We start from the raw sequence: 57,671 nt of genomic DNA on the forward strand, positions 1-57,671 counted from the left end.
TTGGTACAAGATATTTTCGCTTGACTTTGAAATAAAAAGTTTATGCAACGCTAGTGAGGAAATTATAAAATTTTCCAGCTGTGGATAAACTTACGAAGTTATTTAGACACGTCCGGCTTAAGCGCCCAGCAACTAGGCGACTTCACAAATCGCCCTCCGATAAGTCATCATCGGTTCGTGGTTAAGAGGAAGGCCGACTAAAAACGGGCGTCCTGCGCCTTTGTTCTTATAAACGTAAATAGATACGAAACATTTTCTCTGATCACTTATACCGTATATAGGTTGGTGTAAGACACCTACTTCAGGAATAGGATAATCTATACAGCCACAAGTGTAAGTGGGAGATAACAGCTCCAAAAAGCCCTCTTTCGTAAGCGGCTTAAAGGTCATATCCTCGGGCTACTAACAATCATTGGGGTTCATCCATCCCCCGATGGAAGATTCACTTTATCTCAAATCTAATCGGTAGTAAGTCCTGCCCATCCATACTACGAGATGAAATCCAGTATAATTAGATAAGAATCCAACTACCACTTAGATGCCGATAACATCTGCCAAACAAAAAACTATTATAGTGGATGAAAACAATCTGATTAAAAGTGGATTGGCAGATTGTTCTAACATCATCATGTAAACGATGTGTAACACTTTGTTTAATAACAAAGCTGCCAACATGAGTGTTCGAATCTAGAAAATAGGTAAATACGTTATGAAAGCTTCCATCTAAATATGAGGATAGAACTAGTAGAAGGGAACAGATAAAATGAAAATTATAACGGTAACAGGGTATAAACCAATGGAAATCAATATCTTCAATGAGGAGGATGATCGAATCACATTCATTAAAACAGCGATTAGGAAGCGACTCAAGCCTATGATCGAAGAAGGGCTGGAATGGGTACTAATTTCTGGACAAATGGGAGTGGAACTGTGGACAGCAGAAGTTGTGTTTGATTTACAAAAGGAATATGATGTTCGGCTAGGTGTTTTTCCGCCATTTGAGAAGCAAGATAGTCGCTGGCCTGAGCCATTGCAGGAAAAATATCAGGCTATTATTGCGTCTGCAGATTTTTATAAACCTTTATATCAAGGCGATTACCGTGGGGCCTATCAGTTTAAAGCAAAAAACATGTGGTTAGCTGACAAAAGTGACGCCTGTTTATTATTAGTTGATCAAGAATACCCAGGAAGCACTCGCTTTTTTTATGAAGTCGTTAAACAGGCGATGCCGGACCATGCGATTTATACCATTACACCGTCAGACCTTGATGATGTAGTCGAAGAAATAAGAATGGCTGATCCTGATTACTGGATTTAAGTGGAAATTCGCCGAAGGTCACAAGTAGGTTGCTCGAAGTTCACAAATTAAGCAGGCAGAAGATGGACTAACCCAGCTTGCAGGTTTTTAGTATTATGTAGCGAATATAATGAATAACTACTTTAAATTAAAGGAAAGGAAGTACTGCCTTGATTATTAAACCTTTACAAGCATTAGCACGAAGGCTTTCGCCGATCCACACTTTAAAAGACACTATAACCAGTAGAGTAAAACGGCTACGAGCAGGTTATATAGGTGAAGCTTCTTTGGAGTATCCTCGTATCCCCTTCCATTTTTACCCCAGCAAACATTTCTCATTTTTTACAATGTCCGTCTAAAGGAGGAATGATTATTTTCAAATAGATCCACTTATTGTCTCAATAACTTTATCTTAACAGTAGAAGTGAGATATATTAAAGACCATGTCATCTTTGACGAGATGGGACAAGCTATCCGCATTTCCGATCATAAAAAAAGCATTTACGTATCCGATGTATCAGATAAACCTACAGCATACAAGATTTCTTCGTTGGCTGTGGCAATATAATTTTCACCAACCCCCCTTGGAATTGGTTGACTACACGAATCCCAACATCATCTTAAAAAATCTTACAAAGAATAAAAAATTTCAGATCTTATTATTCATAAAGAGAAATTCCTCGAAAAACTGAAGCTATTTCAAGAGAAATTTACAAAATACTGTCTGCAGAAGAGATAGTTCAGTTATCTTTTCTCTTCATATCCTCCCATATCACGAAAAAAATAAATGTTTTGAAGAAGTACGCATTAAAAGAACAAGAATTAATGCGGGGGTACTCTGTCTAAAATGTCATGCAGGAAAAATGTATTTTCATTATGGATCATGGTGTTGCTAACAGTTGTTATGATCCATCCAAAATTGCTCATTGATATGCGTTTTCGGACTATGCTTTATTAATGGAACCTTATATTAATAATCGCCAACCACGAGAATTTGTTGACATTTCATTCCCATACATGATGAAAAGACTGTTTAAGAAAGAAAATTTGCAGTCAGTCGGAAGTACAAGTGGCAGAAAATAAATTAGAGATTATGAGAACTTAATTTCTTGGTGAAATATATAAATTCACCGAAGTTCACAAGCAATTCACCGGAAGTCACAGTGAAATCGCCGAAGGTCACAAGTAGGTTGCTCGAAGTTCACAATTTAAACTGGAAAGGAAAAAATAGTAGCTGCTTGCAATTCTTTCCTAGGTGTGACTTTCATCATTATTACTAAGAAAGCATATTCTTAAATAGACAGAAACTGCTAGTTAAGCTGGCTTTAAAATGGAAAGGAGAGGTTGCTTTATATGTATACGTATCCGAATTACTATCAAACTCCTGCAAGGACAGAAGTAACCCCAAATAGAATAATTAGAGTCTATGGGATGGGGAAAGTAGCTGTGGAACCGAACATCGTTTCCATTCAATTAGGAGTATTAACAGAAAATCAGTCCTTGCTTTTGGCGCAGCAAGAAAATGCTCGTTTAATGAATCAAGTGATGCAAGCTCTGCTAGAATTAGGTGTTTCCCAAAAAGATATTCAAACATCTGTATATAATGTCAGACCGATTTCTGATTTTAAGGATGGAGAGCCTGTTAACCAAAGATACCAGATTGTCAATACTGTTCAAGTTACAATTACAGGTTTTGATCAAATTGGCACAATTATTGATCGAGCTGTTCAAGAAGGAGTGAACCGTGTTTTTTCGATTCAATTTTCAACCGATCAGCAAGAAACAATCTACGATCAAGCTTTGCAAAATGCTTTGGAAAACGGAGCTCGAAAAGCCCATACTATTGCTCGAAAATTCCACCTACCTCTAGATCCAACTCCATTTGAGGTTATCGAGCAAACAGCTCAACCACTGCTAGCTCATAAAGCTTTTTCGACTTCTGTAGAAAATTTAACGACACCTGTTCAATCAGGTCAAATTGAAATAGTAGCAACCGTTGAGTTGGTATATAAGTATTGAACTACTGCTAAACGATTACGATATATAAGCCAATGAATAACAGCATGTAAAAATATCGGCTGTGAATCAATTGAATTTTTAACAGCTCGTTGGTTGTAAAACATTTTTGTGTTAAACACGAAATCAATTATCCGCATCTTTTCTTCCGATAGGGTGAGATCATAAAAAGAAATTCCTATAATTGCAGGGTATTTTACGAATTTGTCGAATAGTATTATAGAAATAAATGACGGAAAAGGGGGAAAGTAGGTTGAATAAGGATTCTAAAAAAGAATATGAGGTTGATGAGCGTATTCAATACAATGACCCGATTAGCGAGATGGTAAAAAGAGCAGAAAAGGAAGGGCATTTCGATCGTTTACCTGGAAAAGGAAAACCACTTAAATTAGCTAACAATTATTTTAATCCAGAAGAAAAACAGCTGTATAAGACAATGAAGGATAATCATGTACTACCGAGGTGGATTGAATTAGCGAATGAAATTGACGCATTGAAAGAAGAAATAGCTGTTCTAGATGGGAAACAAAGGAAAGAAAAGATGAAGTTTACTAACAAAAAAATAAAACAGTACAATCGCCTATGCCCGCCTTCTTTACAGCGCAATAAAATATACGACTAGGGGGAGGAAGGTCACATGAAATTGAATATACGTCAGATGGAAGAAAAAGATATAGAAGCTGTGCAAGAAGTAGCAACAACGAGTTGGCATACAACGTATCAAGGAATAATTCCAATAGAAATTCAAGATGCATTTTTAGCAGGTGCATATAGTAAAAAGATGTTAATCAGGCGTTTAAAAGGATCTCACTTTTTTATTGCTGTGGTAGACGGGAAAGTAATTGGCTTTGCTAACTATGCACCTGTCACCGATAAAGGGACAATGGAATTGGCAGCTATTTATGTACTTCCGGCTTATCAGGGGGGAGGGATAGGGTCAGCTTTGTTAGAAGCTGGTAGAGTTATAAGCGAGGGCGCAGAGATTATTATCCATGTCGAGAAAGAGAATACGATTGGCAGACGTTTTTATGAAAGGAAAGGTTTTAAAGCATTAGAAGAATTCACAGAAAATTTTTCTGGGCATTTTTTGCAAACGATTCGCATGGTGCTTTATCCGCATAAAGTGCAAAGCTGAGTCACTGCTTCCATACAGGTATACGTGCAATTGGAGAGCTGTTAAGGGTGGAAAAAACCAGATGAGAATGTATCGTTTTTTCACAGACTATAGAATACAACTCACAAGGTCAATTAAAATCAATCAAAACAATTGAAGATTACGCCGATATTACAGCTTTTGTAAAGCTTCACTTCAAATGAGCTGTATGTATATTGAATTAGGGTATAAATGGTGAACATCCTGCTTCAACGGATCAGTTGTTTTTAGTGTTTGTAGGAAAAGGTGAAGGAAAAGGAAACCATCAGCATTCGTCGCTCCAGTCGCTACGTTGCTAACCGGTCGCTCTGGGCCTTTGGTCGCGACAAGGAGAACACGATGTAACACGATCGGAACAAGGTTTAACTGCCATTGTCATGGAAGCAGAGATTCCAAATCTACCTTACTATATACGTGCAGAGGAAATGAGAAAACTAAAATAGAACAAGAAAGGTGGAGATCTGTTGAAAGTACGAAAGGCGAATATAGATGATGCTGCTTCCATAGCCAAAGTGCATGTGGATAGCTGGAAATCAACCTACGTAGGGATTTTACCTGAGGCATTTTTACAAACGTTAACGTATGAGCCAAAAAGGTGGCAGGAAAATATAAGGAAACAAACTATCTATATAGCTGAAGATCAGAGTGGCCACATAGTTGGTTTTGCTTTCGGCGGCAAAGAAAGGACAGGGAATTATCCAGATTATAAGGGAGAACTCTATGCGATTTATCTGTTAGAGGAGCATCAAGGAAATGGCATTGGAAAAAAGCTATTTCAAACAGTAGTGAAGCAGCTTCATCAAGAGAGAATTAACTCGATGGTGGTGAGCGTATTGGCTGAGAACAAGGCAGCGTATTTCTACGAAGCGATGGGAGGAAAATTAATCCATCGTACACAGTTGAATATTGGCGGTCATGAATTACCGACGCTTGTATACGGGTGGAAGAATTTAGCGTTTTATCCCGTATAGGTGCCGTAAGACTCCCGCTTTAGAAGTTGGAGAATCTGTACTGCAACCAAGTCTAAGTTTGAAGATAACAGCACCTACATACCGATTCATTCAGAGGCCTTGAGGTCATCCTCTTGCGTGCTAATAATCAGTGGGGATGAATGAAAATTTTCACTGGTTGAATAGTCACTTTATTTTATTTGGAGGAGTAAGCTTCTTTTTAGAATCGACAGTAACCTTTAATGTACTTCATTTGGTTATATGTGTATATACCCGTGGTGTTTGTGAATACCGCTCTAGTTAACAGATAAGGGAAATCGTCCGTCCCCAACATGAATTTAAAATAAAAACGATGTAATCATTACCCATGCAACATACATTGCAATGCAATAAATGCTTGCAGTAAACATTCAAAACAATTTATTGAAAGGTAAGAACAGTATGCATGCTATTAAAATTCTTGAACAATTTCATATTTCAGTATCAAAAGAGCCTGTAAGTATATATCCTTATTCTCCTGTTTATCACGTCCTTTATGAAGGCAAGGAAGTCATTGTTAAGAAAACCCAAAAACCGCTTGGACGAGCGCGTACATTAGCAGCATATACGCAGTTTTTGCAAGAAAATGATGTCTCCGTTGTTACACCAATAAAAATGGACGTAGACAATCCACAAGCAATTGGTCAAGACTGTTATGTCGTATACCCATTTATAAAAGGAGAAAAGTACCGTGCGTCAAACGAGCAAATATATACTGCTGGAGCTTTATTAGGGAACATTCACGCGCTATCGCCTGCAAAAGGTCAATATCTGCTTTCATCATATAATGTGTATGATTTTACTCATGAGGAGGTAGAAGAGAGCGTAGGAGCCATTGCAACGCACGCACAAACCAATCATGTTTCTCTAAAAATAGCAGTACTAAAAGAAAAGTTACTATCCTGTGTGTCCATGCAAACAGAACTGCAACAGCTCTCATTACCTCACGTATTAACTCCGCATGATTATAAAGCGAATAATTTAGTATATACACCTGAACCTTACTTGATAGATCTGGACAATGCTGCAAGGGTTCCGCGTATCTTTGATTTAGCTTTAGCATTACTACTATTTCATAATGAAATGAATACAGCACCTGATATTGTTTTTACTGTAGAGCAATGGAATGCTTTCTTAGCTGGTTATTATAATTATGTCCAACTGACTGATTTGGAAAAAGAATCATGGGATATAGCATTAAAGCATGTGTTTTTAGATGAAGTAATGTGGCTCATGGCAGAGGTTCTTGAAGACTGGGAAAAGAAATCGCAGCGAAAGCTTTTTTCAAGTGTGGTGGATTTGTTTTTAGAAAGTAAATCTTATCAACTTTAACCATCTAGCGAGGAGAAGTAGTTGGGGGGAGACGGCCCAAACCATTATCTATTTGCATGGTACTTGGCATAATTAGCGGGTTACTAAAAAAATAAAATAGTGCGGAAAAGCCAAAACTTTCGACGTATAAAACATTTTTAACTGATACATTACAGGTGTTTATAGGGTCTCACATTAGATATAATGAGATTTATGATATTACTATTATCCGCATAGTGAATAAGTAGAACGTGTTAGAGAACTGATCGCTACTATTCCAGATGATGAACTAGATTAACCTGTAGAAATGTATTCAAACAAAGTCTGAGAAAAACAAACAAATGGTTGTCGGCAATTATGCTCGAGTCTCGACAAACGAAGCTAGAATCAGAAGTCCATATGAACGATAGTAAAAATGCTAATTCTACTAAGGCAGAGGATTCAGAGTCCATATAACTGTAGCGGTGATGTGGAGCAAGTGGTTGTTTCATTTATATAGTAACCAAAACCATGCAGGATTATAAGATATCATCGAAATGGAAGAAGACTAACAAATAGCACCGATGATGAAAATGTAATGATCGTATCTGTAGAAATTAATTAACTTGAACTCATACATAATCTCGTCGTATGAATCGGAAAGGAAACCCTATGAATGGCGAGATAGAAGTCCTGTCTAGCAGAACTTAGTTTCCAACCTACTGGCTAAGAAGATGATTGTATAGTGATATTCACTTAAGAAGAAACTTTAAGGAAAATCCTATTTTTAAAAGATAAGAAAGCATAAAAATTTTGGCTTTGGGATACCGATATAACGGAATAGCCACGTCCGGATTAAGCGCCCAGCAACGATGCGACTTAACGAAATTGCCCTACGATAAAGTCATCATCGGTTCGTTACAAAGAGGAGGGCCGACTAAAAACGGGCTTGCCGCTCAGGCGTCGGCATACTCCTGTTGCAGGAGCATGATTCCTAAAACTTTAGTTGATTCGCTCCAGTCGCTACGTTGCTAAACGGGCGCCCCGCCCCGCGCCTTTATCCAGTGGCTAGCTCTGCGATGCATTCTTGGACAAGCGTTACTGCTTGACTCATGGACGCACCACCACCAAATGCTGCTGTAACAGCAGTTGTTTCTAATATTTCTTGTTTTGTACAGCCTTGATCTAAACAACCCTTCGTGTGATAAATGATGCAATATTCGTCCTGAGCATGAAGGCTAATTCCTAAGGCAATTAGTTGTTTTGCTTTAGCAGAAAGTTCACCTGCTTGAAAGCATGCTTCTGTGAAATCGTTATACTTATCTGTAAATGCGGGCATTTGCTTTGCAAAGTTGTCTACACCTTTTTTATACGCCAATAATGTTTGTTCTATAGAGCTCTTGGATGCTCCCATGAATTCCACTCCTTTTCCGGAAATTATAGTGTTAGTTTGACCAAAAATAACTAGACTAAACAATGCAAGAATAAAACAGTTACATTTGAAATCGTAGTACTTGTTTTAAAAAAAACGAAAAAGGGAAAGAATTTAAACAGTTAATCGCATAATCGCACGTAGCTTTACATTGTTCTTATTTCACTAGCTAAGGCTGCAGTTTTCAGGGGGATGAGGAAAGCCCCTCTGGTGGAAAATTCACGTTATGGCGAGCTTGTAAATCCTTGCCTTTAATAGGTAGAGAATTTGGAGCACAGAATTAAAACATAAACGCTATCCTTTCGATGCTTAAAAATAAACTTGCTATTTGAAAGTTAAGTATCTCTCGCTTTCATGCAGATAGAAGAATTGGATTGGAAACGCCATTAGAACAAGGGGTCACTTTAATTCAAATGTGCGATAAACTAGAGATGCGAATTGGAGGAATTTCTATGAAGAAATTAATTCGACAATTAATTAAGTATGGACCAGTAATTTATCCAGTAATCAAAAAATATCTTAATAAGCGAAAGGCTAAAAAGAATTACCGTGAGGAGTAATGTGAAATTCAACGTGTGACCAATTAAACTAGATATATTTAAGTGGAAAATAAATAATTATAGTGATAAAAGAGGTAGCGGCTAAAAGTAAATTCATTACTCGTTAAGCGAAATGAAAGGCGCCTGTAATTGCTCGTTCTCATCTAGAACAGTTCCCTTGCTATTTAACCTAGCTTTTGTTATCAATAAATAGGGCAAATAATTAAATGCAGGAGGCAATTAGAATGAAAATCGCAGCAATAGTGGGCAGTAATCGACAGAGCTCTTATAACATGAAGCTTGTACGATTTTTACAAGCAAGATATACAGATAAAGTGGAGATCGAAATTCTTCCAATTGCTCAGCTTCCATTTTACAATCAGGATGAGGAATTAAATCCACCAGTAATTGTAAACGAAATAAAAAATAAAATACGAGCAAGCGATGGGGTGCTAATTGCGACGCCGGAGTATAACAGCTCTATTTCCGGAATGTTAAAAAACGCACTCGATTGGTTTTCAAGAGTGGAACAAGTAATGGTGAATAAACCGACAATGATTGTTGGTGCCTCCATGGGGGTAATGGGGACGATTCGAGCACAAATGCAACTTCGACAAATTTTAAATTCCCCTGGGATAGGTGCTTTAACCTTACCAGGAAATGAAGTATTCATTGGTGCTATTCAAAATAAAATGGATGAGCAAGGACGTTTCACAGATGAGCCGACCATTCAGTTTATAGATATGGTTCTGGATAACTTCATGGAATGGACTGAAAAAACAAAGGTTTGTATTTAAACAAAAACTTGCTTTCTTCATGGAAGCAAGTTTTTGTTTAAATAACACTTCGAAAAAGGAGAATATAAATGACACTCAAGGGGATTAATCACATTTTATTTTCAGTATCTGATTTAGAACGATCGATTACATTTTATCAGTACGTGTTTGCTGCTAAGTTATTAGTCAAGGGAAGGAGTACTGCATACTTTGATGTAAATGGAATTTGGCTAGCGTTAAATGAAGAAAAAGATATCCCGCGTCAGGAAATTCATCATTCGTATACACATATTGCTTTTTCAATTGACGAAGCGGATTTTGACAGGATGTACCAAAAATTACTAAAGTTGAACGTAACTATTTTAGAAGGAAGACCAAGGGACGAGAGAGATAGAAAATCCGTTTATTTTACTGATCCAGATGGGCATAAGTTTGAATTCCATACTGGTACACTAGCCGATCGATTAGCATATTACAAAGAAGAAAAACAGCATATGGAATTTTTTTCTAATTAAAGGCGCCATAATTCCCCAATTTCGTAGAGCCTGGATGGTACAATAGGAGATAGTTCCTAAATTTCCGATTCGAGGCTCCCTACCCTTGCAGTACGAACAATCCGATGAAATTCCCCATGCTAAAAGGCACTTTATGAATATATAACGGCATCTTTTATCCAAAATGCCGTTATTATAATGGATAAAAATGAAGCGAACCACTTTTTTTCACCTTTAGGATATGGGTAAGCTGTTGTCTTTAATAGTTATAAAGGAGTCCATAGGTGACGAGAGTTTATACATGTAGGTGAAGGGGGATTCTACATACATATTTCACTTTAAAGTTCAAGTTGCTCGATTTGGTTTTGCAGTGAATGGATGTTTTCAATGGTTTGGTATATATCTGTATCTTTTACTTGTTCGAAAGTTAGCTCCCCTTGTTCCATTAAACGATACGTCTCATCTAATAATAGTTCACTTTGGTTTCTTAATTCCTGATGAATATCTTCTGCAGCCTCCGGAGGATCAAGATTAATAAAATCTGTTATCGTAGTTTCTAAATTCTCTAGTCGCGTCATTAGCTGATCTTTTTCTAAGGAAGCGGCTTCCTCTATAAAATTGTTTAAGTCATTAAGATACGTTGTTGCTTCGTCCAGATAGTTTAAGGAATCCGATGCTTCTTCTAAAATGCTGCATCCGCTCAATAATAAAACTAAAAAACATAACATGCTAAGAATAATTTTTTTCATACTAACTTAATCCTTTCTTTGTTCAGATTTGGAGTAGTTGTTCTTATCAAAATGGTAACCGTTCATAGTAATATGGAAGGTAGCAAAAATTCTCTATCGGCTAAATTTTTTTGAAACAGAAACGAACAGATTTGTTTTGGCTGCCTACTCTAATCTTTACGAAAAAGCTCCCGTTTAAGTTTCAAGTAATTGGTACTAATGCTTATGATACGATAGGCAAAACTATTTAATTGAGAGCATTTACAGTAAAGGATGATTGGTATGAAAAACAAACGTTACATCGTTATTATGGTACTTGGAATACTTTTTATATCAGGAATTCAAGCGAAAGCATCCACCTATTTTTATGAACCTTTATCAGAAATAGCGGAATTTAAAAACAAAGAGCATCAACGATATCATGAAGCTTTGTTAATGTATACAGCGAAAGAATTGGGTATTGATGTAGAAGGGAAGACAACAAAAGAATTAAAACAAGAAGTAGAGCAGATGACTTTGAAGCAAGCAACTAAAAAGTTTGCGATTCAAGTAGAAGGGAAAGACAGAGAGCAATTAAAACAAGAAATTCTGCATGCGCAATTGGTGCAGAAGGCAAAACAGCTTGGAATTAAAAGCGATGGAAAAACGTCTGGAAAATTAGCAAAAGAGGTGAATGAGAAGTTATTGAAAAGGAAAGCAGAACAATTAGGGATTCATATCGAAGGTAAAACATACCAACAGGTAAAACAGGAACTTATTCAATTGGAAATAGAGATAGAAGCAAAGCAGCTTGGAATTAAGCTTCAAGGAGAGAAAATGAATCAATTGATTCAAAATGTCCATGAGGCCAAATTATATCATACCGCAGAGCAGCTAGGGTTACTTACCGTGAATAAGACTTCAGCTGAATTACTGGAGGAAATTATTGTCAATCATGCAACAGAAGCGAAAAAACTAAAACTATATCCCTTTCAAAATGGAGAATTCCATAGCTATCTACATTATAAATTTGAGAATTAGAGTAAAGTTCGTGGAAGAACCATTTGTATTAGAATGGAAGCACCTTCTAACAAGTCCCATAACCATGAGCGAGGTAAAGACTTGCGCTCATGGAAGTTTCTCCCTGCAAATTTAGAGAATGAAAACTAATAAAGCGTTTAACTGGAAAATTCAACTGCAAATCATACTCGATTCGCTCAATTAACCATGATCGTGGCCTTTCCTTCCGTTAACAGAAGTTTCTCTTTATGATAAAACGTATTGGTTTGTATCGTTTTTATGATGTGGTATGATGTTATTTATGCCACATATCGGACAGAAGTTTTTGTTCGAAGATAAGAAAGTATAAAATGATGTGCTTGTGGATAGCGAAATAACCGACTAGGCACGTCTGGCGCATGAGCCCAGCAACGATCCACTTTAGAAATGCGCCCCCGACAAGGCCTCATCGGTTCATCGCTAAGAGGAAGCCGATTAAAAACGGGCTTGGCGCCCAGACGTCTGCTCATCCCTGTTAGTGGCATGATTCCTTTATCTCCGTGAATTCGTTTCATTCGCTTACGTTGTGCTAAACGGGCACCCCCCACCTTTTTGCTATTGGATGGTATTGCCCCTTATATACGCGGATGGAAAGTACTTGTGTAAACTTTTACATTGGCTGCAATATACAGAGTTTCCGTACGCCTAAGGAAACGATTTTTTGAGTGTTATATCTTGCTTCCATTAATGCAGATATTTAGCCAGAAGGGAGAGGTTTGGTGAGTTCAGAAAACGTAACAGCAAAAAATCCAAGAGAAATAAACAAAGTGCCATTGCTGATTGTCCTTATTTCAGGGGCGTTTGTCGCCATCTTAAATCAAACGTTATTAGCAACTGCATTACCAAAAATCATGCAAGATTTACAGTTAGATGCGAATACTGTTCAATGGTTGCAATCCATCTTTATGCTGGTAAACGGAATTATGATTCCGATTACGGCATTTTTGATCGAACGTTTTACGACAAGAAGTCTTTTTATAACTGCATTAAGCATATTTGCGTTAGGAACAGCAATCTGTGCGATAGCTCCTAATTTTTCCGTATTAATGATCGGGAGAATCGGTCAAGCTGCAGCTGCTGGAATAATGATGCCGTTAATGCAAACAATATTGTTTCTCATATATCCAATTGAAAAACGTGGAACTGCAATGGGAATGTTCGGGATGGTCATTGCCTTCGCTCCAGCTATAGGACCGACATTATCCGGTTGGTTAGTAGAGCATTTCCCTTGGAGAAGTGTGTTCTATGTCGTATTACCAATTATCGTTATCGATATCATCGTTGCCTATTTTATTTTGAAAAATATTACCAACCAAACATTTCCAAAGGTCGATGTTATATCGATCATCCTGTCTACGCTAGGCTTTGGCGGTTTATTGTATGGATTTAGTGCCGCAGGTAATAGCGGTTGGGGAAGTTTACAGGTGGTTGCGTCCATAGTTATTGGGGCGATCACGTTGGCGATTTTTATTTGGCGTCAATTAAAATTAGAAGAGCCGATTTTAGAATTCCGTGTATTTCGTAATCCAGTATTTTCATTGACAACTGTATTAGGAATGGTTACCTTTATGGCGATGATCGGTGCGGCTGTTATCATTCCTATCCTTGCACAAAATATGCTCGGGTTTACTGCTTTAGAATCCGGTTTAATGGTGTTGCCTGGGGCAATTGTTATGGGTGTGATGAACCCAATCACTGGAAGGTTATTTGACCGTTTTGGTGCACGTTGGCTTTCAATAATTGGCTTATCCATTGTTACTGTAACAACATTTATGTTTACAAATTTATCAATAGATACATCATTTGCATATATCGCAACAGTTAACGCTATCCGTATGCTAGGAATAGCGATGGTGATGATGCCCGTTACAACTGCCGGTTTAAATCAACTTCCTATCCACCTTATTCCACATGGAACAGCGATGAATAACACGATGCGCCAAGTTGCTGGAGCTGTTGGAACAGCGTTGTTAGTAACGGTGATGACAAATGCTGCTCTACCAGATCAAGGTGTTCCAGGCATGATTCATGGTGTGAATATTTCATTCATTGTAGCAGGATTGTTCGCGATCATTGCCCTTATCTTATCCCTTTTTATCAAATCAGGATCAGATTCAAAAGTTCGTATTGGCAGGTAAAGCAAAACTCCAATCAGTTGGGATTTTTTAATCCTTTGTTCCAAGATAAGAAAGTGTAAAATTTGTTGCTTTGGGATAAGGGAATAACGGAATAGCCACGTCCGGCGTAAGCGCCCAGCAACTAGGCGACTTCACGAAAGCGCCCTACGATAAGTCATCATTGGTTCGAGGTTAAGAGGAAGGCCGACTAAAAACGGGCTTACTGCTCAGGTGTCGGCATACTCCTGTTGCAGGAGCATGATTCCTAAAGCTTTAGTTGATTCGTTTCAGTCGCTACGTTGCTAAACGGGCGCTTGCGCCTTTGTTCCACTATAGGAAAGTATAAGATTTTTTTGGTTTATAGTGTAAGAAAAACAAAGGCTTCCGCCATAAGACTTGGCGACAAGCCAAGTTTTTCTAAACACTACAGATGTATATCTTAAAGGTATCCGAACAGAATTAGCATTTACTCGTAGTTGGAACTTGCACTGATTTCGATGTTTTAAGGGTGAATGAGCATTTTTATTGCCAGCTCGTGCGACATAAATTAAAAAAACAGTTGACATTCTTCGCTTTTCTATCCATAATATTATAAAAATACAATTGAACGGTAAGAAAGGATTAGTATGTGGTCCATTCAGTGCCAGAGAGGGGAAGTTAACAGCTGGAAGCTCCCTACACGTGAATCCACAGAACCTGCCTTTTGAGTCCCATTAAAATGGGCGCTATATTCGGCGTTATAGAAGCAAGCGGGATGTCTTTACGACATTCAACATAGGTGGTACCGCGGAAGAAAGCTCTTTCGTCCTTGTATACAGGATGGATAGGGCTTTTTTTACAATTATACAAATAAGATGGATCAATAACGCAGCTTAGTAGCAGTTACCCTTTTATAAAATAACCTAGAGGTACTGCAGTTAAATTCATAGAATATAAAAAGATAATGGGAATAGGAGTATGCAAAGTGAGTAAACAGAGAGTCGTTGTGAAAATTGGGAGTAGCTCGTTGACAAATGTGCGTGGGGAGATGGACGAAGCAAAGCTAACGGAACATGTGCAGGCCATTGCGAAGCTTCGCCAATTGAACCATGATGTTATTTTAGTTTCGTCAGGCGCTGTGGCTGCCGGTTTTTCACAAATAGGCTATGCCTCTAGACCTGTCACATTGAAAGGAAAACAAGCAGCAGCTGCTGCAGGGCAAGGGTTGTTAATCCAAGCATATATGGAGAAATTTTCAGAGCATGATTTACGAGCTGCGCAATTACTTTTAACACGAGACGATTTTAAAGATCGAGAACGATACAAAAATGCGTTTAATACATTGATGGAATTATTAGAACGTAGAGTTATTCCGATTATTAATGAAAACGACACCGTATCCATTAAAGAACTTACGTTTGGAGATAATGATATGCTGTCTGCTCTAGTAAGCGGTATTGTACATGCTGACCAATTAATTATGTTAACCGATATTAACGGTTTATATAATGAGAATCCGCGCCAAAATCCAGATGCGATAAAATACGATTATTTAGATCGCATTACAGAAGAAATGATTGCCCAAGCGGATCAGCATGGATCGTCTGTTGGTACAGGTGGAATGAAATCAAAACTGGAAGCAGCAAAAATGGCCTTGTCATTGGGGGTCAGCGTATTTATCGGTACTGGTAAAGGAGGCGAAAAGCTGTCGCAAATTATGGAGGGAAGTGGCGATGGTACTTATATTACTAATCCTGCAAAAGGCTCCATTACAACGAATAAACAATGGATTGCCCTTCATTCGGAGCCAGTAGGTCAAGTATATGTAGATCATGGCGCTGAAGAAGCGATTCTTTATCAAGGAGCAAGTCTTTTAGCTGCTGGGATCCGTAAAGTACAAGGTGATTTTAAAGCGGGAGATGTCGTAGAAGTGTATGGCAAAAATGGATTAATTGGGAAGGGAGAGGTAAGCTGTTCGGCAGATGTCGTTATGAAAGAGCTGCAATTAAGAAGTTCTGATAAAGATTGTCTATCCTCCCGGGTGATTCATCGCGACCGTTGGGTAAGGTTAACCTAAACAAATAGTAGCGTAACTCAAGGATTATGGTTACTAAAAAAGGATTACTTAAATATTAAATGGAAGAAGACGTGCGGTGATATGGCAAGTAGAAAATAAATAAAATACGGGTACAACGCACGTATAAATTCTTAAGCTGTAAAACAAATAAAAGTAAGCAACAATGGGCGAAAAAATAACGCCTAAATATAAGATACGAGGAGGAATTTCTATGTATGAAGTACAGCAAAAAGGAAAATTGGCAAAAGCAGCAAGTTATCAGTTAAATGGTATAACAACAGAGGAAAAAAACCAAGCGTTGCAGTACATTGCAGAACAGCTGGTACAGGATAAGGAATTAATTTTAAAAGAGAACCAAAAGGATTTACAAGAAGGGGAAAACAAGGGCATTTCAAAAGCAATTTTAGATCGAATCATGCTGGATAATACTAGAATTGAAGTGATGTACGATGCAATTTTTCAACTGATTGATTTAAATGATCCAATTGGTGAGGTACTCGAAAGCTTAGAAAAGGATAATGGCCTTCGGATGGAAAGGAAGCGGGTGCCTATTGGTGTTATTGGAATGATTTATGAAGCACGTCCAAATGTAACGATCGATGCAGCAACACTATCATTAAAAACGGGTAACGCAGTTATCTTGCGTGGAAGTTCATCAGCTAAGTATTCCAATCAAGCTTTAGTAGCTTCCATTCATCAAGCACTCGCGAAAAGTAAACTTCCAGTGGATGCTGTCCAGCTAATTGAGGATACGAGCAGAGAAACCGCCCAGCAATTATTTACATTAAATGAATACTTAGATGTGTTAATCCCTCGAGGAGGAAAAAAACTGATTCAGTCGGTTTTACAATCATCTACGGTACCTGTTATTGAAACCGGAGCAGGTAATTGTCATATGTTCATTGATGTTTCCGCAGAAAAAAATGTAGCTATGAGGCTTGTTTTAAATGCAAAATTGCAGCGTCCATCTGTATGTAATACAATTGAATCGTTACTAATCCATAAAGACTGGTTTAAAGAACATGGGCTTGTTTTATTAAAAGCCTTAGCTGAGAAACAGGTTGTGATTTTTGGGGATGAAAATGTATGTGCAGTCTTTTCAAAGGCTAAGCAGGCGACCGAAGAGGATTGGTATACGGAATATCTGGATTTAGCAATCAGCGTTAAATTAGTATCCTCATGTGAAGAAGCAGTAAATCATATTAATAAGTATGGAACACGACACTCCGAGGCTATTATTACAACTGACTATGCCAATGCAGTTTATTTCCAGCAACATGTGGATGCAGCTGCTGTGTATCATAATGCTTCTACAAGATTTACAGATGGATTTGAATTTGGCTATGGAGCTGAAATAGGTATTAGTACACAAAAATTACATGCAAGAGGACCAATGGGTTTGCCAGCGCTTACCTCGAGTAAGTTTTATATTTATGGTCAAGGGCAAATAAGGGAATAATAGAAAAAAGAAGAGGCGCACTAAGCTTTGAGGTTCGCGCGCCTTACTGCGAGTCCTTTTTGTAATAGAATTTATCTCGTATATAAGTTGCTGTAAGACTCCCACTTCAGGAGTTGGATAATCTGTATTGCAACAAGTCTAAGTGAGAGTTAATGGTATCTAAATGACCTAGTCTGCAAGAGGTCTTTAGGCCATATCCTTGGGCTAACCATCAGTGGGGGAAAAATGAAAACTCCCACTGATGGAAGATTTGCTTTAGAATGTAAGGTGTTATCACACTCTACACCGCGATTTAAAGATAATAATTTAAAATGGAGGCGTTTAACATGGCGGGTATAGAAGATTTTCAACAATTGGATATGCGGATAGGAACGGTAAAAAAGGCAGAACCTTTTACAGAGGCAAGAACACCTGCAATTAAGCTAGAGATTGACTTTGGGGAATTGGGCATAAAACAATCTTCTGCGCAGATTACCAAGCGTTATGAGCCAGAAGATTTAATAGGAAGACAAGTAGCAGCCGTTGTTAATTTTCCACCTTTAAGAATAGCTGGCTTTAAGTCCGAAGTGCTTGTGTTAGGCGGAGTGCCTGAGCAAGGGGATGTTATCTTATTAGCGCCTGATATGGAAGTAGCAAACGGCACACGGATTTCATAAGGATGGTGAAATCAGCAAGAGAATATGTTTAAAAGTTATTTTTTGATTATTTCAATTAATGGAAAATGGGGAGATAGGGTTGGGATTTACAAATGAGTTAAAGCAGATACTTCCACCGGATCGAATAAGTGATAATGCGACGATATTAGAGCAGCACAGCACAGATGAATCTTACCATACACCAGCTTTACCAAATATGGTTGTTTTTCCGAAAACGACAACAGAAGTAAGTCGTGTCGTGAAGCTGGCTGCTAAGTTTAACGTGCCAGTAGTTTCATTTGGGCTAGGGACGAGTTTAGAAGGCAGTGTTATCCCAAACCAAGGAGGAATTATGATTGATTTTTCCTTAATGAATCAAGTCCTGGAAGTACGGCCGGCTGATTTTTTAGTTAAAGTTCAACCTGGGGTTACCAGAAAACAATTGGAAAAAGAGTTAAAAACGTACGGATTATTTTTCTCTGTTGATCCTGGGGCAGATGCAACGCTAGGAGGAATGGCAGCGACAAATGCCAGTGGAACAACATCTGTTAAGTATGGTGTAATGCGCGATCAAGTTCGGGATTTGCAAGTAGTATTAGCAGACGGTAGTGTCATTCATACAGGGAATATGGCGGCTAAATCTTCTTCAGGATTGCATTTAAATGGATTGTTCATTGGCTCAGAAGGGACGCTTGGTTGTTTTACAGAACTTACTTTAAAAGTACACGGAATACCAGAAAAAGTAGTGGCAGGAAGAGCGGCATTTACTACGTTAGATAATGCGGTGGAGGCTGTCATTCACATTTTACAAGCTGGTATTCCCGTTGCTAGGGCGGAACTCGTAGATGCACCATCTATGAAACAAATCAATTTATTTAGTAATACGGATTATTTGGAAGTGCCGACAATTTTTATTGAATTTCACGGAAATGAGTCGGGGCTCCAAGAAGACGTTGCCTTTATAACGGAAATTTTAAAGGAACACCAATGCCAAGGTTTAGCATTTTTGGCAGATACTGCAGGTAGAAATCAATTGTGGGAAGCGCGACACCAAACTGCGTACGCTTTTTTGCATCATTATCCAGGAAAAAAGCAGATGGTAACAGATGTTTGTGTGCCCATTTCTCAATTAGCAAACGCTATTAAACATGGGAGAGATGCGGTGGAGGCTTCAGGGCTTCCAGGAGGGATCGTGGGACATGTTGGCGACGGCAATTATCATATTATAATGATGATTGATCCTCAAAATCCTGAAGATGTCGCGAAAGCAAATGTAGTAAATGAGCAAATTGTTTCCTATGCTTTATCATGTGGCGGAACATGTACTGGTGAACATGGTGTTGGGGTTGGCAAAGCAAAATATCAACTGGCAGAGCATGGAGCAGCCTTTGAAGTGATGAAAAGGATAAAAAACAGTTTAGATCCGCAGCATATTTTTAATCCTGGTAAAATATTTGCTTCAACGGATTCATTCCAGCATGGCTCTGTTAACGGGAATTCCTAAACAAGTTTTTAGATTTCCTTCCACATCGTGGTAGTGGACGCTTATAACTGTTTTGTGTTAGCAAGGGGTGAGTTTGAGATGAAGTTTAGAATAGAGTAAATGAACGTTGCAAGTGCTGGGCTCGTTAAAAGTATATATAGTTCTTACCCAACGTATGAAAGTAATGTTTTTGGGAAAAACAATACATATATCATTACACATCATACATGGCAAGCATTTTGACACGTTTGGGAGGTTATATAATGGAAAAGCAAGCGTTACATCAGCAACTAGAGTTAGCTGCACAGCAATTTACTAATGCTTATCAGCTTATACAGCAAGCTAAAACGAATGGGGACGAACAAGAATTACTGCAAGCACAAGATCAGTTGTTACAGCTGGATCACCTATTGAAAAGTACCCAAATTCAAGCAGGTGAGGACGCGTTAGATCATCCACAATTTCAACAGACCTTTGAAAAATTGCATAACGCTAGACAGGAAATTGAAGAATTCCGACAAAATCAGCCTTAAAATAAATTTATCCCCGTATATAAGGTGCTGTAAGACTCCAACTTCAGGAGTTGGATAATCTGAACGCAACAATTTTAAGTGGAAGATAACTAGCACCTAGGTGTCCTGTTTTTCATACCGTTACGGTACTAACAAGACGTGTGGGGAGAATGAACATCACTGATTGCAGATTCATTTTATAAACTGCATCTCTCTTTTATCGGGGAGATGCTTTTTTGGATATATCATTTTCGACATGATTTATCAACATAGGCTAATGTACGTTCATTGTATTATTTGTAAAGAACTGTGAAACTTGAGACAATAAGTCGTATGTACATGGTAAGTTAATTAATTCGAGGAGGTCGTTCGTATCGATGAAGAAGAAAGTGTATTTAAACCATGATGGCGGCGTTGATGACCTAGTTTCATTATTTCTACTATTGCAAATGGACGATGTAGATGTAGTAGGTGTTGGTGTCACCCCAGCAGATTGTTATTTGGAACCTGCTATGTACGCAAGTCGTAAAATCATTGACCGGTTCGGGAAAGGGAAACAGGTTGAAGTGGCAGCTTCCACATCACGTGGGAAGAATCCTTTTCCAAAGGATTGGCGGATGCATGCTTTTTATGTAGATGCGCTGCCAATATTAAATGAGCAGTTGCCGATAAAAACGAAAAAAGCGGAGTTACCGGCGGACCAGCATTTGATTCAAACGCTTCGAAATAGCGATGAACCGGTTACTTTACTTTTTGTTGGTCCATTAACGGATTTGGCGAGAGCTTTGGAAGAGGCGCCTGACATTGAGAAGCAGATTGAAAAGCTTGTTTGGATGGGGGGAACGTTTTTACCTACTGGAAATGTGGAGGAACCAGAACATGATGGAACTGCTGAATGGAATGCCTTTTGGGACCCTGAAGCTGCAAAAAAAGTTTGGGATAGCCAAATGACCATTGATTTGGTTGCATTAGAGAGTACAAATCAAGTACCGTTAACGGTTGATGTTCGTAATAGGTGGGCGCAAGAAAGAGCGGATATAGGAATTGACTTCTTAGGGCAATGCTATGCAGTGGTACCGCCGCTTGTCCATTTCCAGACGAATTCAACGTATTTTTTATGGGATGTACTTACAACCACAACGATAGGAAAAGCAGAGTTAGTAAAGAAGAAAACAGTGCGGTGTATCGTTCACCCAGATGGTAAGAGTCAAGGTAGAACGGAACTACATAAAGAGGGACGTGAAGTAAACCTCGTTTATGAAGTAGAGCGCGACATGTTTTTTACGTACATGACAGAGTTAGCTAGACAGCAACATAATGACTAAAAAGGCAGCTTGTGCTGGAATATTGACAGAATTTATCGTTTATGGTATTAAAACATATGAGTTTAAGTAGAGGAGAGGATTATATGGCAAAAAAGCAGTTTAAAGCAGAATCGAAACGTTTACTAGAATTAATGATTAATTCAATTTATTCCCAACGTGAAGTATTTTTACGAGAGCTGATATCCAATGCAAGTGATGCGATGGATAAAATGTATTACCGCAGCTTAACAGACGAAAATTTAACCTTTAACCAAGAAGATTATTTTATTAAAATTATCCCTAATAAAGAGGAACGTACGTTGCAAGTCATTGATACAGGTATCGGTATGACAAAAGAAGAATTAGAAACAAACTTGGGCACGATAGCTAAAAGCGGGTCATTTGCATTTAAAAATGATACCGAGCTAAAAGATGGTCATGATATTATCGGGCAATTCGGTGTCGGTTTTTATGCTGCATTTATGGTGGCAGATAAAGTAACGGTTATTAGTAAATCTGTGGATAGCGATCAGGCTTATCAATGGGAGTCCACTGGAACAGACGGTTACATTATTACCCCTGTTGATAAAGAACGTATAGGAACTGAAATTACACTAAAAATTAAAGAAAACACAGAAGAAGATTCGTTTGATGCCTTTTTAGACGAGTACCAATTGCAGGAAATCATTAAAAAGTATTCTGATTTTATTCGTTATCCGATTAAAATGGATATTACGAAAAGCAAGCCGAAAGATGATGAAAGTGAAGAATACGTAGATTATGTAGAAGAAGAAACCATTAATAGCATGGTACCAATCTGGAAAAAGAATAAAAGTGAATTAACCGAAGAGGATTACGTTAAATTTTATCAGGAAAAACGGTATGGGTTTGATAAACCGTTAAAATCCATGCATATTAATGTAGATGGTACAGTGCGTTATAATGCTATTTTATTTATTCCGGAAAATGCCCCATTTGATTATTATTCAAAGGAATTTGAAAAAGGCCTTGAACTTTATTCCAATGGCGTATTAATCATGAATAAATGTGCTGATTTGCTGCCAGATTATTTTAGCTTTGTTAAAGGAATGGTAGATTCAGAGGATTTATCCTTAAATATTTCTCGAGAAATGTTACAGCACGACAGACAGCTAAAAGTCATCGCCAAAAATATGACTAAGAAAATTAAAACGCAGCTACTGCACCTATTACGAGATGATCGTGAAAAATATGAAACATTTTACCATGCATTTGGCAGACAACTGAAGTTTGGTGCGTATAATGACTTCGGTGCCAATAAAGATACATTGCAGGATCTGCTTATGTTTTATTCCTCAAAGGAAAAGAAACTAGTTACTTTAGACGAATATGTACAACGTATGCCAGAAGATCAGGCTTATATTTATTATGCTGCAGGCGAATCCATTGATCGTATCGAGAAGTTACCGCAAACGGAAATGGTAGCAGATAAAGGGTATGAAATTTTATATTTCACGGAAGAAGTGGATGAATTTGCTATTAAGATGATGCGGGACTATAAAGAAAAAGAATTCAAGTCTGTTTCCAGTGGTGATCTCGGCTTAGAGGATGAATCAAATGATGAAGCAGATGAAAAGAGTCAGGAAGAGAATAAAGCACTATTTGCTACGATGAAGGAGCATTTGGGAGATAAAATTAAAGATGTCCGGGCTTCCAAACGATTAAAATCACATCCTGTTTGTTTGACAGCAGACGGTGATATTTCTTTGGAAATGGAGAAAGTGTTAAACGCAATGCCGAATAATCAGCAAATAAAAGCGGATAAAGTCTTAGAAATTAATGTGAACCATGAAGTATTTCAAGCATTAAAAGAGGCGCATCATCATGATAAGGAAAAATTAAAGCTATACACGAACCTATTATATAATCAGGCGCTGTTAATTGAAGGCATGCCTGTAAATGATCCAGTTGCCTTTACCAACGATATTTGTAAAGTGATGGTTTAAATTAAAAGAGCACGAATAATAGAAAACCAGACGTTTTTCTCCCAATAAAGGAAACTGCGTCTGGTTTATTTTTCTATAGATAAGAAAGTTATAAAATAATGAGGTGTTTGGGGATAAGGAAATAACCGAATAGCCACGTCCGGCTTCATCGCCCAGCAACTAGGCGACTTCACGAAAGCGCCCTACGATAAGTCATCATTGGTTCGTGCCTCACCATGATTCCTCAAACTTTAGTTGTTTCGCTCCAGTCGCTACGTTGCTAAACGGGCGCTCTGCGCCTTTGTTCACGTAATTTTTTGCTCGTCTTTAGAATTGCACTGTTTGCTTAGTCCTAATCACTTGTGGGGGATATATAAATCTTAATCGCTACGATAAATGATTGGAATCTATTTCCCATTCCATTGCCGATGATAATTTGAGTTCTATAAAATAAGTGCATTTATTGTTTCACGGCATATGCTTTGCTAACCTTTTCTACCCAATTAAATGGATCTGCTTCTTTACCGTATTGAATATTAGTTAGAGTCGTATATAATGATTTAGCTAGCTTACCAGTTTTAGAATCGTTAATAATTAAATCCTTGCCTTCCCAGCTCAGTTGACCGATGGGAGAAATAACCGCTGCTGTTCCTGTACCAAAAGCCTCTTCTAAATTACCGTCTATATATGCCTGATATACATCTTCCATGGATATTCTTTCTTCAATAACAGGAATATCCCAGTGTTGTAACAATTGTATAACGGAATTCCGCGTAACGCCTTCCAAAATACTTCCATTTAGTGCAGGAGTATAGACTTTTCCGTTTATTTTAAAGAACACATTCATGCTACCGACTTCTTCAATATATTTCTTTTCCACCCCATCAAGCCAGAGCACTTGTGCAAATCCTTTTTGGGCGCAAATTTCCTGTGCTTTGAGACTTGATGCATAATTTCCCCCAGTTTTTGCTTCGCCGGTTCCACCTTTTACAGCCCGAACGTATTGGTTTTCTACCGCAATTTTCACCGGGTTAATTCCTTCTTTATAATAAGCACCAACAGGTGATAAAATAATCACGAACTTGTACTGATGCGAAGGCGCTACACCAATATAGGGTTCTGTAGAAATAATGAATGGACGGATATAAAGGGAAGTTCCTTCAGCAACCGGGATCCACTCTTTATCCAAATAGATTAGCTGCTTTAAAGCTTCCAATATAAAGGTTTCATCAACCGCTGGAATGCATAAACGGTCATTGGATTTATTCAACCGTTGTAAATTCTTTTCTGGGCGAAATAATTGGATTTCTCCTTCTGGCGTTTGATATGCTTTTAACCCTTCAAAAACAGATTGGCCATAGTGAAAAATCATTGCTGATGGATCAATGCTTAAAGGCTGGTATGGAATAATACGGGCATCATGCCAACCTAGAGGCTCTGAATAATCCATGACAAACATATGGTCGGTAAATACTCTTCCGAATTCTAGTTGATCTGTATGAGGCTTTTCTTTCTTTACTGCAGAACGATTTATTTTAACTGTCCATTCTTCCATGATACTATCCCCTTAGCTGTAAAAATTTTAATAACTATATTAGTCTATATTTTCAATAAAATCAACCCTAAATAGTCAGTTTTTCTATTTTTCTTAAACTGTTGTATACTTTAAATTAATATATGCTGAAAAAAAGGGGATGTATGGATGCTTAAAGCAATCATTTTTGATTTGGACGATACACTTTTATGGGATAAAAAAAGTGTTGCTGAATCATTTAAAGCAGTTTGTCATATGGCCAAAGAAATTCATCCCGAACTAGACCCAGAACATTTGGAGCGAAATGTTAGAAAGGAGGCGTGTGCCTTATATGCATCTTTTCCAACGTACTCGTTTACACAAATGATTGGTATTAATCCGTTTGAAGGACTTTGGGGAGAGTTTCAAGATGAAGGGAAAGAATTTGAGAAATTAAAAGAGATTGCTCCATTTTATCGACATGCAGCTTGGGAAAAAGGCTTGGAGAAGTCCGGTATTCGGGATGAGGCGTTGGCTGCAGAATTGGCGGATGCATTTCCGCAGCTTAGAAAGCAAAAACCATTCGTGTTTAGGGATACATTCGCTGTATTAGATGCTTTACGTGCCAATTATAAACTGGCGCTATTAACGAATGGTTCACCAGATTTACAGCAAACAAAATTAGATATGACGCCACAATTAGAACCTTATTTTGACGAAATTGTCGTCTCCGGGGCATTTGGCAGAGGGAAACCAGATCCTACCATTTTTCAACATATGCTTGCGAAATTGGGCGTGGATAAAACCGAAACAGTCATGATAGGAGATAATTTAAATACAGATATATTAGGCGCTTCCCATATCGAGATGGCCTCGATTTGGATTAATAGGCAGAAGAAGGAGAGTAATGGATTACCTACTTTTGAAGTAGAAAACTTATCACAGGTGACCGATGTGGTGAATGCACAGCTAAAGGAAGCTTAATCTTTAATGCATAAGAGCGTAGCTGCTAACTGCTTGCTTCATCCGGTTACAAAATGAGTGAAAAGGGGTAGAAAGTTCGAACCTTGAAGGAGCTTGTTTGAAAAGAGGAGAAGTCTACTCGAACTATGATTATGACATGCTCGCAAAAGAAAAGCAGTATACTTAAATCACAGCACGATATGCTCAGGAAAAGGCGGTATATTTGAACTATGGCATGACATGCTACGGAAAGTAGTAGTATGCAAGAGTATTTTCAACGAGATAAAAAAGCTGAAAATCCGCTGATCCAAACGGTTTTCAGCTGTATATTAACCCACATAAAGGTGCTGTAAGAGTCCCAATCCAAGAATTAAAGATTGCCATATTGCCATACTCTAACAAGTCTACGCGGGATAACAGCACCGAAAGGGGATTTAGGCCAAGTCATACCCAAGTAGTACTAACAATCCAGCGGGGAATGAAAACACCCCCCACTGATGGAGGATTTACTATATTTAGAGAGAAAGCTAAGTCCTGTATCTGTTGACAAGGGGCGATTGTAGAGATTTCAGCAACATTCGCCAACACACTACTTCTTTTTGTTCCCATCAGCGCCAAACACTTTTCAATACTTTACGTATGTAACCGAATAGGTGTTATTCGTTTGATAGATAGAATTTCCATGGTAGCCTAGTTGCAATAACTGTTGCTGTCTTGCAATATCATTCATGTTAACTTCTTGTTTATCAGTATATGATTCTAAGTTTTTAGTTGCACGGAGGTCACGAAATAAAATATATCGTAGTTTACCATTGTATTTTTCTTTTAAAGCATGAATTTTCATATCTAAAGCAAGTTTGTCTTTTAAGCTAGCAATATTAAATGGAGCAACCGTCGTGGCTACATATTGAAATGATTGTTGGTCAATTTGCGAGAATAATAATTTTCCCATATAAGTTTGCAGGCGGTTGCCTCTGAAATCTGGATGGACATTTGATATTTCAGAGTAAAGCATTTTCTGACGCTGTAATTCGTTTAGTCCGAGATCGATCCCTAAGTGTTCCGTGTCATTCTTTTCTGGAATCAGCATAGCTCGAAAGGCAATTAACCGATCATCTACAAACACTCCGATCATAGACCCCTTTCCACTTAAAATATACTCGTACTCTTGAACCGTTAGTGGTTGAAGAAAATCAGCTACTTCCAATGATTTTCGTACTATATTTTGTAAATGTAAAATCTCAAAAATATCTTGCTTGTTTAAGAAGCGAACATAAAAGGGTTGCTCCTTTGAGGGTAGTTTTCCTGTTGCGATAATTGATGTATTCATGCAGTCACCTACTTTGTATAATCGGTTAATTTTTGTAATATATTCATCATTCCTTGAGGCTCTAACTGTGCTCCGTTATTTAAAGTAATACACAGTGTAACAAATTACTCTCCTTGTGTTATTATGTTACCGTGTAACCTGTTATAAGGCTCTGTAAGCCCCGCCCTTAAGAATAGGATAATCTGTACTGCCACAAGTCTAAGTGGGATATAACAGCACCTAAATGTCCTGTTTCGTAAGCGACCTTTAGGCCGTACCGTTATGGTACAAACAAGCCGTGGGGATCCATGAAACCTACTGATTGAAGATTCACTTTATTTTAACCGCTAACCTCTTTTGCCTTTTCGGTATGCAATGGGAGAGATGGTTTTTCTATTTTAGTAATGGTGAATCCAGTATAGGCATAAATAAGCGCAACAATTGGAACAGTGAAATTTAAAATAGCATAAGGTGCATAGTTAAATGCGTGTACTCCCAATGTTGAGTAAATAAACACCCCACATGTATTCCAAGGAATAAAGACAGAAGTTAATGTTCCTCCATCTTCTAAAGAACGTGATAAATTTTTTGAATGTAAACCTTTCTTTTTATATACGGTAGCGAACATTCTGGATGGAACTACGATAGAGATATACTGTTCTGAGCAGGTTGCATTTGTTAAGAAGGCTGCTCCTAATGTAGAAGCAATCAAATTTCCAGTGGATTTTACTACCTTTAATAGTTGATCCATCATCGCTTTTAGCATTCCAGAATACTCCATAATACCACCAAATGTCATTGCAACGATAGTCATCGATACGGTATACATCATAGACATTAACCCACCGCGATTAAATAATTCGGAAACCATTTCATTGTTCGTATCAATCGTATAACCATTTTGCAACACTTGCAGGGCGTAGGATGAAGCATCTCCTTGGATAAATATTTGTGAGAAAAAACCCATGATAATCCCAGTTGCTATGGCTGGGACAGCAGGTACTTTGAGCATAACGAGCACAATGACAAGCAATGGGATTAGCAACAGATATGGCGATATGACAAAATTTGTCTGCATATCAGCAATCGTTTGGGCAATCCTTTCGTTTTCAATCGTATCTTTTCCAAAATCTTTCCCTATGTATGCAAAAACAAGCAAAGCAATGATCAAGCTCGGGACTGTTGTATACAGCATATGTTTAATATGAACGAATAAATCTGTATTTGTCAAACCAGAGGCGAGATTCGTAGTATCTGATAACGGGGACATCTTATCTCCAAAATAAGACCCTGAAATGACCGCACCTGCAACCATAGGCGCTGGTATGCCCATACTCATGCCTATTCCCATCCCAGCAACACCAATCGTTCCCATCGTTGCCCAGGAGCTTCCAACCGTTAATGCAACAACACCACAAATAATTGTAATCGTTACCAAAAACATAGACGGTGATATAATTTTCAAGCCGTAATAGATCATTGTAGCCACAATACCGCCTCCAATCCATGCGCCAATGGTTAAGCCGACAAGCATAATAATAATGATAGCAGGAAGTGCTAATCGTATACCCCGAAACATCATTTCCTCTATTTGTTTCCAAGTATATCCTTGCTTCCAAGCTACAAGTGCAGCTGTTCCTGTGCCTATAATAAGCGGTATGTGCGGCTCTCCCTGGAAAACGACAATTGTTAACACCATGGCAACAATCATAACGACTAGAGTTATTAGTGCCCACCAAACGCTAATTTCTTTTTTAGGAATATCAGTCATGAAGAAGACTCCTTTCCAAATGATGCTTATTTTTAAAAACGATAAAATTCATTTTAATTAGAAATCGGGAAATTGTCAATTTAATAAAAATATGATGAATAGTGGGGTGGATAATAAACAAGAAATATAGAAGTGAGCAGGGTAGAACACTGAGGTGCTATGGAATAGAGTTAAATGGAACCTAGCTTCGTTAAACAGTAGCAAAAGAGGGATAATTAAAGCAGCTGATTAAAAAAAACGAACCATAAATCGCCAATTTTGAATACGCAAGTTTTAGCGTGGTCATGCGGGAACAGCGGAGCTAAAGGTTCTAAAGGAAAGCAATTTTTATTTTCCAATGAAGCTGAGGAGACTTGCGGAAATGAAATATTTGCCATAGCGGTGATATAATTTTTTTTTGGAACAAAGGCGCAAGCGCCCGTTTAGCAACGTAGCAACTGGAACGAAGCACCTAAAGTTTTAGGAATCATGGTGAGGATACGAACCAATGATGACTTATCGTAGGGCGATTCGTGAAGTTGCCTAGTTGCTGGGCGATGGAGCCGGACGTGGCTAATCCGTTTTATCGATATCCAAAAGTAACAAGTTTTATGCTTTCTTATACTATAAACCAAAAAAACCTTATACTTTCCTATAGTGCAAATAAGCCGAACAATTATAAAAAGATAGTTCGGCTTTTGCTATATAGTATGTGCTTATGTCCGGCTATTTAAATAAGCCTTTTAAAGATCTATAGAAATGGCATCATGAATTTCTTCTAGCTGCTTCAAAGCTTCCAGCGCATCCTTTTCAATATGCCGGTCCACAGTCATCACCATAATGGCGTTGCCTCCAATATCTGCACGATCTACCTGCATAGTTGCAATATTAATATGCTTTGTAGCTAAGAGGCTACCCATTTTACCGATAACACCAGGTTGGTCTTGATGATGAATAACTAAAAGATGCCCTTTTGGTGTTACATCAACGCTATAATGGTCTACTTTAACAATTCTTGGCCCTAACCCGTTAAGCAATGTTCCAGCTACACTTCTCTTTTTGGACTTGGTAACTATTTCGACTCGAATTAAATTCGTAAAGCCTTGTGTTGAAGAAGTTTTGCTTTCATGAATGGTTACGCCTCTTTTTTCCGCAAGATAAAGTGCATTTACATCATTTACATGGTCTCCCAAGTGGCGAGTTAACAGCCCTTTTACCGCATTTCGCGTAATTGGACCAATCTTTGTTTTAGCCACATCTCCAGAATAGTAAAGATTTATCTGTTCAACGGGCTCATCTGCTAAAAGTATAAGAAACTGACCAAGTTTTTCCGCTAAGAGGAAATAGGGCTCAATTTCACTTAAAGCTTCTCTAGGGATAGAAGGCAGATTGACTGGATTCCGAACTGCTTCCCCATGCATATAGCGGATTACATCTTCACTCACATCAATAGCGACACTTTCCTGTGCTTCAATCGTACTTGCACCTAAGTGAGGGGTAGCAATTACTTCAGGTAACTCTAATAGTTGGTGCTCATAAAATGGCTCTTCTTCAAACACGTCGAGAGCAGCTCCAGCTACTTTTTTAGCTTGGATTGCTTCATACAGTGCTTCCTCATCAATAATTCCGCCTCGAGCGCAATTAATAATCTGAACACCATCTTTCATCGCTTCGAAAGCCTGTTTGTTTAAAAGATGTCGTGTTTCTTTTAATAATGGTGTATGAATGGTAATAAAATCAGCATGCTGATACACGTCTTCTAGGTTCCCTTTTTTAATTCCTAATTTATTTGCCTGATCTTCACTTAAAAACGGATCGTAAGCTATAATGTTCATACGCTGCCCCCTTGCTCGATAAGCAACTTCTGCGCCGATTCGACCAAGGCCGATAATACCTAATGTCTTATTTTTTAGTTCGATGCCAATATATTTTTTTCGGTTCCACTGTCTGTTTTTGAGAGACAGATAAGCTTGTGGAATTTTTCTAGACAGAGCCATCATCATTGCCATTGTGTGTTCAGCAGCGGAATTTGTATTTCCGTTCGGTGCATTGACCACAATGATTCCATGCTCTGTAGCAGCATCTAAATCGATATTATCGACACCTACACCAGCTCTACCAACGATTTTTAAATTCGATGCTTTCGTAATAAGATCACGGGTTACCTGTGTTTGACTTCGTACTAATAGTGCATCGTAATCGGAGATTCGTTCAAGCAGTTCTTGATTTGTCCATTCTGTCCCAAAATCAAGATGAATTTCGTCTGATTCCAGTAATGGTGTAATTCCTTCTTCACTCAAAGGATCTGCTATTAATACTCTAAATCCCATCTCTCTTCCTCCCAATAGAATTCGTTTTACAATAGATGTACTTTATTAACCCAATTAAAAAGATTGCTAACTTCCAAGATATGATTACATCTTAGAAGAAATAAGTAACTCTATAAAAATGTTGTTGAATGTATTTATAAAATATATAAGAAATAGTCACTTTAATAGGTAGCAGAAATATAATAGCTTCAAAGCTTCATTTCTAAATAAGCCATTTGCGCTGCTTTTACTCCTGCACCTAAATCGATTGTTTTGCCAATTTGCTGGAGACCAATTTCAATAATGCCTATCACTTGTAATATATCAGCTTGAGAACAATAGCCCATATGACCAATTCGAAAAATTTTCCCTTTTAAATGTTGCTGCCCTCCCGCTAAGGTTAACCCGAAATTCGTTTTGACAACTTTTCTTAATTCTTCAGCTGCAAAGTCGTCTGGTTTCACAGCAGTAACTGTCGGTGAAGCATGAACATCTGCGGTCAGTAATGGAATAGATAAAGCTTTAAAAGCTGCTCTCGTCATAACTTTCATTGTTTCATGGCGCTCGAAAATAGAATGAAGTCCTTCTGCGTCCATTAAAGCTAAAGCTTGTTTTAATCCTTGCAACAAAGAAACAGCCGGTGTAAATGGAGTTGAGTCTTCTTGAAGCTTATCACGATATTTTCGCATATCTAAATAAAATCTGGCATGTGGATTTGCTTCAATGACTTTCCATGCGCGGTTACTGGCGGCTATAAAGGCAAGCCCCGCTGGCAACATCATCGCCTTTTGCGATCCTGTAACAACGATATCCAACCCCCATTCATCCATCTTTGTTTCGGCTCCTCCAACACAAGATACCCCATCGACAATGAATAAAGCATCGGATTCACGGTGAACTACCTCGGCTAGTTCCTTAATGGGGTTTAAAACGGCTGTAGAAGTTTCACAAAAAGTCGCAAATACAGCTTTTACGTTGGGCAATTTTTGTAATAAAACTGCCAATTGTTCCGGTTCAGCACCCTCTCCCCAAGTGACTTCGTATTTATGTACTTTCATGTGATATTCATCACAAATTTTAGTAAAACGATCGCCGAATGCTCCTGTAACAATAATGAGCACTTCCTCCCCGGGCTGAACGGCATTTACAACCGCGGTTTCCAGTGCTGCAGTACCACTTGCGGTATAAATCAATACATCTTCTTGTGTGCCGAAAATAGGCTTCAGTGTTTCTTTTACTGTGTTTATTAGTTCTTTCATTTCTTGTCCGCGATGACCAATCATTGGTTGGGACATTGCGCGTTGGACACTAGGTGGAATAGGTGTAGGTCCAGGAATTCGAAGTAGTTGTTTATCAGCTTGCATGGTTTTCTCCTTTCAATATGGATAAAATTCGTTGTGTTTTTTTCTGAATAATAGTTTACAGCATAGCAGAACTTTGCATATTGTCAATAAATTTAAGCTATTTGTTAACTAAAATTATTGTTTTAGGATGATTTGTGCTAATTGCTAAAGTTGTATCTTAGGGATATGATATAGCTATGCAATATTTTTTTTCGTTGGATTAGGAATATAAAACGAGATGGCTCCAAGCTTTTTTACTACAAATAGGCTGACGAGGTGTAACCATGAAATTTGTGTTTGATTTGGATGGAACAATTTGTTTTAAAGGAAAGCCTCTTTCTAATGGTATTGTCCAATGTCTAAAAGATTTACATAAGGAAGATGTTATGTTTGCATCTGCCAGACCAATAAGGGATATGCTTCCCGTTCTACCAAACGATTTTCATTCCTATACACTTATTGGCGGAAATGGGTCATTAATTTGTAAAAACGGCAAGTTATTGCATGCACGAACATTTACAAATGATCAGCTACAGACGATTTTACAATTAATAGAGGAACAAGAAGCTACCTTCCTTATAGATGGTGAATGGAATTATGCTTATACAGGACCAAAAGATCATCCTATTGTTAACCATATCGATCAAGGGAAATTGGCACAACGAGTCTCTGTTGAACAATTATCATCTGTAGTGAAAGTATTAATCGTTACTATGAATGATTACGTCACCTTTGTCGATCAATTACAACAATTGGATATAACGGTTCACGAACATTGTAACGAACGCCTCATTGACTTAAGTCCGAATCATATTCATAAATGGAATGCTTTACAAACATTAGGAATTACCGAGAACAGCTATATTGCTTTTGGAAATGATGCAAATGATATCTCCATGTTTCAGCACGCTGCTTACGCGGTGATGATTGATTACCATGATCGTTTAGCTCCATTTGCTGATGAACAGATCGCTTATCAACCGAATGGGGAGCAGGCGATCGTGGATAAAATTCGAGCATTAGCACAAACAGGTACGCTGAAAACGAACTAATTATATATGGACTGCGGGTTAATGCGGATTGGGGGCTTGTCCGTCTTTTTAATGATCTAGGAAATTATAAAATTTTGCAGCTGTGAATAAACTTACTAAGTTATTTAGCCACGTCGGGCGTAAGCACACAGCAACTAGGCGACTTCACGAATCGCCCTCCGATAAGTCATCATTGGTTCGTGGTTAAGAGGAAGGCCGACTAACAACGGGCTTGCCGCCCTACGTCGGCATACTCCTGTTGCAGGAGCATGATTCCTAAAGCTTTAGTCGATTCGCTCCAGTCGCTACGTTGCTAAACGGGCGCCCCACGCCTTTGTTCTTCGTTTGATAATGGATATAATAAAAATAAAGTCATAGTTTAGATGTAGGGAGAAAGGACATATGTACAAAAACTCAGAACGGTTTTTAACCTCTTTTAATCGAATAGAAAAAATGCTTCGCTCGTTAATGATACATAAAAAAGATGCTAGCTTTTCCAAGGCAGTAAAGATTTTACGAAATTCAAACGCATTAGTGCGTCAATATAGTGATGATCTGCTTGAATTTGCAGAGCTTCGTAATGCAATCGTTCATAATAAAGTGGACATGTCCTATGCAATAGCAGAACCACACGATGAAATTGTTGAAAAAATAGAGGTTATTGAAGAGGAACTGCGAAAGCCTAAGCTCGTTACTCCAACGTTTGAGAAGTATGTGTATTGCTTTCAAAGTGATAACGAATTAAGTAAATTATTAAAAGTAATCCATGAAAAGAAATTATCTAAGTTTCCTATTTATGAAAGCAAGACGTACCAGGGGCTACTTACACAAAAAGGAATTACCAATTGGTTGGCAAATATTGACCAGCGTGGGGAAACTCTTAAAAGCACTTATCAATTAAAGGATATTCTACCTTTTGAAAACAATGAAAATTCCCGATTTATTGCTCAAGATACAACGTTGTATGAGGCCATTGAATTATTCAAAGAGCACACAAGTAGAGGCAAGCGTTTAGAAGCGTTACTTATAACAACGGATGGTGAACCTTCTTCTCGTTTATTAGGAATTATAACGGCATGGGATATATTAGAGATCTCGTAAAACGAATTTTTTAACACTTAGGTTTCAAAAGCTCCTAGAATTTTACCTTTTTTCTAATCTGAACTACAGATTTCACTCATAGAAAGTGGTGAATAAATGACATTCGTATCGATTGATTTTGAAACTGCAAATGAAAAACGGACAAGCCCTTGCGCAGTTGGTATTGTCGTCTCTAATGGACTACAAATAGTAGATGAATATTATAGCTTAATCAATCCACTGACAGATTTTCGAAGTATGAATATGAAAATACATGGTATTACGCCAGAGCATGTCCGATATGCTCCAACGTTTTCTGATATTTGGCCAATCCTCCAAACATATTTACAGCAAGGCATGGTTATTGCACACAATGCTAGCTTTGATATGAGTGTCTTAAGACATACATTAGATCATTTTCAATTAGCTTACCCAGATCTGGGCTATCTTTGCACAGTGATGCTTTCGAAACAACTATGGCCGCAACTACATAATCACAAATTAGATACTTTGGCAGCATACCATCAAATTCCTTTCGATCATCACCACGCTTTAGAAGACGCACGTGTAGCAGCGAAGCTTCTTTCAAAAGCGTTACACGAAAGTGGACAACATACGGTCGAGGGGTTATTGACAGCTTGCTTGATCCAAAGTGGCAAGATTTTCCAGCGTGGCTATACACCGCCTAAGAAAAAGAAATCGTATCAACGTAAACGCATCTATCTTTCCTAAATACCCCGCCTTTGTTTACTGGTCATATAAAGCAAAAAAGCTGCATATGAAATGTGTCACTAGATCACAATAATACGTGGAGGTGTGGTCTATGAAAAGTGAAAATAATTCATATAGTAAAAAACGTGTTCAAAGCAGTGTAAACCCTCAAGGCTTGACAGAGGATGAAAAAGATCAACGTCCGAAGTCACAGCTTGAAGACAGGGCGAAAAAGAAAAATACAAAGATTTAGAACAAGATATAGGGGCATTATTTTCTGATGTACGATGGGTGAAAATACTCGTTAAATGAGAGGGGTCGAAGCTTGTCAGAGTAAGAAAATAAATCTTGGTTCCTTTTTTAAAGTTTATTAATGCACCTATGCACAAATGTGAACAGCTTATGAAAAACAAGTGTACTTCTATGTAGAAGTAGCTTCATTAGTTACCTTTCTCATTGAATTTTTATTGGATGGTGGTATAATAAATTTACAAGCTGCAATGTACGTATTTCATTAAGTTTTAACCTCTAATGAATGAATAGGGAGTTTTATATCGGAGTTTTAATGTCGTGCCGTCTTTGAGCGGAAGACAGAACAGCTTCTGCAAACACCCACTTGGCGAAGTGGTGGTTTAAAACTTTTTATTACAAATACGGCAATTGTGGCCTGTAAAGCAAATAATTCAGTCGACCAGTTCTTTTTTAATGGAACTGGTCGTTTTAATTTGGAAAAAATTTGATTAGGTGCTGATGGTGTCGTTTTTTTTATAAATTAAGAAAGCTTACCGTTAGCGCATGAGCAAACTAAGGAGTTAGAATGGTGGTACGAAATTTTTCACTTCCGTTAGACAAACTGACCAAGTATATTCAATTTTACAAGTTGTAGATAAGATACTCGATAGTATGGGGAAAATTGCTAATCTGATTCCGAGAAAAAATTTCTAATTAAGTCGATAAAATGTACTACGATGGGCGGTAAATAATGATTTTTTTCATATGCGATGTAAACATGGCGTGAGATGTTGGAATCAGATATCAATTTAGTATGGTAGGTGCCATTGACTTCATGCTTTACGTAGGTTTCTGGTAGAATAGTAATTCCTAGACCCTCATCAACGAGCCGACAAGCCGTTTCAAATCGTTCAATTTCAAAAGCAAAAGCAGGAGTGATACCAGCTTTATTAAACGCATTTAAAATATCTGCGCGTGTTTGAAATCCTTCTTTGCAGATAATAAATGCTTCATCTTGAAAATCCTTCATTTCTAAGGCTGCTTGCTTTTGTAATAATGGATGCTTCCTAGGTAGAATAGCAACTAATTGTTCTTCATAAATGAGGGTGGCTTCGATATCGTGACTCTTTACATATTGATTTGTTATCGCAAGGTGAATATCAAAATGATGTAAGGACTTTTCCACATCAGTAAGGCTTAAGACCTCGTGCAGCTTAATTTTTGCTTGAGGGTACGTTTTTCTAAATCGCTGGAGTATCTTTGGTACCCAAAAATTGGCTGATTCAATTAAGCCAATGGAAAGCTCCTGTGGTCCATGTTGTTTTAAGCGCTGTATTTCTTTGTTAACATGGTTGTAATGATGAAATAGTTTTTTGGCTTCTTGATAAACAATATATCCTTCTTTGGTAACTTCCAGACTCCTCGTATTTCTTTTTAGTAATTGCAGACCTGTATTTATTTCCAATTTTTTTATCGAAGCGCTTAATGATGGTTGGGAAACATGCAAAGCAGTTGCAGCTTTTGTAAACGTTCCATGCTCAACAACTGTAATAAAATAGATTAACTGTCTGAAATCCATATCGAGTCCTCCGATTTGATGTAAATTATTCCGAACCAATCGCTTTTTTTATCCTACATTTTCCAAAAAATAAGTTTTATTTAAGCGAGGCTGCTATTAGTTTTGCCCTACACAAATAGCATTTATAAATTCAAGCTATAAATATATAAATAATATGTATTTGTAATTATATATTATCCTATTTAAAATAAAAATTAAAGAAAGTTTGTATTTTCGAAAAAATATGGCCTTTTAGAGGTGGTTGTTATTTATAAAGAACTTAATAAAGATATATGGACAGGAAGAATAGATAGTCTAGAAGAAGTTAATAGCTATCGAATGCACCAAGTAATTAAGGAGAAACATGTTGACCTTTTGCCGGAAGTAGAAAAAGGTCTCTCAGTTGGATTAATTGGCTTTGAGTGTGATGAAGGTGTGCGGCGAAATAAAGGAAGAATTGGAGCCGCTAAAGGACCGAGTGAAATAAGAAAACGTTTATCCAGTCTGCCTTTTCATTTAACGATTGATCAGGTAGTTGATGTTGGAAATGTAACTTGTTTAGAACACAAGATGGAAGAAGCTCAGCAAGTATTAGGCACATGTGTATCTAAAATGCTAAATGAGCGTTATGTACCGATTATTTTAGGAGGCGGGCATGAAACGTTTTATGGACATTATTTAGGAGTGCGCCAATTTATTCCTTCAAATGCTACATTAGGAATAATTAATATTGACGCTCATTTTGATTTACGAGATGAAGCTATTCCTTCTTCTGGAACAATGTTTAGACAAGTTTTACAACTGGATCAGCATGCCGGTTACTTATGTTTAGGGATTCAGCCATTTGGCAATACACGAAGCCTTTTTCAAACAGCAGATGAGTATGGATGTACTTATTTGACGGAGGAGGAAGTTCAAAATAGCGCCCATACATTTCAAGTGATTGATAAATTCGCCGGTGAATTTGATTATCTCATTTTGACGCTTTGTATGGATGCTATAAAAGCTGCAGAAGCACCTGGGGTAAGTGCGCCATCTCCGTTTGGCTTAGATGCGAAGCTAGTACGTAATCTGATTCGTTATATAGCGGGAAAGGAAAGATTGCAAAGTTTTGATATTTCCGAGACGAATCCGGTGTTAGATGAAAATGGAAAGACTACGAAATTAGCAGCTTATTATATAGCAGAATTTATGCAAGGGCTTACAATCAGAGAGGAAATTATAGACAACTAGAAGTCCGCTAAGTAAAACTGCATTAACTGCATAACTGATGGATGAGCATCCATTTAGCTTTTTAATAAATAAATTATAATATAAGGAGGTAGTTATATATGCAAGCTAAGTCTGCTATCGATATAGAGCAATATAAAGGAACAAAGCTCCATACAAAAGGATGGTTACAAGAAGCGGCATTACGAATGCTAAACAATAATTTAAATCCAGAAGTAGCAGAAAATCCAGAGGAATTAGTTGTTTATGGGGGAATTGGAAAAGCGGCTAGAAACTGGGAATGTTATCAAGCGATTGTTCATGAGTTGAAACAATTAGCAGATGATGAAACTTTATTAATCCAATCGGGAAAGCCAGTTGCAGTATTTCGCACGCATAAGGATGCCCCAAGAGTATTGATCGCCAATTCCAATTTAGTTCCCAACTGGGCTAACTGGGAGCATTTTCATGAGCTCGATCAAAAGGGATTAATGATGTATGGGCAAATGACAGCTGGAAGTTGGATTTATATTGGGAGTCAAGGAATCGTGCAAGGAACATATGAAACTTTTGCCGAATGCGCGAGACAGCATTTTTCTGGGACGCTACAAGGAACAATTACAGTAACCGCAGGACTTGGTGGTATGGGCGGAGCTCAGCCTCTAGCAGTCACTTTAAATGAAGGGGTTTGTATTGCTATTGAAATAGATCCCGTACGAATAAAACGCCGACTAGAGACAAAGTACCTGGACACTTCTACAGAGAGTTTAGATGAAGCAATACAGCTTGCAAAGGAAGCAAAAATGAAGGGGAAATCACTTTCCATTGGATTGTTAGGCAATGCTGCGGAGATTCTACCGGTTATGTTGGAAAGAGGATTTGTACCAGACGTTTTAACAGATCAAACTTCCGCTCATGATCCGCTTCACGGCTATGTACCAGCTGCTATGACACTAGATGAAGCAACTGCATTGCGGAACAGTAGCCCAAAAAACTACGTTGCACAAGCTAAACAAAGTATTGCAAAACATGTGCAAGCCATGTTGGATATGCAACAGCAAGGCGCAATTACGTTTGATTATGGAAATAACATTCGGCAAGTTGCTAAAGATGAAGGGATAGCAAATGCCTTCCATTTCCCAGGTTTTGTACCAGCTTATATTCGACCTCAATTTTGTGAAGGTAAGGGTCCATTTCGTTGGGTAGCATTGTCTGGGGATCCAGAGGATATTTATAAAACAGATGAAGTTATTTTACGAGAATTTAGTTATAATAAATCACTTTGTAAATGGATTCGAATGGCGAAAAGCAAAATTCAATTTCAAGGTCTTCCTTCTCGCATTTGTTGGCTTGGCTATGGAGAACGAGCGCGATTTGGGAAAATTATTAATAACATGGTTGCCAATGGAGATTTAAAAGCACCTATTGTAATCGGTCGAGATCATTTAGATTCGGGTTCTGTAGCATCACCAAATCGGGAGACCGAAGCTATGAAGGATGGTAGCGATGCGGTGGCGGATTGGCCGATTTTAAATGCATTGATTAATAGTGTTGGAGGAGCTAGCTGGGTAAGTGTGCATCATGGCGGAGGCGTTGGCATGGGGTATTCGCTACACGCAGGTATGGTTATTGTTGCTGATGGAACAAAGGACGCTGAAAAAAGACTAGAACGGGTATTAACGACAGATCCTGGAATGGGAGTCGTCCGTCATGTTGATGCGGGCTATGAACTTGCTGAAAAGACAGCGCAAGAAAAAGGGATTCATATACCAATGCTTTAGTTAAATAGCTTTTTATAGTCTAGGAAATGACACAATGAATTTTTTTATTCCGCATATAAGGTGCTATAAGAGTCCTATTTCGTAAGCGGTCTTTAGGTCATATCATTACGGTACTAACAAGCTGTGGGGATAGAAAGAACTCCTTCACTGATGGAAGGTTCACTTATAACACTTTTTACTTAAAAAAACGTACCTTATTATCATTTCTAATTAACTTCATAGATTTTGAACGAATTTTTGGAATAAAGGAGCGTTATACATGTCAAATACCGTATTTGTAAAAAACGCAGCACAACTGATTACAATGCAAGGTCATTCGGAAAAACCGGTTAAGAGAGAAGCGATGCAAAACATAGGTTTGATAGAAAATGGAAGCGTGCTAGCAAAGGGTGGTAAAATTGTAGCCATAGGGTCAGAAGCAGAGATAAGAAATGCTTATCCTGAAATAGTTGCTCATGCGAAAGAAGTTAATGCAAAAGGAAAAACGGTTACTCCTGGTCTAATTGATCCACACACGCATCTCGTTCATGCTGGCACGAGAGAGAATGAATATGCGATGCGATTAAAAGGGAAAACGTATATGGATATTATGAATGCTGGTGGCGGTATTCATGCAACAACGAAGGCAACGCAAAATGCTAGCTTTGAGCAACTATATCTAGAATCAAAAAAGAGATTGGATACATTTTTGTTAAACGGTGTAACAACAGTTGAAGCGAAAAGTGGTTATGGACTAACTACAGAGCACGAAATAAAGCAACTTGAAGTAGCAGAAAAGTTAAATCAGGAGCATGTGTTGGATATTGTATCCACATTTATGGGAGCACATGCGATTCCAATTTCAGAAAAGAATCAGCCAGAGGAGTTTGTTGATAAAGTTATCAACGAGATGCTTCCAGCAGTAGCTGAACGCCATTTAGCTAAATTTAATGATGTGTTCTGTGAGCGTGGAGTATTTACGCCTGAACAATCAAAGCGCATTTTAGAAGCTGGTAAACAATACGGATTTATTCCTAAAATTCATGCTGATGAAATTGAACCATATGGTGGAGCTGAATTAGCTGCAGAAGTCGGTGCTATTTCTGCCGATCATTTACTAAAAGCGTCCGAAGCGGGAATTCAGCAAATGGCAGAAAAAGATGTTGTTGGCGTGCTACTTCCAGGTACTGCATTCTTTCTAATGGCTGAATTTGCTCAAGCACGGAAAATGATTGATAACGGCGTTGCTGTTGCGTTATCTACAGATGCCAATCCAGGGTCTTCACCTACCCTGTCATTGCAATTCATTATGAATTTAGGCTGTTTAAAAATGGGAATGACACCTGAGGAAGTCATAACAGCGACGACCATGAATGCTGCACATGCCATTGGTAGTGCTCATGAAGTTGGCAGTCTTGAAGTCGGTAAAAAAGCAGACTTGACGATATTTGATGTCCCTAATTACTTAATCCTTTCTTATCAATATGGGATGAATCATGTAGATACAGTGATTAAAAATGGGCAAATTGTTGTTAAAAACAGGCATTTAGTAATGAGTGAATAAAGAGCATTACATGAGGAAATGGATGAGAGTTATAAAATCAGAAGCAGTAGGGACAAAAAGTCAGAAGCTGTTAAAATTTGAGTTACAGATAACTTTCACAATGTTGACGAATGTTTTTAGCAGTACGTATACTAGTTAGTAGTTAAATAGTGATTAGTGATTAGAAACTGTTTCGCATTTAGGAGAAATAAGATGAACAAACCATTACGTATTGGAAAGCTTGCGACCTTACTAGTTATGCTTGAAGAGGAAGAGCGTTCCTTTTTTGCACCTACCTTTGAAGCTGTTCAAATTTGTGAAGGAAAGGTAGGCTCCATGGATTTACAAAAGGTTATATCCGCTGTCGAAACTGCTGTCAAACGGAGCGGTCTTATTGAAGAAAAAGTGTATCGCGAAACCCACGCATTATACCATGCTATTTTGGAAGCGCTTGAAGGTGTTACAAGAGGACAGTGGGCACTTGGAGAAATGATGCGCACCGTTGGCTTGCGTTTTGCTGTTGTTCGTGGAGAGCCATACCTTCATAAACGGGAAGGGGAATGGTTAGCTGTGGCTTTCTATGGAACAATTGGTGCACCAATAAAAGGGTTAGAGCATGAAGCAATTGGTTTAGGAATCAATCATATTTAATCATTACCTAGAGTTGGTAGAAAATAGGAGGTAATGATGGCTTTTTTGTATGCCATTATTACCTTCTTTTTTGTGTCTATTAAGAGAAACTAATAGGAGAAGCTTTGAAAACTGCTGTCCTAGATTTTAGAAGGGGAACGTTCATTCTATCAGAAACCTTTATGCTAGAAAGCTTTTTGGGATGCTAACGCACGTGCATTTTGGGGGTTGCTACACATTACTTAATGGATAGGAGTTAGATGAAAAGGGGGAATTTAGATGATTGAATTAACTGGACATTCATTAACCATTGATGAAGTAAGGCGTGTCTGCCTTAACTTGGAAAAGGTAACCATATCCAATAAAAGTATGGAAAAAGTAAAAGCAAGCCGTGAAAGTGTTCATCAAATAGTAATGAATCAAGAAACGGTATATGGAATAAATACAGGTTTTGGAAAATTTAGCGATGTCATGATCGATAATGGGGACGTCAGAGATTTACAGCTTAACTTAATTCGTTCTCATGCATGTGGTGTCGGGGAGCCATTTTCAGAAACAATTGCACGAGCTATGTTGCTGCTACGCTTAAATGCATTGATTAAAGGTTTTTCCGGAGTTCGACCAGAGTTGGTCAAATTGCTAGCTGAACTTATTAACAAACAGGTACATCCTGTTATTCCGCAACAAGGGTCGTTAGGAGCTTCGGGGGATTTAGCACCTTTAGCTCATTTGGCTTTAGTCGTGATTGGGGAAGGAAAAGTGTTTGGAGAGCATGGAGAAATAGTGGATACAAAAACGGTATTTTCGCAAAAAGAAATAACTCCAATTGCGTTACAATCCAAGGAAGGCCTTGCCTTGATTAATGGTACACAGGCAATGGTTGCTGTAGGAATAATTAGCTATATCGAAGCAGAAAAATTAGCTTATGATAGTGAGTGGATTGCCGCGATGACCATGGAGGGTTTGGAAGGCATTATTGATGCCTTTCATCCAGCTGTGCATGAAGCACGCGGTTATTCGCAGCAAATAGCTGTAGCGAAGCGTATGAAAATGTGGCTTCAAGGGAGTGGACTAATTACTAATCAAGGCCAAAAGCGGGTGCAGGATGCTTATTCATTAAGATGCATTCCGCAAGTTCATGGTGCATCATGGCAAGCGCTTGACTATGTGAAGGAAAAGCTGGAAATAGAAATTAATGCTGCGACAGATAACCCGTTAATTTTGCAAGAAGGGAAGCAAATTATTTCTGGTGGTAATTTCCATGGTCAACCAATTGCATTAGCAATGGATTTTTTAAAGGTTGCAGTTGCAGAGCTTGCAAATATTTCTGAACGCAGACTTGAACGATTAGTCAATCCACAGTTAAATGATTTACCTGCGTTTTTAAGTCCTTCGCCAGGATTGCAATCTGGGGCAATGATTATGCAATATGTGGCTGCATCACTTGTGTCTGAAAATAAAACATTAGCTCATCCAGCTAGTGTAGATTCTATACCATCTTCTGCAAATCAGGAAGACCATGTAAGCATGGGGACGATTGGAGCCAGACATGCCAATATGATCATTCAGAATATGAGGAAAGTGATCGCTATCGAATGTATATGTGCTCTTCAGGCTGTAGAATATAGAGGAATTGATAAAATGGCTCCTAAGCTAAGAGAGAAATGGGATAAATATCGAGACATTGTACCGAGTATTACGAACGATCGTATATTTGCAGAAGATATAGATAGAATGTCGATGGCATTGCAAAGTAATTAAATCATCTCCTATAACCGAAGTGATAACGAGCTTCGGTTTTTTAAAAAATAAGAAAGTATAAAATTAGGAGCTTGGAGATAAAGAAATAACCGAATAAGCCACGTCGGGCGCATGAGCCCAGCAACGATGCGACTTTAGAAATGCGCCCTCAGATAAGGCCTCATCGGTTTGGCCCTAAGAAGAAGGTCGACTAAAAGCGGGCTTGCCGCTCAGACGTCGACATACCCCTGTTTCAGTGCCATGATTCCTTTATCTTTAGTTGCTTCGTTCCGTTCGCTACGTTGCTAAACGGGCTCCCTACGCCTTCGTTATACATTTTCTAACTGTAATTGGTAGTTTATAAAGCGGTATGATACATTCAGCTTAAGTATTCCAATGACCGAAAGCTTTGAACTCCTCTCCATGATTGCCTGTTCACTTGTTGCTTGTTCCCTGTATCTCATCAGAGATTTCTCTCTAATGAGCACTTTTGCTTGGCTCCTCGCTATTTCATGTTAAAAGGATATTAAAAAGATAGAATCGTAGGAACGTCTGCAGGCCGTAATTCACGAATCAAGACGGCAGTATCAAGGATTAGATCACACTTTTCACAGTATAAAATCTCTTTAAAGATTTTTCCATACAAAACAACGAAGAGGCTTTTGTTTTTGAAGTGAGATAGATAGCCTACAGATTTATAGAGGAATTGCAGGAGTTTACTGGAAAATCGCTGAAGTTCACAATTTACCGCTTATATAACTAGTAATAAGTTCAATCTTTCCACCGTTGATAGTTGGCATATAAGAAGATAAGTGGAAGATTGAACTAGATCTTTTCCAAACTCTGTACTCCTTAAAAGCACTCTCCCTTAATAAATAGAGCGATTAATTGTCAAAAATTTAATTAGTGTACGAGTTTAACAGCCCAAATAAAGGTATTTTAGCCTGAATCCGGATTCCATTAACAGAGGAGACTTGACAATTATTGGAATAATTATTAGAATTATCAGTAATTAAACGAGGGATTTAGTCAAAAGAAATCATTATGTTTTACGTAATTATGAAAACGATTACGTTTAGCAAAAATAAAATGAGACAAAGGGGTATTAGAGCATATGAACAATTCCAATGAAGCAGTAAAACAAATGAAGGAATCCATGCGTTTGCCAGTCATTATGGCACCAATGTTTTTAGTTTCTAATCCAAAAATGGTGACAGAGGCTTGTGCAGCAGGTATTGTAGGGACATTTCCAGCTTTAAATGCAAGAACGAAAGAAATATTGGAACAATGGATGGAGCAGATTACTAGCGAATTGGATGCAATGAAAAAAAACGATCCAAAGCAACAAATTGCGCCGTGGGGAATTAATTTTATTACTCATCGCTCGAACAAGCGGTATACAGAGGATTTACAGTTAATTGAAAAATATAAGCCGCCGATTGTAATTACTTCTTTAGGGGATCCTAGTCCGGTCGTAAAGATTGCACATGAATATGGTGGGGTTGTTTTTTCAGATGTTATCAATATCAAGTTTGCAAAAAAAGCAATTGAAAAAGGTGCAGATGGGCTTGTATTAGTAGCAAGCGGAGCAGGTGGTCACGCAGGTGAATTGAATCCGATTCCATTTATTCATGAGGTAAGATCATTCTTTTCTGGTCCAATCATTTTGGCAGGAGGAATGTCAAAGGGAGAAGATATTTTAGCTTCGGAAATACTTGGAGCAGATTTTGTTTATATGGGAACACGGTTTATTCCGTCTGAAGAAAGCGCTGCATCACAAGAGTATAAGCAAATGATTGTCGAATCGGCAATTGAAGATATTATTTATACAGATGCTTTTAGCGGGGTAAACGCTAACTATCTTATCCCGAGTATTACGAAAGCAGGTTTAGATCCCGTTAATTTACAAGCGAAGCAGGAGATCGATTTTAACAAGCTGCAGACCGATGCAAAGGCGTGGAAGGATATTTGGGGAGCTGGGCAAGGGATTGGTCCAATTAAAGAAATACAACCTATTCAAGCGATTGTAGATGAACTGGAAGTAGCCTATGAACAAGCGAAAATGAAGATAAGGCAAGACCATGGGGTTTCTGTGAAGTAAAAAAATTACATACGAAGGGGCAGAATGATGCATTATCCACTTACACCTATCGATTGGAAACGCAGAGCAATAAAATACTATCCTAATAAAGTAGCGGTAATCGATGAAGAAAAAACATTTACCTATGCACAATTTGGAGAAAGAACCGATCGCTTATCACAGGCTTTGTTAAAAGCAGGCATTAATGAGGGGGATCACGTGGCGGTTATGCTACCAAATACACATTACATGCTGGAATGTTTTTATGGTATTTGTCAAATGGGTGCGGTTATGGTCCCACTTAATTATCGAATTTCATCTCAAGATATGGAATATATTATTAATCATAGTGATGCAAAGTTGTTAATTGTTGATGCAGCATTTACTTCTTCCCTTCAAGAAATCCGTGCAAATTTGAACGTGGAAGATATTGTAGTTGTAGCAGTCTCTGGTTATGAAAGCAAGGTTCAAGGAATAGATTATGAATATTTTATTCAACATGTGGATCCTGGGTCATTTTCACCGATAAATTTAGATGAAAACCAGTTATTAACCATTAATTATACAAGTGGAACAACGTCTAAGCCTAAAGGGGTGATGCAAACACATCGTAGTAATTACATGAATGCAGCAGATTTTATGTTCCATTTAGGGGTCAGTCATCAGGATGTGTATTTGCATACGCTCCCAATGTTTCATGTGAACGGTTGGGGTGGTGTGTGGGCAATCACAGCTGTGGGAGGTGTTCATGTTTGCTTGCGAAAAGTGGACCCAAAAGTGATTTTAGACCTATTTGAGCAACAGCAAATCACGCTATTATGTGGAGCTCCTATTGTGATTAATATGCTTGTGAATGAGCCAAAAGTAAAAGAAATTGCTATTCGGGTAAAACCACGGATGGCGATAGCAGGTTCCCCTCCAGCAGCAGCGTTAATCCAACAGGCGCAGGATTTGCTGGGCTTGGATATTGTGCATGTGTATGGTATGACAGAAACATCGCCGTTTATTCTATACAATGAATGGAAGCCTTTATTCAATCAAGCGTCGGTGGAAAAACAAACTGCCTTAAAGGCGAGACAAGGGATTGAAATGGTCTTTAATGGTGAAACGAAGGTTGTAAGTCAGGATGGCAAGGAAGTTGCATGGAACGGGGAAGAGCTTGGGGAAATTGTAACAAGAGGAAACGTTGTTATGAAGGGGTATTATAAAGATAAGGAGCAGACGAAAGCAGCTTTTAGAGATGGCTGGTTTCATACAGGGGATTTAGCTGTTACCCATCCTGATGGTTATATTGAAATACGTGATCGAGCAAAAGATATTATTATCTCTGGTGGTGAAAATATTTCATCTACAGAAATTGAAGGAGTCTTGTATAAGCATCCAGCTGTGTTTGAAGCTGCTGTCATTGCTGTGCCAGATGATAAATGGGGAGAAGTTCCATTAGCAATTATCGTTTTAAAGGAGAATTATCATATTACAGAGGAGGATGTGATCACGTATTGTCGCGACAATATGGCACATTTTAAAGCGCCAAAAAAAGTAGAATTTGTAAACGAGTTACCAAAGACGGCAACAGGGAAGTTACAGAAGTTTCGCTTGCGTAAACTGTATTGGAATAGCGAAAAACAAGTAAATTGAATAGGAATAACAGATCGCATGATCGTGATCAAAAGCCTTTTTCCAAAACCATTCGAAAGTGGGAATAATTCCCTGTAGAGGCTTCAGTTTATGCATATAGAGTCGTCGTTTAACTCCGGATAAAGATGCTGTAAGATCTTCGCGCTTCAGGAGTAGGATAATTTATCCTTGCCATATGTCTAAACGGGAGATAACAGCATAAACGCTCATTTGTGCAGAGAGGGCTTTGGGTTATACCATGACGTTACTAACAATTAATGGAGGAAAGATGAAAACCTACTGACTAAGAATCACCTTATATAAAAAAGATAACATTCCAAACAGCCTCCCTAATAGTGTAGACTGCTTTTAGGAGGCTGCTTTTTAGTTTGCGAGGAAGGATAAAAACTAATGGCTAAAGAAGTTTAGCCTAGAAAAGAACTGCAGTAAAAATTGATAAAAAATTTCTTCTGTTGGTAGTAATTGCCGCTGCGCTGGAGTGATGACCCCAACTGTTCGCGTAATATTATTTTCTGATAATGGAATGGAAACTGTTGCACGCGGTGTATTATCGATTAATGTAACTTCTGGCATGAGAGCGATTCCAAGCCCAGCAGAAACTAAGCCTTTTAAAGCGTCTGTGTCATCCCCCTCAAAGCCAATTGTAGGAGAGAAGCCATGGGTGTGGCAAGCATGTTCTACCATATCCCTTAATACAAACCCCTCAGGCAAAACAATAAACGGCTCCTCCTTCAGTTCCCTGAGTTGAATAGAAGTTTTGTTCGCTAACGGGTGATGTAGTGGTAACAGTGCTACCATTTTTTCTGTAAATAAAGCCTTCCGATGAAATTTTTTATTTTCCTTAGGTAATGGTCCAATTAACGCTAAATTAAAGTCGCCAGCTATAATACCATGCATTAACTCAGGATAAAGTGCCTGTTTAAGTTGGAATTTCGCTTCTGGATACTCTGTTCGAAATGCATGGATGACGGTGGGTAATGTATAAGCTGCAAGACTAATTGGGTAGGCGATACGAATAGTACCTTTTTTGGGATCTAAATACTCTTCCACTTCTCTTGTAGCATGATCAATCACATTCATAGCTTGTTTCATTCGTTCATAAAAAATTCTACCGATTGGAGTCAATTTTATTTGTCTGCTTTCTCTGACAAATAAATCCGCACCTAACTCAGCTTCTAAATTAGCAATTTGTCTGCTGACAGAAGATTGGGCAACATGCAGCGCTGTTGCTGCTTCTGTAACGTGTTCTCTTGAAGCTACTTCCATGAAATAACGTATTTGCCTCAGTTCCATTTTAAGTCTATCTCCTCATTCATGCGTATAACGCATTGATTTTATCGTTTCTTTATATTGATTCGATGCTTTGTTTAATTATAAAATATTCCTTATAAGGAAATCTACTATATTTTGAAAATTTATGACGCATAAGGGAATGACTTGAATGAAAACAGTGGACAAAATGGAATTCACGTATGTGCAAAAAGCAAAGGAATATGTAGAGTCGGTTTATGAAACGGTTAAAGCACGTAACCCTCATCAGGTAGAGTTTCAACAAGCTGTTAAAGAAGTATTTGCTTCTCTCATACCAGTTTTAGAGAAACATCCAGAGTATATGAAACAGTCTATCCTTGAACGTATCGTTGAACCGGAAAGAATGATTTCGTTTCGTGTGCCGTGGACCGATGATGAAGGGAAAGTTCAAGTTAATCGTGGGTATCGAGTCCAATTTAATAGTGCTCTCGGACCGTATAAGGGCGGAATACGCTTCCACCCATCTGTTAACGAAAGCATTATTAAATTTTTAGGATTCGAACAAATTTTTAAAAATGCTTTAACTGGTCAACCAATTGGTGGCGCAAAAGGCGGTGCAGATTTTGACCCAAAAGGGAAATCAGATGCAGAAATCATGCGCTTTACGCAAAGCTTTATGACAGAACTCAGTAATTATATCGGACCGGACCTGGATGTACCAGCTGGAGATATTGGTGTAGGAGCTAGGGAGATAGGTTATATGTTTGGTCAGTATAAAAAAATGCGTGGAGGCTATCAAGCTGGAGTGTTGACTGGAAAAGGAGTAGGTTATGGAGGTAGCTTAGGTCGTAAAGAAGCAACCGGATATGGAACGGCTTATTTTATGGATGCCATGCTGAAGGATAATGGTTTAACTATTGATGGATGTACGGTGATTGTTTCTGGTTCAGGCAATGTTTCCATTTATGCGATGGAAAAGATGACGCAACTTGGGGCAAAAGTAATTGCTTGCAGTGATTCGGACGGATATATTTATGATGAAGGTGGCATTAATCTTACAACTGTCAAGCGTCTTAAAGAAGAAGGAAATTGCCGAATCAGCGAATATGTAAATGAGCATCCGCAAGCAACTTTTCATGAAGGTTGTTCTGGAATTTGGTCACTTCCATGTGATATTGCTCTTCCATGTGCGACGCAAAATGAAATAGATGGTGAAGCAGCTAACCAACTCGTTGCTAATGGAGTAAAAGCAGTAGGGGAAGGGGCGAATATGCCGTCTACTTTAGAAGCAATAGAGATTTTTCTGCACCATCAAGTTTTGTTTGCTCCAGCTAAGGCAGCAAATGCGGGCGGTGTAGCTGTATCAGCTTTGGAAATGGCGCAAAATAGTGCACGGATTGCTTGGAACTTTGAAGAAGTTGATGGAAAATTGCATCAGATCATGCAAAATATTTATCAAGCATCTATTCAAGCTGCGGAAGAATATGAACAGCCGAGGAATTTAGTACTGGGAGCTAATATTTCCGGATTCAAGAAAGTTGCGGCAGCGATGATTTCCCAAGGTGTTATCTAAGATAATAAGGATGAGAATGTCATTCGATTTTTCTAACTACGTCTCATCTATTTTGGCAGTAACGAAAACATTAGTATTACCAGAATGAATAAACAAGGCTCTAATTTTGAACCTTGTTTATTCATTTTTTTATCCACATATGAGGTGCCGTATGGTCCATGCTTTAGGAGTAGGGTAAGCTAACTTCTATTGTGCCAAGCCAAAGTGGAAGAAGCCAGAACTTAAATATCGAATTTTATGAACAGGCCTTTAGGTCATATACCTTTGGACTACTTCCGTTAATGGTGGATGGAATCCATTGTGGAAGATTTACTTTTGTAAAGATTGTTTTCGTTTGAAGAAATTTTCGTTGTGTTTTCTTGTTAAGAATTGTTTTATCGAATATTCTAAAATAAGCGTCGTTGCTTTATACTTGATATAAGTTACTTTATTATTAAACATTTTATAAGAGGGGGAATATAGATGGATAAATTATATCACGGACTTGATGTTGTTTATGAGGAGATGGTAGAGGTGCGCCGCTATTTACACCAATATCCCGAATTATCTTTTCAAGAGACCAATACTACCGCTTACATCGCGGATTATCATGCGCAATTGGGGCATGAGGTTCGTAGGCATGTTGGTGGAAATGGAGTCGTTGCGTATTTGCAGGGAGCTAAACCCGGTCCAACTGTTGCTTTACGGGCAGATTTTGATGCGTTGCCCATTCAAGAGGAGGCGGATGTACCATTTAAATCTAAGCGTGATGGTGTTATGCATGCCTGTGGACATGATGGTCATACAGCTACATTACTTGGTCTTGCTAAAGTATTAAATGGGTTGAAAGAAGAACTGGCAGGAACGGTTGTTTTTCTTCACCAACATGCGGAAGAATTGCCCCCAGGCGGAGCAATTGCCATGATCGAGGACGGTTGCTTGGATGGAGTGGATGTTATCTTTGGTACACATTTACAGGCGCAGCAGCCATTAGGAGTGATTTCGTATCGTTCTGATGCCTTGCAGGCGGCTGCTGATAATTTTGATATCATGATCCAAGGTTCTGGAGGACATGGCGCTGCTCCTCATGAGACAAAGGATAGTATAGCAATTGGTGCACAACTCATTAATAGCTTACAACACATTGTCAGTAGGAAAGTAGACCCACTGGATTCCGCAGTCGTGTCCGTTTGTAATTTTGTTGCGGAAAATCCTTATAATGTTATTGCCAACACAGCTCAACTAACTGGGACCGTTCGGACATTAAAAGAAGAAACACGCAAGTTTATCGAAGAGGAGATGGAACGTACTATAAAGGCTACATGTGATATGTTCCGAGCAGACTATAAATATTCGTATTCCAGAGGATATCCTGTTTTAGTAAACCATCCGAAAGAAACAGCATTTGTTGCGCAAGTAGCTAAGCATGTTCCTGGTATTGAACAGGTTTCTGAAACACTTCCAATTATGGGGGGTGAGGATTACGCTTATTATTTACAGCATGTGAAAGGGACGTTTTTCTTTACAGGAGCGAGGAACCCTAAATGGAATAAAGCGTATCCGCATCACCATCCCAAGTTTGATATAGATGAACGTGCTTTACTACATGCAGCTAAAGTGTTAGGTGCAGTTACTCTACAGTATATGAGAAGTAAAGCAAGATAAGCCATTACTACGTAAGACGTGGGGGATGAGCGGTTTGGCTGCGTATAATAAGATGTTAAACTTCTTTTTCAGGATATTCTGCATAGAAGGTAAGATGACATGAAATCACTAAATGGCGGGATTTGCATGGGACTTTAGGTAACAGCCCATGTGGGCTACTGATCACAAACAGGGGGGGACATCTCCCCCCATGATGTCGGAAGATTCAGTTTGTAGTGGTATCTTGTATCCGATAAACGCTGCTAAGCTGTAATTAAAAAAGACCACAGAGGAATGAAAAAGTTCCCTGATTTTTTGGCAATCATTCCACGAGTAACGATGCACGCAATGTTTCTACATCAGATTTGCTTAAGCCAATCGCTTCATGAATATATTGGTCAACGGAACCAAATTGTGTCTGCACTTCATCAAAAAAAGCTTGTAGATATTCTCGTCGAGCTTCTAGCATTGCTTGCATTAGTGCTGGGTCTACTTGTTCAGCTTCAGGCTGTAAATTTGCGCGGAGAGCATCGAGATAGTTGTTTGTATATAAGTAATCTGTAAAGATAAATTCATCTGGTACATCCAGTGTGTGCAAGGTTAACGCCGCCATGACACCTGTCCTATCTTTTCCAGCCATACAATGAAATAACACTGGAGACGTAGGATCTGCAAGCAATGTAGCGAAAAAGTCTTTGTATACTTTCGTGTTTTTCGTTACTTCCCGATAGAGTTTCTCTAATATTGTCCCAGGATCTTGCAAAGATTCGGCGTACTTTGCTAGGTCTTTAGGTTGTCGCACCATATCTCTGTCAATTTCAATTAATGGAACATGCTTTGTTATGATTCCCGGAAGCGAAGGAGTAGGGTAATTCTTTACTTCGTCACTTCCTCGAAGATCGAATATTGTTTTTAGACCAGTCTGTTTTATTTTTTCGATATCTTTATCTGTAATATTTTGCAAGTTCCCTGAACGGTACAATATCCCTGTTTTAACCTTTTTTCCAGATAGCGTTTTGTAACCGCCTAAGTCACGAAAATTAAAGCTTCCTTCCAAGTTAATAGTTCGTACAACCATATTCTTCTCCATACTAAATCTCCTCGCCTCTACGTTAATATTTTCATGCGCATGGTTTAATCGTAATAAATCTTTTTGTGAAATGATAGCTTTTAAACGTGTTTAAAAAGAGGAAAAAAAGAAACATAGACCGGTGTAGTTCATAGATGCGCTTACGGATTGCAATTGTGCTCGCAAGCATTTTGTTGCAACATCTATATTAGGTATATTTATTCTGGACTGAAAGATATGATGTGGTTTATTCTCCATGTTTATGCAGAAATAGAAGGGTTTTATAGCAACGATCCTACTTACGAAAACGTATTGCCCATGACTGATTTGCAATCTAGCTTATTGGTTAATACATAATACAGCTAATTCTCTTTTTTAACACGTACTCTACCAGTATTGTCAGTGTGAATGGGAGAAAAGTCAAGCAGAGACATAGCTCGCATATTTGACCTCATCATTATTGTAGCGTTAAGCGATGGATAGTACTATATGGAGATGCACTGCTTGACGAACAAGTAGCAACTAAAAAAGCACCAAATCTTACCGTGGGACAGTGATGGTCAGCAAGGTAAGCGTATTTGAGTAGGTTAATTACCTGGAGGACGATTGCGTTTATATTTATTTTGCTGTTTCATATCATTTATTTCCTGTTTACTTTTATTTTTAGATTTTGTCTTACCTTTAGCCATTAGTGCACCTCCTTTGGCACTATTTTGCTTCAAGAAAAGCGAATTCATGTATATAGTCTAGCTATTTGCGGTCTAAAATCAACAGTGTTATAATTCAGAAAAATACATCTATTGATTGAACAACTTCAAATGGACGTTAAAAATTGTATTAACAACACCCTCAATCTTTGTATAGAGCATTATTTGTTAGTTGCTCGCAGTAGAACGTGACTTTTTTATTACGTACTAAATCTGAGAGAGTAACAAGTGGTTCTAATGATAAATTGAATTACTTAGTTCAGTTTGTCCACCCAATTATTTGTTAAGAATTGAGATGGTTCATTTTAATTTCGCTTAGGAAACTATAAAAATAGGTGTGCTTATGGATAACGAAATAACCGCATAGTTATGTCCGGTTCCAACGCGATCAGTAACTATCCGTCTTTACGAAATCGCCTTATAATAAGTCATCGTTTGGTTAGTCACCTGCACCATGATGAATTTATCTCGTTTGATTCTTTCCATTCACTACATTGCTAAACGAGCGCTTGCTCCTTTGCTCTGAATTGAAGAAGGAGTAATGCTTGCAGATATACATTTTTTACTGACTGGAGGAAGATTTACGTTGAAAAAGGATTTACTTGTCGAACATTGGATGAATACGACACCGTTATTTATTTCGCCGTCCATATCTATTGAATCTGCTGCCGCGATGTTCTGCGATCACGCAATCACCGAGATCCCAGTTGTTTTTGAAGGATGCATACAAGGTGTTGTATCTATCTACGATCTTTTTAAAAATTTGAGAACAGGAAACGTTGATAAAACAGTAGCGACGATTATGCATCATCATTATGCTACCGCTTTTGCAGGTACGTATATGCATGATATTCATCAAGTGCCTGTTTATGTAGTGGATGGCAATATGGGAGAATTGGTTGGAGAGCTGACAACAAAGGAATTGATTTTATTTCAACATTATCTCACGCATACAGTGAAGCAAATGAATGAGGTAGTGAAGTGGTATGAATTAGTTTTTGACACAGCTTATGAGGGGTTGACAGTTGTAGATGACCAAGGAGTTATTCAACTGTTTAATCAAGCATATAGTCGATACGTAGGAGTAGCTAAGGAAGCGGCGATAGGAAAGAAGGCTGATGAGGTGATCGAAAACACTAGATTGCCTGTCGTATTAAAAACAGGCATTCCAGAACGAAGTCAACCCCATCGGCTCCAAGGGCAAAATTTGGTCGTCCATCGTATACCAATATGGAAAAACAATCGAGTCATTGGCGCAGCGGGTATATTGGTATATGAGGGCGTATCAGAAATATATCAAGTGATTCAAAAAATGGAGCAGTTGGATAAAAATAGTCAGATAGATCGCCCCCTTATTGGTTCAAACAATACAGAAATGGAGACAGTGAAATTTGAAGATATTTTAGGGGAAAGCCGATCACTTTCTCAAGCAAAAAAAATTGCTCGAAAAGCTGCTGCTTCTAGCGCGCCGGTATTGCTCACAGGGGAAAGCGGTGTCGGAAAAGAACAATTTGCTAAAGCTATTCATGATGCCAGCGCTGTTCAAAGTGGAAGTTTTATAAGTGTGAACTGTGCTGCTATACCAGATGGTTTAATGGAGTCTGAATTGTTTGGTTATGCAAAGGGGGCGTTTACAGGCGCTCACCGAGAAGGGAAACCAGGTAAATTTGAATTAGCGCATCAAGGTACCATCTTCTTAGATGAAATTGGCGATATGCCATTTAAGATGCAAGCAAAAATATTACGCGTACTACAAGACAAGAAAATTGAGCGGGTCGGTGGGAAAAAATCAATTTCCGTACAATTCCGCTTAATTACAGCAACAAATAAAAATTTGCAGCAAATGGTGAGGGACGGCGACTTTCGTGAAGATTTATATTATCGCCTGTATGTAATACCGATACATATACCACCATTACGTGAACGAATGGGGGATTTGCCAATTTTAATCGCTCACAAACTGCAACAACTGGCGAAACACTATAAAGAAACAGAGAAGACAATTGATCAACAAGTATTACAAACGATGAAGCAGCATCATTGGCCAGGTAATGTTCGTGAGCTAATGAATGTGATAGAGCGGTTATTTGTATTAACAGACGGAAATCATATTACGTTTGATCATTTGCCCGATTCAATGCAAGAGTCATTTTCTCTTGTAACCAACAAAAGAAAAGCACTAAGCCACATCCACCAGAAGAAAGAACTCATAGAGGAAGTTGCAAAACAAGAACAGGAAGCCATTGAGCAATCATTAAAGCAAGTCCAGGGGAATAAAACAAAAGCAGCTAAGCTATTAGGAGTGTCGAGGTCAACCTTGTATAATAAACTAGCCCGCTATAAAAAGTTATAAAATACATACGATGTTGAAACAAAGGTCTTCGTCAGCCAGATAGAATTCGTTACCCACATTAATTGGCAAAAAGGTGTACGCATGGATGTTTCTATTGGAAAGGGACGGTTGACACATGTAGATGAAATAGCAGCTATATGTGCACGTGGCTGGCAGAAATTGATGAACTATAAACCAAGCAAAGGATAGAACTGATTTTGGTAGAAATCGATGATCACATATCATGTAAATTACAGATGTCAAAGTTGAGCAATAATAGAATATGCTAAATCAAAAAAACCGCCCAATGAGTTGCGTCTTGGGCGGAATGTAAATGAAAGTTATTTCTTTACAGCATGGATATAGTGAATCGTTTCAAATGCCGTTAAATAGTCTGACCGATTGTTGAAGAAACGCTCATTTATCTCCGTTGGTGATAGGTGTTCATAAATGAGTAGACCTGCTTTTTCTAACATATATTCGAGTCCTTCATAAGAGAAGCAAGATTGCATCGGTTCTTCACCCGCCGATGCCATCTTTAGCATGTTTTCAACTCGGTTGTACATTCCTTTTTCTTCAAACAGTTTTTCGTCTGCATAATCAAACACGATGGAGCTTCCTGATGGAACATGGGAAAATAAATGGTTGAACAAGCTGGAAATGTCTTCTTTCGTTATATAGTAAGAAACTCCTAGAAGGCTAAAGAACGTTTTTTTGCCATTATCAAATTCATCATCTAAGAGACTTAGATCGGACCATTTATTCGAGAAGTCCACCGGGATAAAGTGAAGATGGTTAGGAATGTACAAATGTGCATTAGCTAATCTTTTCTTTTTAAATTCTTGAGTAGCTGGATGATCTATTTCAAATATTTTGAGACTGTTTTCTAACTCGGGATACCTAAAGCAAAAAGTATCTAATCCAGCTCCAAGAATGACGTATTGTGTTACATCTAGTGCCACTTCATGAAGTAATACTTGTTCACAAAACGCAGCACGTGCTAGTGGTGTTGGGGATAGCTGCACTTGAGTTATCCATTTTAAAATTTCATCTGGTTGATTTTGAAATTTTCGACTAATATCTTGGTTAATAAACGATATACCTTGAATCATATTTTCGCCTATCTTGGAAAACTCTTCTTCGGAAATAAGGTCTTTTGCAATAAAATCATTGAAAATCTTTGGCGTGTCATATGCGCTATGATAGGCTCGGGCGAAAGCTGAAATTAAGGAAGTAATACTAGACTTATTTTGCTCCATTCGTTACCCTCCGTATAAAAAATAAGATCCCCCCTGGCCAGGAGAATCTTATTATACACATAAAAACTATAGATGTAAATTATAGCATAAATGTATTGTTTTGTCAAGATTTTAACTTGTGATTTATAATAATAACTCAATAGAGGTGTGGCATTAGGCATACATGCTATATATTAA

46 protein-coding genes and 1 other RNA gene are annotated in these 57,671 nt (G+C 38.3%); 34 read left to right on the forward strand and 13 right to left on the reverse strand.

The features are described 5' to 3' along the window. Window positions 1-763 precede the first annotated feature (763 nt). The 6 genes from D1839_RS10205 to D1839_RS10230 all read left to right on the forward strand — a co-directional run bounded on the left by D1839_RS10205 (window position 764) and on the right by D1839_RS10230 (window position 6,787). Complete coding sequence (locus tag D1839_RS10205) at window positions 764-1,318, forward strand: SLOG family protein (RefSeq protein ID WP_120379801.1); 555 nt, start codon at window positions 764-766, stop codon at window positions 1,316-1,318. 1,332 nt (window positions 1,319-2,650) lie between these two features. Next, window positions 2,651-3,316 carry an SIMPL domain-containing protein gene (locus D1839_RS10210; protein ID WP_120379802.1) on the forward strand — a complete coding sequence of 222 codons (666 nt, stop codon included), beginning with the start codon at window positions 2,651-2,653 and terminating at the stop codon, window positions 3,314-3,316. A 250-nt stretch (window positions 3,317-3,566) separates the two neighbouring features. Further along, entirely contained in the window at window positions 3,567-3,935 is a 369-nt protein-coding gene (locus D1839_RS10215; protein WP_199690062.1) for a J-domain-containing protein, read from the forward strand. 15 nt (window positions 3,936-3,950) lie between these two features. Continuing rightward, window positions 3,951-4,448: a GNAT family N-acetyltransferase gene (locus D1839_RS10220; protein WP_120379804.1), complete on the forward strand. Its 498-nt coding sequence runs from the start codon at window positions 3,951-3,953 to the stop codon at window positions 4,446-4,448. A gap of 482 nt (window positions 4,449-4,930) precedes the next feature. Then, window positions 4,931-5,437: a GNAT family N-acetyltransferase gene (locus D1839_RS10225; RefSeq protein WP_120379805.1), complete on the forward strand. Its 507-nt coding sequence runs from the start codon at window positions 4,931-4,933 to the stop codon at window positions 5,435-5,437. 420 nt (window positions 5,438-5,857) lie between these two features. Continuing rightward, the gene (locus tag D1839_RS10230) at window positions 5,858-6,787 is read left to right on the forward strand and encodes a phosphotransferase (protein WP_120379806.1); all 930 of its coding nucleotides are present in this window, start codon (window positions 5,858-5,860) and stop codon (window positions 6,785-6,787) included. Between the two features lie 1,015 nt (window positions 6,788-7,802). Here the strand turns inward: D1839_RS10230 and D1839_RS10235 are convergent. Then, complete coding sequence (locus tag D1839_RS10235; protein WP_120379807.1) at window positions 7,803-8,159, reverse strand: carboxymuconolactone decarboxylase family protein; 357 nt, start codon at window positions 8,157-8,159, stop codon at window positions 7,803-7,805. A 392-nt stretch (window positions 8,160-8,551) separates the two neighbouring features. On the opposite strand from D1839_RS10235, the gene D1839_RS10240 reads away from it, so the two are divergent. From D1839_RS10240 to fosM, 3 genes are all read left to right on the forward strand, one after another. Beyond that, window positions 8,552-8,737 carry a hypothetical protein gene (locus D1839_RS10240; protein WP_120379808.1) on the forward strand — a complete coding sequence of 62 codons (186 nt, stop codon included), beginning with the start codon at window positions 8,552-8,554 and terminating at the stop codon, window positions 8,735-8,737. Window positions 8,738-8,961: 224 nt separating this feature from the next. Beyond that, complete coding sequence (locus D1839_RS10245; RefSeq protein WP_120379809.1) at window positions 8,962-9,513, forward strand: NADPH-dependent FMN reductase; 552 nt, start codon at window positions 8,962-8,964, stop codon at window positions 9,511-9,513. Window positions 9,514-9,581: 68 nt separating this feature from the next. Beyond that, a complete protein-coding gene (fosM, locus tag D1839_RS10250; protein WP_120379810.1) occupies window positions 9,582-10,007 on the forward strand; it encodes a FosM family fosfomycin resistance protein in 426 nt (141 codons plus the stop codon). A gap of 317 nt (window positions 10,008-10,324) precedes the next feature. Here the strand turns inward: fosM and D1839_RS10255 are convergent, their stop codons facing one another. Further along, window positions 10,325-10,735 (reverse strand): DUF6376 family protein, encoded by a 411-nt coding sequence (locus tag D1839_RS10255; RefSeq protein ID WP_120379811.1) that lies wholly within the window; start codon window positions 10,733-10,735, stop codon window positions 10,325-10,327. A gap of 261 nt (window positions 10,736-10,996) precedes the next feature. On the opposite strand from D1839_RS10255, the gene D1839_RS10260 reads away from it, so the two are divergent. Next, the gene (locus tag D1839_RS10260) at window positions 10,997-11,734 is read left to right on the forward strand and encodes a hypothetical protein (protein WP_120379812.1); all 738 of its coding nucleotides are present in this window, start codon (window positions 10,997-10,999) and stop codon (window positions 11,732-11,734) included. Window positions 11,735-12,012: 278 nt separating this feature from the next. On the opposite strand, the gene D1839_RS10265 is transcribed toward D1839_RS10260, so the two are convergent. Beyond that, window positions 12,013-12,267, reverse strand: a complete 255-nt coding sequence (locus D1839_RS10265) for a hypothetical protein (protein ID WP_147358281.1) — start codon at window positions 12,265-12,267, stop codon at window positions 12,013-12,015. A gap of 204 nt (window positions 12,268-12,471) precedes the next feature. Between D1839_RS10265 and D1839_RS10270 the strand changes: the two genes are divergently transcribed. From D1839_RS10270 to htpG, 8 genes are all read left to right on the forward strand, one after another. After that, window positions 12,472-13,890 (forward strand): MDR family MFS transporter, encoded by a 1,419-nt coding sequence (locus tag D1839_RS10270; protein ID WP_120379813.1) that lies wholly within the window; start codon window positions 12,472-12,474, stop codon window positions 13,888-13,890. Between the two features lie 943 nt (window positions 13,891-14,833). After that, entirely contained in the window at window positions 14,834-15,925 is a 1,092-nt protein-coding gene (proB, locus tag D1839_RS10275) for a glutamate 5-kinase (RefSeq protein WP_120379814.1), read from the forward strand. Between the two features lie 211 nt (window positions 15,926-16,136). Next, window positions 16,137-17,384 carry a glutamate-5-semialdehyde dehydrogenase gene (locus tag D1839_RS10280; protein ID WP_120379815.1) on the forward strand — a complete coding sequence of 416 codons (1,248 nt, stop codon included), beginning with the start codon at window positions 16,137-16,139 and terminating at the stop codon, window positions 17,382-17,384. A 326-nt stretch (window positions 17,385-17,710) separates the two neighbouring features. Beyond that, window positions 17,711-18,040 carry a chaperone CsaA gene (csaA, locus tag D1839_RS10285; RefSeq protein WP_120379816.1) on the forward strand — a complete coding sequence of 110 codons (330 nt, stop codon included), beginning with the start codon at window positions 17,711-17,713 and terminating at the stop codon, window positions 18,038-18,040. 79 nt (window positions 18,041-18,119) lie between these two features. Next, entirely contained in the window at window positions 18,120-19,523 is a 1,404-nt protein-coding gene (locus D1839_RS10290; RefSeq protein ID WP_286164777.1) for an FAD-binding oxidoreductase, read from the forward strand. A gap of 242 nt (window positions 19,524-19,765) precedes the next feature. After that, a complete protein-coding gene (locus D1839_RS10295; RefSeq protein WP_120379818.1) occupies window positions 19,766-20,035 on the forward strand; it encodes a hypothetical protein in 270 nt (89 codons plus the stop codon). A gap of 356 nt (window positions 20,036-20,391) precedes the next feature. After that, window positions 20,392-21,339 carry a nucleoside hydrolase gene (locus D1839_RS10300; protein ID WP_120379819.1) on the forward strand — a complete coding sequence of 316 codons (948 nt, stop codon included), beginning with the start codon at window positions 20,392-20,394 and terminating at the stop codon, window positions 21,337-21,339. Window positions 21,340-21,422: 83 nt separating this feature from the next. Further along, the gene (htpG, locus tag D1839_RS10305) at window positions 21,423-23,303 is read left to right on the forward strand and encodes a molecular chaperone HtpG (protein ID WP_120379820.1); all 1,881 of its coding nucleotides are present in this window, start codon (window positions 21,423-21,425) and stop codon (window positions 23,301-23,303) included. A gap of 439 nt (window positions 23,304-23,742) precedes the next feature. Here htpG and D1839_RS10310 read toward each other — a convergent pair whose 3' ends face one another. Further along, window positions 23,743-24,837 (reverse strand): branched-chain amino acid aminotransferase, encoded by a 1,095-nt coding sequence (locus D1839_RS10310; protein WP_120379821.1) that lies wholly within the window; start codon window positions 24,835-24,837, stop codon window positions 23,743-23,745. 147 nt (window positions 24,838-24,984) lie between these two features. Here D1839_RS10310 and D1839_RS10315 point away from each other — a divergent pair, with 147 nt between their 5' ends. Next, entirely contained in the window at window positions 24,985-25,779 is a 795-nt protein-coding gene (locus tag D1839_RS10315; RefSeq protein WP_120379822.1) for an HAD family hydrolase, read from the forward strand. Window positions 25,780-26,383: 604 nt separating this feature from the next. Here D1839_RS10315 and D1839_RS10320 read toward each other — a convergent pair. The 4 genes from D1839_RS10320 to D1839_RS10335 form a co-directional block, all read right to left on the reverse strand. After that, the gene (locus D1839_RS10320) at window positions 26,384-27,088 is read right to left on the reverse strand and encodes a GNAT family N-acetyltransferase (protein ID WP_120379823.1); all 705 of its coding nucleotides are present in this window, start codon (window positions 27,086-27,088) and stop codon (window positions 26,384-26,386) included. A gap of 319 nt (window positions 27,089-27,407) precedes the next feature. After that, the gene (gene nhaC / locus D1839_RS10325) at window positions 27,408-28,838 is read right to left on the reverse strand and encodes a Na+/H+ antiporter NhaC (protein WP_120379824.1); all 1,431 of its coding nucleotides are present in this window, start codon (window positions 28,836-28,838) and stop codon (window positions 27,408-27,410) included. A 722-nt stretch (window positions 28,839-29,560) separates the two neighbouring features. Next, window positions 29,561-31,147 (reverse strand): phosphoglycerate dehydrogenase, encoded by a 1,587-nt coding sequence (serA, locus tag D1839_RS10330; protein WP_120379825.1) that lies wholly within the window; start codon window positions 31,145-31,147, stop codon window positions 29,561-29,563. A gap of 188 nt (window positions 31,148-31,335) precedes the next feature. Then, the gene (locus D1839_RS10335; protein WP_120379826.1) at window positions 31,336-32,490 is read right to left on the reverse strand and encodes a pyridoxal-phosphate-dependent aminotransferase family protein; all 1,155 of its coding nucleotides are present in this window, start codon (window positions 32,488-32,490) and stop codon (window positions 31,336-31,338) included. A gap of 263 nt (window positions 32,491-32,753) precedes the next feature. Here D1839_RS10335 and D1839_RS10340 point away from each other — a divergent pair, with 263 nt between their 5' ends. The 5 genes from D1839_RS10340 (at window position 32,754) to ssrS (ending at window position 35,964) form a co-directional block, all read left to right on the forward strand. Further along, entirely contained in the window at window positions 32,754-33,521 is a 768-nt protein-coding gene (locus tag D1839_RS10340; protein ID WP_120379827.1) for an HAD-IIB family hydrolase, read from the forward strand. Window positions 33,522-33,902: 381 nt separating this feature from the next. Continuing rightward, window positions 33,903-34,601 carry a CBS domain-containing protein gene (locus D1839_RS10345; protein WP_120379828.1) on the forward strand — a complete coding sequence of 233 codons (699 nt, stop codon included), beginning with the start codon at window positions 33,903-33,905 and terminating at the stop codon, window positions 34,599-34,601. A 96-nt stretch (window positions 34,602-34,697) separates the two neighbouring features. Beyond that, entirely contained in the window at window positions 34,698-35,312 is a 615-nt protein-coding gene (locus tag D1839_RS10350) for a 3'-5' exonuclease (protein ID WP_120379829.1), read from the forward strand. A gap of 91 nt (window positions 35,313-35,403) precedes the next feature. Then, window positions 35,404-35,544: a small, acid-soluble spore protein L gene (gene sspL, locus D1839_RS10355; protein WP_120379830.1), complete on the forward strand. Its 141-nt coding sequence runs from the start codon at window positions 35,404-35,406 to the stop codon at window positions 35,542-35,544. Window positions 35,545-35,780: 236 nt separating this feature from the next. Then, a non-coding RNA gene (ssrS, locus tag D1839_RS10360) (6S RNA) lies at window positions 35,781-35,964 on the forward strand. Between the two features lie 243 nt (window positions 35,965-36,207). Here ssrS and D1839_RS10365 read toward each other — a convergent pair. Next, a complete protein-coding gene (locus tag D1839_RS10365; protein ID WP_120379831.1) occupies window positions 36,208-37,101 on the reverse strand; it encodes a LysR family transcriptional regulator in 894 nt (297 codons plus the stop codon). A gap of 237 nt (window positions 37,102-37,338) precedes the next feature. Between D1839_RS10365 and hutG the strand changes: the two genes are divergently transcribed. From hutG to hutH, 5 genes are all read left to right on the forward strand, one after another. After that, window positions 37,339-38,313: a formimidoylglutamase gene (hutG, locus tag D1839_RS10370; protein ID WP_199690063.1), complete on the forward strand. Its 975-nt coding sequence runs from the start codon at window positions 37,339-37,341 to the stop codon at window positions 38,311-38,313. Between the two features lie 98 nt (window positions 38,314-38,411). Next, a complete protein-coding gene (hutU, locus tag D1839_RS10375; RefSeq protein ID WP_120379832.1) occupies window positions 38,412-40,070 on the forward strand; it encodes a urocanate hydratase in 1,659 nt (552 codons plus the stop codon). 259 nt (window positions 40,071-40,329) lie between these two features. Beyond that, window positions 40,330-41,613 carry an imidazolonepropionase gene (gene hutI / locus D1839_RS10380; protein WP_120379833.1) on the forward strand — a complete coding sequence of 428 codons (1,284 nt, stop codon included), beginning with the start codon at window positions 40,330-40,332 and terminating at the stop codon, window positions 41,611-41,613. Between the two features lie 192 nt (window positions 41,614-41,805). Further along, window positions 41,806-42,243, forward strand: a complete 438-nt coding sequence (gene hutP / locus D1839_RS10385; RefSeq protein WP_120379834.1) for a hut operon transcriptional regulator HutP — start codon at window positions 41,806-41,808, stop codon at window positions 42,241-42,243. 258 nt (window positions 42,244-42,501) lie between these two features. Continuing rightward, window positions 42,502-43,983, forward strand: a complete 1,482-nt coding sequence (hutH, locus tag D1839_RS10390; RefSeq protein WP_120379835.1) for a histidine ammonia-lyase — start codon at window positions 42,502-42,504, stop codon at window positions 43,981-43,983. A 308-nt stretch (window positions 43,984-44,291) separates the two neighbouring features. On the opposite strand, the gene D1839_RS20820 is transcribed toward hutH, so the two are convergent. Continuing rightward, entirely contained in the window at window positions 44,292-44,426 is a 135-nt protein-coding gene (locus tag D1839_RS20820; protein ID WP_286164778.1) for a hypothetical protein, read from the reverse strand. A gap of 650 nt (window positions 44,427-45,076) precedes the next feature. Between D1839_RS20820 and D1839_RS10395 the strand changes: the two genes are divergently transcribed. Both D1839_RS10395 and D1839_RS10400 read left to right on the forward strand, forming a co-directional pair. Further along, entirely contained in the window at window positions 45,077-46,063 is a 987-nt protein-coding gene (locus D1839_RS10395; RefSeq protein ID WP_120379836.1) for an NAD(P)H-dependent flavin oxidoreductase, read from the forward strand. 27 nt (window positions 46,064-46,090) lie between these two features. Continuing rightward, window positions 46,091-47,680, forward strand: coding sequence for a long-chain-fatty-acid--CoA ligase (locus D1839_RS10400; RefSeq protein WP_120379837.1), 1,590 nt, complete (start codon window positions 46,091-46,093; stop codon window positions 47,678-47,680). Window positions 47,681-48,067: 387 nt separating this feature from the next. Here the strand turns inward: D1839_RS10400 and D1839_RS10405 are convergent, their stop codons facing one another. Continuing rightward, window positions 48,068-48,973 carry a LysR family transcriptional regulator gene (locus D1839_RS10405; protein WP_120379838.1) on the reverse strand — a complete coding sequence of 302 codons (906 nt, stop codon included), beginning with the start codon at window positions 48,971-48,973 and terminating at the stop codon, window positions 48,068-48,070. 148 nt (window positions 48,974-49,121) lie between these two features. On the opposite strand from D1839_RS10405, the gene gdhA reads away from it, so the two are divergent. Both gdhA and D1839_RS10415 read left to right on the forward strand, forming a co-directional pair. Further along, entirely contained in the window at window positions 49,122-50,504 is a 1,383-nt protein-coding gene (gdhA, locus tag D1839_RS10410; protein WP_120379839.1) for an NADP-specific glutamate dehydrogenase, read from the forward strand. A gap of 462 nt (window positions 50,505-50,966) precedes the next feature. Then, window positions 50,967-52,148, forward strand: a complete 1,182-nt coding sequence (locus D1839_RS10415) for a M20 family metallopeptidase (protein WP_120379840.1) — start codon at window positions 50,967-50,969, stop codon at window positions 52,146-52,148. A 301-nt stretch (window positions 52,149-52,449) separates the two neighbouring features. On the opposite strand, the gene D1839_RS10420 is transcribed toward D1839_RS10415, so the two are convergent. Beyond that, on the reverse strand, window positions 52,450-53,217 hold the full coding sequence (locus tag D1839_RS10420) for a tyrosine-protein phosphatase (RefSeq protein WP_120379841.1): 768 nt from the start codon (window positions 53,215-53,217) through the stop codon (window positions 52,450-52,452). Between the two features lie 1,272 nt (window positions 53,218-54,489). Here D1839_RS10420 and D1839_RS10425 point away from each other — a divergent pair. After that, complete coding sequence (locus D1839_RS10425) at window positions 54,490-56,256, forward strand: sigma 54-interacting transcriptional regulator (RefSeq protein ID WP_199690064.1); 1,767 nt, start codon at window positions 54,490-54,492, stop codon at window positions 56,254-56,256. 320 nt (window positions 56,257-56,576) lie between these two features. Here the strand turns inward: D1839_RS10425 and D1839_RS10430 are convergent, their stop codons facing one another. Further along, on the reverse strand, window positions 56,577-57,494 hold the full coding sequence (locus tag D1839_RS10430; RefSeq protein ID WP_120379843.1) for a class I SAM-dependent methyltransferase: 918 nt from the start codon (window positions 57,492-57,494) through the stop codon (window positions 56,577-56,579). Between the last annotated feature and the right edge of the window lie 177 nt (window positions 57,495-57,671).

It is taken from the genome of Roseburia sp. 1XD42-34, from assembly GCF_009917385.1.
In the GTDB taxonomy this organism is placed as follows: domain Bacteria; phylum Bacillota; class Bacilli; order Bacillales; family Amphibacillaceae; genus Virgibacillus.

Bases quoted from the DNA above. Each gene is read 5' to 3' on its own strand.
- D1839_RS10205 (WP_120379801.1), top strand. From the start codon at position 764: ATGAAAATTATAACGGTAACAGGGTATAAACCAATGGAAATCAATATC.
- D1839_RS10210 (WP_120379802.1), top strand. From the start codon at position 2,651: ATGTATACGTATCCGAATTACTATCAAACTCCTGCAAGGACAGAAGTA.
- D1839_RS10220 (WP_120379804.1), top strand. From the start codon at position 3,951: ATGAAATTGAATATACGTCAGATGGAAGAAAAAGATATAGAAGCTGTG.
- D1839_RS10230 (WP_120379806.1), top strand. From the start codon at position 5,858: ATGCATGCTATTAAAATTCTTGAACAATTTCATATTTCAGTATCAAAA.
- D1839_RS10235 (WP_120379807.1), bottom strand. From the start codon at position 8,159: ATGGGAGCATCCAAGAGCTCTATAGAACAAACATTATTGGCGTATAAA.
- D1839_RS10245 (WP_120379809.1), top strand. From the start codon at position 8,962: ATGAAAATCGCAGCAATAGTGGGCAGTAATCGACAGAGCTCTTATAAC.
- fosM (WP_120379810.1), top strand. From the start codon at position 9,582: ATGACACTCAAGGGGATTAATCACATTTTATTTTCAGTATCTGATTTA.
- D1839_RS10255 (WP_120379811.1), bottom strand. From the start codon at position 10,735: ATGAAAAAAATTATTCTTAGCATGTTATGTTTTTTAGTTTTATTATTG.
- D1839_RS10260 (WP_120379812.1), top strand. From the start codon at position 10,997: ATGAAAAACAAACGTTACATCGTTATTATGGTACTTGGAATACTTTTT.
- D1839_RS10265 (WP_147358281.1), bottom strand. From the start codon at position 12,267: ATGAAACGAATTCACGGAGATAAAGGAATCATGCCACTAACAGGGATG.
- D1839_RS10280 (WP_120379815.1), top strand. From the start codon at position 16,137: ATGTATGAAGTACAGCAAAAAGGAAAATTGGCAAAAGCAGCAAGTTAT.
- csaA (WP_120379816.1), top strand. From the start codon at position 17,711: ATGGCGGGTATAGAAGATTTTCAACAATTGGATATGCGGATAGGAACG.
- D1839_RS10295 (WP_120379818.1), top strand. From the start codon at position 19,766: ATGGAAAAGCAAGCGTTACATCAGCAACTAGAGTTAGCTGCACAGCAA.
- D1839_RS10300 (WP_120379819.1), top strand. From the start codon at position 20,392: ATGAAGAAGAAAGTGTATTTAAACCATGATGGCGGCGTTGATGACCTA.
- htpG (WP_120379820.1), top strand. From the start codon at position 21,423: ATGGCAAAAAAGCAGTTTAAAGCAGAATCGAAACGTTTACTAGAATTA.
- D1839_RS10310 (WP_120379821.1), bottom strand. From the start codon at position 24,837: ATGGAAGAATGGACAGTTAAAATAAATCGTTCTGCAGTAAAGAAAGAA.
- D1839_RS10315 (WP_120379822.1), top strand. From the start codon at position 24,985: ATGCTTAAAGCAATCATTTTTGATTTGGACGATACACTTTTATGGGAT.
- D1839_RS10320 (WP_120379823.1), bottom strand. From the start codon at position 27,088: ATGAATACATCAATTATCGCAACAGGAAAACTACCCTCAAAGGAGCAA.
- nhaC (WP_120379824.1), bottom strand. From the start codon at position 28,838: ATGACTGATATTCCTAAAAAAGAAATTAGCGTTTGGTGGGCACTAATA.
- serA (WP_120379825.1), bottom strand. From the start codon at position 31,147: ATGGGATTTAGAGTATTAATAGCAGATCCTTTGAGTGAAGAAGGAATT.
- D1839_RS10335 (WP_120379826.1), bottom strand. From the start codon at position 32,490: ATGCAAGCTGATAAACAACTACTTCGAATTCCTGGACCTACACCTATT.
- D1839_RS10340 (WP_120379827.1), top strand. From the start codon at position 32,754: ATGAAATTTGTGTTTGATTTGGATGGAACAATTTGTTTTAAAGGAAAG.
- D1839_RS10345 (WP_120379828.1), top strand. From the start codon at position 33,903: ATGTACAAAAACTCAGAACGGTTTTTAACCTCTTTTAATCGAATAGAA.
- D1839_RS10350 (WP_120379829.1), top strand. From the start codon at position 34,698: ATGACATTCGTATCGATTGATTTTGAAACTGCAAATGAAAAACGGACA.
- sspL (WP_120379830.1), top strand. From the start codon at position 35,404: ATGAAAAGTGAAAATAATTCATATAGTAAAAAACGTGTTCAAAGCAGT.
- D1839_RS10365 (WP_120379831.1), bottom strand. From the start codon at position 37,101: ATGGATTTCAGACAGTTAATCTATTTTATTACAGTTGTTGAGCATGGA.
- hutU (WP_120379832.1), top strand. From the start codon at position 38,412: ATGCAAGCTAAGTCTGCTATCGATATAGAGCAATATAAAGGAACAAAG.
- hutI (WP_120379833.1), top strand. From the start codon at position 40,330: ATGTCAAATACCGTATTTGTAAAAAACGCAGCACAACTGATTACAATG.
- hutP (WP_120379834.1), top strand. From the start codon at position 41,806: ATGAACAAACCATTACGTATTGGAAAGCTTGCGACCTTACTAGTTATG.
- hutH (WP_120379835.1), top strand. From the start codon at position 42,502: ATGATTGAATTAACTGGACATTCATTAACCATTGATGAAGTAAGGCGT.
- D1839_RS20820 (WP_286164778.1), bottom strand. From the start codon at position 44,426: ATGAGATACAGGGAACAAGCAACAAGTGAACAGGCAATCATGGAGAGG.
- D1839_RS10395 (WP_120379836.1), top strand. From the start codon at position 45,077: ATGAACAATTCCAATGAAGCAGTAAAACAAATGAAGGAATCCATGCGT.
- D1839_RS10400 (WP_120379837.1), top strand. From the start codon at position 46,091: ATGCATTATCCACTTACACCTATCGATTGGAAACGCAGAGCAATAAAA.
- D1839_RS10405 (WP_120379838.1), bottom strand. From the start codon at position 48,973: ATGGAACTGAGGCAAATACGTTATTTCATGGAAGTAGCTTCAAGAGAA.
- gdhA (WP_120379839.1), top strand. From the start codon at position 49,122: ATGAAAACAGTGGACAAAATGGAATTCACGTATGTGCAAAAAGCAAAG.
- D1839_RS10415 (WP_120379840.1), top strand. From the start codon at position 50,967: ATGGATAAATTATATCACGGACTTGATGTTGTTTATGAGGAGATGGTA.
- D1839_RS10420 (WP_120379841.1), bottom strand. From the start codon at position 53,217: ATGGAGAAGAATATGGTTGTACGAACTATTAACTTGGAAGGAAGCTTT.
- D1839_RS10430 (WP_120379843.1), bottom strand. From the start codon at position 57,494: ATGGAGCAAAATAAGTCTAGTATTACTTCCTTAATTTCAGCTTTCGCC.